Origin of the sequence: Occallatibacter sp., assembly GCF_035317045.1 — a bacterium.
Classification (GTDB): Bacteria; Acidobacteriota; Terriglobia; order Terriglobales; family Acidobacteriaceae; genus Telmatobacter.
Genome location: NZ_DATHHT010000035.1, coordinates 1 through 57671, shown reverse-complemented (window position 1 = coordinate 57671; position 57671 = coordinate 1). Strand labels below are relative to the sequence as shown.

Sequence of the window (57671 nt, the reverse complement as noted above, 5' to 3'; positions counted from 1 at the left end):
CGTGAATCTTGCGGGAATGCTGCCGGGATACTTGCTGTTCGGCGTGTTCGCAGATCGGTTTGGACGGAAGCGGACATTTGTGGTGTACCTTGCGGCGGCAGCAGCGGCGGTTCCGCTGCTGGCAGGGGCACGTGAGCCGGGCTGGATTCTCGTGTTTGCCTGCGTGGCAGCGTTCTTCGGGACGGGGTTTTTTACTGGATCGGGGATTATCGGCAGCGAGATATTTCCGACGGAGAGCAGGGCCACGGCGTTGGGCATTTCATACAACGTGGCGCGCGGGTTGAGCGCACTGGCGCCGGTGACGATCGGCGCGCTGAGCGAGCGGCATGGACTGGCGTGGGCGTTCGGTGCGAGTGCGGTGGCGTTTGCAGCTGCGGCATGTGTTGCACTGCTGCTCAAGGAGACGCGGGGCGTTGAACTGGCCTGAGCGATGCGTTCGAACGTCAATACAGTGCGCCGAGATTTCTTTGCAGTGCGCTCGGATTATTGCTGGACGGCCCAGGCGAGGCCGTCGGGATTTGCACCGGCATCGATCTTTCCGACTACTTCGAGAGTCTTCAGGTCGATGACAGCGACGAAGCCATCGGCAGCGAATGCAACGTAGGCGCGCTGTCCGTCGGGCTGAACCTGGATGCCGCCTCCGCCACCTCGGCCGATTTGAAGGCGTTTGATTTCTTTCTGCGCGGCTACGTCGAAGATCACGAGTTGGCCGCCGGCTGAGATGAGGGCTTTCATTCCGTCGGGCGTGAACTTGAGCCGATTGGCGCCACGAGCATTGGCCTGCAGGGTCGCTGTCACTTTTTTCGCGGCAACATCGATAACGGAGAGGGTGCCGTCTCGGGCGTTGGCCACCCAGGCCTGCGAGCCATTGGGAGTGACATCGAAGCCTTCGGAGCCACCGCCTACGGGGATGACGGTTTCGTTCCAGTCTCCACCGGGAGGCGGGGGCGGAGGCACCCCGGGAGCACGCGTTCCGGAAGGAGGCGCTCCGGCACCGGACAATTGAGGTGAGGCAAGTGCTCCAGGGCTTTGAGATCCAGCACCTTCGGGCGGTGGAACTTGAGACGGACCTTGAGGCGCACTACCAACCTGTCCCGCGGTGCGCTCGAGGATCGTGACTGTGGCCGAATTCACATTCGTTGTCATGATTTCCTGTGCAACAGGAAAGATGTAAATCATGTGGGTGCGGTTCTGGCCTGTGCCCATAATCCAGTTGATGCTGGCGGTTAGAGGATCGTAGCTGCCGATGGCCTTCGCGGCCTCGGCTGTGAACCAGACCTTGCCCTCAGCAAATGCAAGCCCATGCGGTCCGCGGAGAGCGCCAAGATCGATTTGCGTTTCGGCTTTCTGGCCGATAAGGTCGACCACTGCGAGCGTATGGAATGCACCGAAACCATAATTTGAAACGTAGGCCGTGTGGCCATCGGAGGAGGCGACAACTTCGTGAGGATCATCGCCGACGGGAACTCGCGCGACAACCTGCAATGTTGCGGGGTCCACGATCGCGAGGGTGTGGTCATGCTTGGACAGCACCAGTAGTGCTGTCTTAGGGGTTGCGGATTGTGGAGATTGCGGCGAAGGAGCCTGCGCGTTGACGACCGCCAAGAGGAAAGCGGAGCAAGCAGCTACGACGGCCGCCTGGCTGAAGTTCTTGATCTTCATAGAATCTTCCGGCCAGGGCCTGTTCACACTACTCAGGCCCTAGACAAACATGTCCTGATCGGCGACCACATCGACTTGTTGATCGGGCCTGCGTCCAGTAGCCAGCACGGTGAAGAAGGCTTTTGCCCCGGCCAGCATCGCCGTAATTCGCCGAACCGGTATGGTGATGGAATCAACGACCATGTTGCTGGCTTGCTCGACGCCGTCGACCATTCCTGTGAACATGTTGTCGACGCGGCTCGTCTGGCGGTGCACGCGTTCCAGAATCTCGGCAGCAACTGCCTGGAACTCGACGCTCTGCTCTTTCAGGCTGTGGGCAAGATCGGCCACGTCGGTCGCAATCGACTCGATCCTTGGAGCGACTTTCTCCAGGGTTTCCCGGGTCCGGGCCAAAATCGGCATGGCCGTCGTGCGCAGTTCCTGGACGTCGGACTGCAGAGACACGATTGTCTTGCGCATGGTGAGGAAAGCCACCAGCATCACGATGGCCTGGACAACCAAGGCGAGGCCTGTGATTCCAACAAAAATTACCAGCAGAGTTGTTTCATTGTTCATTTCGGCTCCGACGCTATCTTTCTAGAGCGATTCCCGGGTAAACCATATCCTGTTGAGATTTGAGCCAGGACGTCGACTCCTGATGGTCGCATCGACTTAAGACATCGGCTTCGGGCACTGCAACCCGAGAATCGCTGCAATTGGTAAAGCCCATTCAGCAATTCCGCGCACTCACGTGAAGGGCGGTAAGAGAGCCGAAGCGCCGATTTCGATCTTCGCAACCAGCTGTGATTGAGCAAAGAAAAGAGCCTGAATCGAATAACGATTCAGGCCCAATCCATCTTCAAGCTGTGGGTTCAGTCGGTTTGGCATTTGCCTGGTAGGCTTCGCGTCCTGCGTCAACGGCCGCACCAACGCGGGTGGTCTGATCCTGCACCAGGTTCTTGCCACGCTCGACGAAATCTTCCCATTGCGCCCGGCCGCGATCTACCACTTCGCGTCCGCGCCCGACATATTGAGTGACCTGTTCCTTGCCCTTGTCGACAATCTGACCGACCTGCTCGGCGGCCTGACGTCCGCGGGCGCGCAGATACTCGGACCCTTCACGAGCGCCTTGTGCAAGATCTTCCCGAGTCTCACGACCGCTCTTCGGGGCATACAAAATGCCGATTAAAGCGCCTACACCTAATCCGGCCAGAAACCAAGCCACTCCCTGGCCCTTGCTCGTATCTTCGCTCATAACCCATATCTCCTTTTGCCCAGTATCAAGAAGCCTGAGCCTATCAAAACACCATGTTACGCCGCAAATACGCCAACGCGTTGAAATTGCACTCTACGCCAAGTGAATAGAATTGCGGATCTGCCGGGAGCGTTGGCTTTTACAACCCCGGTTCTTCTGGCATTGGACGCCGATGGATCAAAATCAGTTGTAAATCACAGACGGGCGACTACTTTGAGGAATGGTTGCCTGTCCCTTTACTTCGGCAGAAGGCCGCGGGCGATCGCATCGAGTATGCCGTTGAGGAAGTTGATTGACTCCGGAGCGGAGTAGCGTCTTGCAATTTCGAGCGCTTCATTGATGACGATGGGGAACGGAGTCGACTTGAACCCGATCATCTCACCCACGGACATGCGGAGCAGGTTGCGGTCGACGGCAGGCATGCGTTCGAGACGCCAGTGACGCGAATTGGCGACGAGCAATTCGTCGATCTGCTGCTGGTGCGTGATCGCCGCGTTGAAGAGATCTTCGGCGAAGCTTCTGACTTCAGGCTCGACGTCGTCAACCGACTTGAAGAAGGTTGCACGCACATGGTCGGGCGTTTGCTTGCCGACGTCCGCCTGAAAGAGCATCTGCATCGCGAGTTCACGGGATTTGCGGCGAGTCCCAGCGGTCAAGCGTTCCCGCCTTCTACGAGCTTTCGCCGCAGGCTCACCATCTCGATTGCCGCGAGGGCAGCTTCGAAGCCCTTATTTCCGGCTTTGATGCCTGCGCGATTCAACGCCTGTTCCAGCGTTTCGCAGGTCAGTACGCCAAAACTGTGCGGGATGCCGGTTTCCTGTTGTGACTGGCCGATGCCGCGCGCCACTTCGTTATAGATGGCTTCGTAGTGCGCTGTCTCGCCGCGCAGCAGGCAGCCGAGCGTCACGATGGCGTCGACCTTATGCTGATCTGCTACGGTGCGGGCCGCGGCGGCCACTTCCCAGGCACCGGGCACGCGCACCACGTCGATGTCTGCGCGTTTGGCGCCGCTGCGGACCAGGGCATCGAGTGCGCCGTCAAGCAGGCGGTCGGTGATCACTGCATTCCAGCGAGCGACGATGATGGCAAAGCGCATGCCTTCGGCGGAGAGGTCGCCTTCGACAGCGATTGGCTTTCCCTTCTGGGGGTCAGTCCACGCCCAGAATGTGAAGGCAAATCCAGGTTCGGGCTCGACAGTGAAGATGCGCGATTGCCAAGAGGTATCGCTGATCTCGGATAAGTGGATAGCTGCGGACTCACCACCTGCGGCGCGGAGCCATCTTGCAGCGGCCTGGTGGGCGGAATCGAGCGACGTTACTTCCACCATGAGATCAGAGACCGACGGAAACCGGCCGAGAACGAATTCAAGGTTTCCGGCGGAAGCGATGAACGATGCGCCGGAGCTCTCTGCATCCTTCCATCCCGAGCCCCTCTCAAATCCCATCGCCTCAAAGAAGCCTGCCAGGCGCTCGTAGACATCAGCGTTGGCCGCGGGGCGCAGAATGGAGATTCCCTTGATCATGCCTTGATTCTATCGTGCTGCAGGGCTGTTTTTCATCGCGCGAGCGAGCCGGAGGCGATTCGGGGGCACAAGAAGAAGGCCGGCACGGAGCCGGCCTTCGATGACGCGAACGCAAGGCGCGTTGCTAGGTGGTCGAGCGCGGCTTGACCGCAATCGCAGTCGTTGGCACTGAATTCGTAGTCGGGGTCGTGATGAGGCAATCAGGATCGGATCCCGGGGTGCACGCCGGCAAATTGGGATTGATCTGCTGCGTGTCCTGGAAGGTGGACGTGTTGACGAAGTGAATGAGGTTGTCGCCCGCCGTCGACACGAAGAAGAGCTTGTCGTCGAGGCTGAATGCGCCTGCAATGGGAGCGGTAACCGCGTTGCCGCCAAAAAGGGTGACGTAGTTCAGAGTGCCCGGGGTTCCACCCGATCCGGGCAGATAGTAGGGCAGCTTTGCGCCCGCAGTCGAGCCGGCGTAGGTGAGGAACGCGAGGTTCGACGCAGGCGAAGCAACAATCTGATTGACCGCCGTAGGGTTGATGCCGCTGACACTCAGTTGCTGTGTTGAGAACGGATGCTGAATCGTCAGCGGTTCCAGGGTCTGGCCGGACTGCGGACAGGCGATGGGCAGGTTCACGGTGGTGGATGATCCGCCGGTTGCCGTGCCGCTGCTCGCAACAAAGGGGATCGAGATGCTGATATCTGAAAGCTGGGCTGCGCCGCCGACGACTGCCGCACCCAGCAGGTGCTGCCCATCGTTGGTTGCGGCCACAGTGTCGGTTTGGACCGGAACGGAGTCACCCTGCGGGTAGAAGATGAGGCTGCTGTAGTTGGTTGCAGTTCCGGAAGGACACCAGGTATGAGCGACTGTGGGGTTGCCACTGAGATATGCACCGACGCCGGGGACGGTGATCGCGAGATTAGTCGCGCCGCCGGACGGAGTCAGATCGTAGGTTGTCCACCCGGTGTTTGCGTTGTAGACGTACAAGGTATCGGAGTGTCCAGCGCCGAGCGATGCGCTGTCGCTCACATACAACGTCTGCGAATCGGGCGTCCACGCCGCGGAGCTGCCGATACCGGTAAAGGACGCGGCGACCGAACCCGATGTGTTGTAGATGTAGAACACGCGCCGGATCGGATCGTTGATGAGCACCTGCTTATTGTTGGGCGAGACAGCAAGTACAGCGCCAGGGACAGCGGTGTTCGGAGTGCCCGCCAAAGCATCGGTCAGGGTGCTAAACGTCATCAATGCGTGGGACGAACCAAAGTAGAGGGTGCTGCCCAGCTGATCCATCACCATGGAATTTGGCACATAGGGCAAACGCACAGTGGAACCCAGCGAGTTGCCGACCAGGTCATAGGGGACAAAGTACTGGGATTGTCCGGGAGCCGAGAACCACACGTAGGAACTTGCGGTGCCTGGGGTGGTGATATCGACGGCATTACTGGAGATCGAGAGGCCGGTGCCGAACAGTCCGATCTGGTTGATGGGTGAAGGATTGCACGCAGAGGGTTCGCAGATGGCGTACACGGATGCCGCGCCTGGGAAGGATGGCACAATTGATCCCGCGCCGCCGACCGAAATGTCGAGTGGGTTGGTTGACTCGTAGAGGAGGGTGAGGCCCGTGATCGGCTGGTTATTCGTGTCGAGCACGGTGGTCACGAGGTTCTGCGTCACTCCCTGGGTCACGGTTCCACTGGTGGCGCCGTTCAGGGTGACGGCAATGGATTTAGGCGGACAGGTGGTGAAGTAGCCGGCGGAGGATCCGGAGCCGGCGACCGACGCCGTTATGGTAGTGGTGCCGGGTTGGGCCGCGGTGATCACGTTGGTGGCATTGTTCAGGGTGGCAACCGCGGCGGTTCCGACCGAGTACGTCAGTGCGCCGATCGAGTTGGAGCAACTGGGAACCGAGGTGACGCCCGGAGGCAATCCACCCGGACACGAATAGTGCGTGACTGTGGAGGGGGCGCAGAACTCATACTGCGTGCCTCCCGAAGTAAAGCATGCTTCTGAATCGAGCTGAGCGCTCGCACCCTGGGAAAAGCATTGCTGCGCTCCCGCGGTTGTTCCCGACGTTGCAAGAGTTACCGAACTCACCTGGGCATGTATGTAGATTTGTACAGGGTTTGAAGTTACCGAGTTGGCTGAGGCCGAAATGAACGCTGTTTCATAGGGCAATCCGCCGGAGTTGGGGGTGGGGTTGGGAGGATTGCAGATGGTAAAGTCCGGGATGCCGCCGCCGGAGTTGCGATTCCATGTCCCTGCGCACATGTTCCCGGTGGGTGAGATATCGAGAATCTGGTTATTGGTGGTGGCATAGGAATAACTTCCCACGCTTGCGCTTGTGCCCTTGCAGGTGGTCGCCGTGGGGGCATTGATCTGGCGGGTCTGTCCGAAAGCTATCGATACACCCGTCGTTTTCGGTTCCAGATCGATCGCAAAAACTTGCGTATCTTTCAGTCCATAGCCCTGACCGTTGCAAAAATTTCCTGCGGGGTTACGGGTACAGCCGGAGAAGGATATCCCCGCTGGAATTGCCAGAAACACTATGAAGACAAGCGTCAAATACCGCCGCATGAATCCTCCCCGCCCCGCCCGATCGAACCGCGGAACGGTCTCTCCAGAATGCGTTAAGAAATATGGGTTGAAAGCGAGCCTGCCTTAAGCCCAGCGCCGGCCAGAAGCCGGCTCAAAATGCGCGGGCTACCGGCCTTCGGGATTCGTCCACTGCATGCAGCCGGTCGACAGAACACGCTCGATTTGCTCCAAAGAAAAGTGTATCAGGACAGGATGGCTATCCAGCTCTATCCTGTCCTGTCTGATTGCCTTGTACTCCAATAGACTCGCCGGTCTGCGAATTGGGGAGCAACGGCTCTCAATGGGAGCCAGCGCCTTTTTCGGTAGATGCCGAGGCAGGCATATATATGGCAAACCACTCAACGGCCCGATCCATAACATCGCGACGATGTTCGGGGTTCACAAACCCGTGTCCTTCGTTGGGATACACGACCAACTGGGTTGGAATGTGTTCATCGCGGAGTGCATGCCAAAACTCGTACGACTGTGGTGCGGGGCATTCGCCGTCGCGGTCACCGACAACGACGAGGGTGGGGGTATGCGCCTGCTTGATGTAGTTGATGGCCGAGCTTTTGGCGTAGACCGCAGGATCGTCGTACACAGAAGCGCCGAAGTACGGAATCATCCACTGGTCGATGGAGTTCTCGCCATAGTAGCTCTGCCAGTTGGAGAGGCCGGCGCCGGAAACCGCGGCCTTGAAGCGGTTGGTCTGGGTGACGGCGAACATGGTCATGAAGCCGCCGTAACTCCAACCCGTGATTCCAACTCTTTGCGGATCTACCGGGTATTTCGCCAGCACGGTATCGACGCCGGCGAGGATGTCGCGCAGGTCGCCGTAGCCAAAGTCCTTCCGGTTGGCCTGTGTGAAAGCCTCACCCTGGCCGTAGCTGCCGCGGGGATTCGGCTCCAGAACAAAGTAGCCGAGCGCGGAGAATGCGGTGGAACTGAGCCCACCGCCGCCGCCCCAGCGGGCTGTGACGGCAGCGGCCGGCCCTCCGTGGACTTCAACGATGAGGGGATACTTCTTGCCCGGGTCATAATCCTTGGGAAGCAGGAGCCAACCCTGCACGCGGAACCCGTCGCTCTTCCAGTTCACCGACTCGGCTTTACCCCAGGCAGGCTGTACGCCATCGTTGAAGTGGGAGAGTTGCATTACGCCTTCGAGGCCCGAGGTCATGACAGTGCCAGGCTTGGCTGCATAAATTTCGCGCGGATGCTCGAAGTTGCTGGCGCCGAATACAAACATCGACCGATCGGCGGTGGATGAGAGGCTCATCTCCATGCGGCCGTCGCCTACGCTGCCGGGGATCGAGAAGATGGGTGAACCGAATGTAACCTGCCCGCTGCCAATGCGATCACCGCTGAGCTTGTATCGGACCAGTTGATTGTTGCCGCCGGCGAGTTCGCTGACAAACAAGTAGTCGTTGCTGCCCCACTCGATCCACGCGGGCGAAGTCGGCCTGCCCTGGGTGAGATCGCGGGGTTGGCCGCCGTCAGACGACACGATCCAGACATCGCCGCCGGTGGAACCCTGGTCGCTCATCAGCCCGCCAATAAATGCGATGGTCTTGCCATCGGGCGACCAGCGTGGCACAGCGATCTGCAACCCATGGAGCGCACCGGATACCGTCTCCGGCGCCAGAATCGCCTTCGGCTGTCCGTCGACGGTTTGGGTGTACAGCTTTGCCACCCACCAATTGTTTTCGCCTGGCGGATTGGCTGCCACGTAGGCCACTTCTTTGGAATCGGGCGCCCAATTGAATTCGTAAACATGGAGATTGGCGGGCGTCACCAGGGTGGGCTGAGCCGCCTCGGAGTCAACGCGGGCAAGAGCCACGCGCTGAATCTCAACCCCGTCCTCGCCAATCACGCCAGACGGAGGCTTCATGGCAGCAAGGGCGCCCGCGGGCCGGGATGCGCCCTCAACGTAGAGGAAGGCGATTTCGCTGCTGTCCGGCGAGAAGGCAGGGGCTTGCGGAAGTCCTTTCATGGTCGTCAGGCGCTTTGCCGGACTGCCATCGAGCCGGGAGAGATAGAGGTCGACCTGATGGTCCGCGGAGTTGGCGCAGTCAGAGAAGAAGGCAAAGCTCTTCGAATCGGGCGCCCATGCAAACTCGCCTTCGCGACAATGCTGCTCGGAGTTGGTTGCCGCCGTAACGCGCTCAGTCTTCGCGAGGTCGGCTGGCGAAGCGATACGAATCTCCGATCCTCCGCGGCCGCCTTCGATCCATGCGAGCCTTTTACCGTCAGGCGAGATTGCCACCTGTCCAAATCCCCGCCCGCGATTGAGCCCGCGCAAAACTTCTTCGATATGGGAACGGTCGGTCACGCCGGGGGTGGGAGCTGCCTGCGCGTGAACCTGTGGAATGCCTATTGCGGCCAGTGCGAGGCAGACACCGAATGCCAGCATCGAATTTAGAGCTTTGCGAAGGGGAATCTGTGACATGCAGAAATGCTATCAGGCGAAAGCGTACACAACTGATAGCTGGAGCAGCAAAAAGGCGGACCGCTTTCCCGGCCGGAATCCGAGGTTTTGTCAGGAGGATAGCCTCTCGAAACGTGAGACGGCGAAACAAACCCACGGCCGGCATCTGCATCCCAATTGCTTATTAAGGGCTCAAGGGACGCCTTAGAGCTTACATAAGCGTAATTACTATTCGTTCTGTAGACCGGCCCGCAATGTAAGCGTTTGCCGACGCTTGGGCGCTGAAAACAAGACAAGAAACACGAGAGAGCAGGGCCAATGTTTGCTGACAGCCAGATTCGTCTGTCTACGGGGGTTCCCGGTCTAGACGATATTCTTCGCGGCGGTCTTGCCAAGGGTTTTCTTTATCTTATCGAGGGGAATCCGGGCGCCGGAAAGACGACACTGGCGTTGCAATTCCTGATCGAGGGAGCCCAGCGCGGCGAGAAGGGACTCTATCTTTCTCTCGCTGAGAGCGAGGACGAACTGCGACATGTGGCAGCGTCCCATGGGATGAATGTGGAGAACATCGAAATCTGCAAGATTTCGCCACCCGAGATAGCTGGCGAAATCGAACAGCAATACACGGTATTCCAACCGGCCGAAGTAGAACTGGCGGACGTTCTGGAGACGATTCTAGCCAAGGTGCGGGACCTCCAGCCGTCGCGCGTGATTATCGATTCGATGTCGGAATTGCGCATGCTGGCGCGCGATGCGGTGCGCTACCGCCGGCAGGTATTGAGCCTCAAGCAATTTTTCGAGGGACGGGATTGTACGACGCTGCTGCTGGATGAGCGGTTTCGCGAGAATCTGGAGAGCCAGGTACAGACCATCGCTCATGGAGTGATTTCGCTGGAAGTGCTGCAGCGCAATTACGGGATCACGAGGCGGCGGCTGGAGGTATTGAAGATCCGGGCATCTAGCTTTCGCGAGGGATATCACGATTACGTCATCGTGAAGGGCGGGGTGCGGGTGTTTCCGCGGCTGGTGTCGGGCGAGCATCGCGGGATGAAGGTGGAACCGGAGAATCTGCCGAGCGGAGTGACGGAATTGGATTCCTTGTTCAATGGCGGCGTGCAGCGGGGTACGAGCACGCTGGTTGCGGGACCGACGGGGTGTGGAAAGTCAACGTTGTGCACGCAATTTGTGCAGAGCGCGGCCAAGCGCGGAGAAAAGAGCGCGATCTTTGCATTCGATGAGACGCGCCAATCGTTCATTTTGAGGAGCCGCGGACTAGGAATGGATCTGGACCGTTATCTCGACGATGGATCGATCTACCTTGAGCAAGTGGATCCGGCGGAGCTTTCGCCGGGAGAATTCGTGCACCGAATTCGCGAAGGGGTGGAGCAGGAGAAGTGGCGCATCGTGGTGATCGACAGCCTCAATGGACTGATGAACTCCATGAATGAAGAACAGGCGCTGACGGTGCAACTGCATGAGCTGTTGTCGTACCTGAACCAGGTGGGCGTGGCTTCGTTCCTGGTGCTGGCGCAGTATGGAATCCTTGGGAGCGCGATGTCGTCGCCGACAGACGTGAGCTACCTCGCCGACAATGTGCTGCTGCTGCGCTACTTCGAGGCGGGCGGCGAGGTGCGACAGGCTATCTCGGTGATGAAACGGCGATCGGGACCGCATGAGCGGTCGATTCGGGAAGTGCAGATGCGCTCAGGCAAGCTGATGATTGGCGATCCACTGCGTAACTTCGTCGGAGTGCTTACCGGAACGCCGCAGTACACAGGAGGACAACCGTTGCTGTGACTGAGTCGTTGGCCAATGTTCCCCGCTTCCTGGTAGTCGCTCCAGTGGGTCGTGACGGCGAACTGATTTGCGGGTTATTGAATCGAGGGGGATATCGGGCGGAGTGTGTGCCGCACGTGCGCGAAGTAGCTGGGGTCGACAGCGCGCTTCTGCTGGGATTGATTCTGACGGATGAAGCGCTTTTGCGCGGCGGTATCGAAGCTTTCAGAAAGATGATTGATGCGCAGCCGGTGTGGTCAGAACTGCCGGCGATTCTTCTGACCAGCGGCGCAGGCGAATCCAGTTACGCGGCGATGGCGAGCCGCGCACGCACGGAAATTCACAGCTTGATTCTGCTGGAACGGCCTGTACGCATGGAGATGCTGCTGAGTGCCATCGAGGTGGCGCACAACTCGCGGCAGAAACAACTCCAGGTTCGCGACGCCACGGTAAGGCAGTCTCAAAGCGATGAGGCTCTGCGGAAGTCCGAGCACCTGGCGGTGACGGGCCGGCTGGTCGCCACCATGGCGCACGAAGTGAACAATCCACTGGAAGCGCTAGGCAACCTTCTTTACCTGGTGGAGCACAGCCATTCTCTCGAAGAGGCGCAGTCGTTCGGACACCTTGCGGCGAACGAGTTTCAGCGCATCAATGAGATCGTGGATCATACCCTGAAGTTTCATCGCGCACCGGCCAAGCCGGCTTTCACCGATGTTTCGGAACTGGCAATCTCGGCGCTGACACTGTTCCGGGGCAAGCTGCGCGAGCGGCAGATTCGCGAACGAATCAAGGTAGAGAGGGCGTTTGGATACTGTTGCGAAGGCGAGATACGGCAGGCCCTGGTAAACCTGATCGGCAACGCGGTCGATGCGATGCGCGAGGGCGGAAACCTGCGGATCCATGTTTTGCCGGTATCGATCAACGGAGTGGAGCACGCGCGACTGACCGTGGCCGATACCGGAGGGGGCATTCGCAAGGAGATTCGCCAGAATCTATTCAAGCAGTTCTTCACGACAAAGGGCAGCAGCGGAACGGGACTCGGGCTGTGGCTGACGCGCGACGTCGTCGAGAAGAATGGGGGGAGGTTGCGTTTTCGTTCGCGCACGGAGGCACCGAGCGGAACGGTCTTCACGATGTATCTGCCGACGGAGCGGGGACGCGGCGCGGATGACCGCACGGTGGGGAGTTCAGCCGGGCGAAACGATCTCGGCGGGCCGCCAGAGTAGCCGACCGATGGATGAATGTAAACAGCCGCACCGAGGTGCGGCTATTTTTCGCTGTCCAGGACCTGCATCTGGTGCGCGTCGTAGCGGGTACCGGCCGCGGCGTCGGCTGGAATGGCAGCTTCAATCGCGGCAACCTCCGCCGGTGTAAGTGTGACTTCGAGAGCGGCAAGGCTCTCAGCGAGTTGGGCGCGGGTGCGCGCGCCGATGACCGGAATGATGGTCGGACTTTTCGCGAGGACCCAGGCAATGGCGAGCTGGGATTGGGTGATGCCCTTGCCCGCGGCAATTTCGGCGAGCCGCGCAACGAGTTTCTGATTCTTCGCCTCGTTTTCGGCGGCAAACCGCGGGAAACGGTTGCGGATGTCGCCGGGACCATTCTTGGAGGAACCCGAGAGCAATCCGCGCGATAGGACGCCGTAGGCGGTGACCGCGATGCCGAGTTCCTCGAGGACTGGAAAGATCTTCGATTCGGGCGACCGGCTGATCAGCGAGTATTCGATTTGCAGGTCGACGATGGGATGGACGGCGGCAGCGCGGCGCATGATTTCAGGGCCGACTTCCGAGAGGCCGATATGGCGGACGTAGCCTGCCTGAATCATGTCGGCGATGGCGCCGATGGTGTCTTCAATTGGGACGTTGGGGTCAAGGCGAGCGGGGCGGTAGATGTCGATGTGGTCGACACCGAGGCGCTTGAGCGAATAGGCGAGTGCAGTTTTGACGGCAGCGGGGCGTGCATCGTAGCCGAGCCACGCGCCGTCGGGGCCGCGCTGGGCGCCGAACTTGACCGAGATGAGGACCTTCTCGCGGAAGAAGCGCAGAGCCCGGCTAAGGAGCATCTCGTTGTGGCCCATGCCGTAGAAATCACCTGTGTCGAGGAGGGTGACGCCGGCGTCAATGGCGGTATGGATGGTGGCGAGTGACTCCGGTTCATCTGCGGGTCCGTACATGCCGCTCATGCCCATGCAACCGAGGGCAATGGGGAATACGGCAGGGCCGGTGCGGCCCAGTTTACGCGGCTGAATGGCAGATGCAGTGGTCATGGCGCTCTCTCTCCGTGAGGCATGGTAAGCCTGTCGATGAGATGCGGCAAGTGATATGCGGCTGCAATTTCAATGAAGCGGAAGCCGCTACGGATTTGCGGCGCAGCCTCCGGCCAATCGGCCTGCGGGAGGGGCATCCACCGTGCCCCTGAGCATCTTCGCGATCTGGCTCATTTGCATGGGGCCGGCGTAGTTGTAAAAGACGCCGGAGCACACGACATTTCCGCTGAGGCGGAAGAGCGAATAGGTGCCGACAGCGCCACCACTGAAGTTGGTCTTGTTGCCGAGAATGGCGTTCCCGGTTTTTGCCACGGTTCCTCCGGACTCGAGCGCCTTGAGCCACAGCAGATACCAGGTGCCATTTTCACCTGACTGGCTTTCGCCAGAGGCGGAGCCAAGTTCCTGCGCCAGTCCATCCGCTCGTAGCACTGCACTGAGATGAGAAATGACAGGCTCAGGAGGAGGAGTTGTGCCGGACGAGGATGCGGGAGGCGCGGGCACATGGGTGTCGGCGAGCGACTTCAAGAATGCGTCGATTGCCTGGCCGATGGCCTGCTTGTCGCCTTCAGCCTGCTTGTCGCTTTCACCTTGTGGCCCTTTCTCAGTTGCGGGACCGTGTTCCGCATCGGGCGATGCGGTGTGATCTGGCTGCCTTTCAGCGGGACTTGCGGTGAGACAATCACGGGCTTTGAGCAGCGCTGCGACGTTCGACATGAACGGCGAGTGCGCATTGTCCACTGCGGCAAGCGAGCGCGGCATATACGTGTCGGGAATTACGACCGATAAGCCGAGTGCCCTCAGGTGTCCGGCGATGTCCGCGACAAGCGCCTGATCTCCGATGTTCCCTTCGACCGGATTGCTTTCAGAGGAACTGGAAAAGAGGGCCTGCGCAAATGAGAGAGCCTGGCCGCCGGGAATCATGGAGAGGATTGTCGAACCCAGAGACGACGAAGAAGCTGTCGCACCTCGATCCCGCGAATTCTGCGGGCAGTAATGGTTGGCACGCAGCGTAAGCATCCTCATATTGGCAAGGTCCGCGCGCCAAAGCTGAAATTCTGACAGTGCGCTAGACGGAGAAGCAACAACGACGATGCCCGCGCCGGGGCCGGAGACTGCCCGGGGCGAGCATTTTTCGTCAGCGGCGCCGACGTTCCGAGCAATGCCGCAGGCGACCGCCTGGCCTTGAGTGTCCATGGCTGTGTAGGTCAGCATCTCGGATTCGATGGCGAATCCGGATTTGGTTCCGGAGGTCGCAGGTGGAGCGGGCGTGGCGGCTGGCTTCGCAGTGGAAGACTGTGCGCTCGATAAACAGCCGCAAGCCAGAACGATAGCAGCCAGGGTAGACACAACGCGTGGTGCGTGACCACGCCGAAATAAAACACTCATTGGAGATCTCCGAGAGGGTAAATGGAAGCAACCGGTCAGCCAATCAAGCCTTCAACGAGGGAACACCCCGTTGATACCCGTCCTCATTTGTTCGCTGATGGAAGGGAATGGTAGCACTGTTCTTGCGATAGCGCATTGAAAACAAATAATTGACCGTGGAAGCGACGGAGTGTGCCGAGAGCATGAAGACGGGACTCTATTTCGATTTCGAGGCTGGATTAGGGGGTGAGGCAAGGCGTCGAAGATTGGGAGTGCCGGTGTTCCAGATCACGAGGTTTCCACAGAAGATGGGAAAAGTGGGCGGACGAGAAGGGTGCGGGGATCGCAAGAAGTTCTGTCTACATATGGGTTTATGTACGTTTATTCGCGGAATAAGCAGGGTGGTATCCACTTTATAGTTCAACGGAACCTGATTTTCTGCCATACTTGACTGTGCCCACCAGGTACGTCCAATCACAACAACTAAACAGTGAGGTCGCAGCTATGACGGCGAAATACGTCTTTGTGACAGGCGGAGTTGTGTCCAGTTTAGGCAAGGGTCTTGCGGCAGCGTCGATCGGCTGCCTGCTCGAGAGCCGCGGCTTGCGCGTGAACATGATGAAGTTTGACCCGTACCTGAATGTCGATCCGGGGACGATGTCGCCGTTTCAGCACGGCGAGGTATTCGTGACCGATGACGGAGCCGAAACTGACCTCGATTTGGGGCACTACGAGCGCTTCACGCACGCTCCGCTGTCGCGCGATAACAACCTGACAACCGGGCGGATTTACGAACAGATCATCCTGAAGGAACGCCGGGGCGACTACCTCGGCAAGACCGTACAGGTGATTCCGCATGTGACCAACGAGATCAAGAATGCGATGCGGAAGGTCTCGGCGAACGGACACGATGTGACGATCGTGGAGATCGGCGGGACGGTGGGCGATATCGAATCGCTTCCCTTCCTCGAAGCGATCCGCCAGATGCGGCAGGAGCTGGGGCGCGAGAATACGGTGTTTGTTCACCTGACGCTGGTGCCGTGGATTGCAGCTGCGCAGGAATTGAAGACCAAGCCGACGCAACACTCGGTGAAGGAATTGCTCTCGATCGGGATCCAGGCGGATGTGCTGCTATGCCGGAGCGACCGGCACCTGAGCCGCGAGATGCGCCAGAAGATCGCCGCATTCTGCAACGTTGAAGAGCGGGCGGTGATCGGGGCGACGACCGTGCCGTCGATCTACGAGGTTCCGCTGAATTTTGCGCAGGAGGGGCTGGATGGATTGATCCTGAAATACCTGCACAAGGAGGCTCCTGAAGCTGATTTGAGTGCGTGGAAAGCGCTGGTGGAGCGGTGCTACCGCCCAAAGGACGACGTCTCGATTGGGATTGTGGGCAAGTACGTGGAGTACGAGGACAGCTATAAATCGCTGAAAGAGGCGCTTACGCATGGCGCCCTGGCGCACAATCTGAAGCTGAATGTGACGTGGATTGAGGCTGAGGGGCTTGAGTCGAAATCGCCGGAGGACACGAGCTACGAGACGCAGCTCGAGGGGTTCGACGGGATACTGGTGCCGGGCGGGTTTGGAAAGCGCGGTATCGAGGGGATGCTGAACGCGATCAAGTTTGCGCGCGAGAAGAAGGTGCCGTATTTCGGCATTTGCCTTGGCATGCAGACGGCCTGCATTGAATTTGCACGGAACGTGTGCGGACTGAAAGATGCGAACTCGAGCGAGTTCGACCCGGCGGCGCAACATCGCGTGATCTACAAGCTGCGGGAGTTGCTGGGCGTGGAAGAGATGGGCGGCACGATGCGGCTGGGCGCATGGACCTGCGAGATTCAACCGGACACCCTGGCGCATCGCATCTATGGTGCAACGGAGATCAGCGAGCGTCACCGGCATCGCTATGAGTTCAACCGCGAGTATGAAGCGTTGTTGACGGGCGGCGGGTTGCAGATCAGCGGGTCTACGCCGGATTCGACGTATGTGGAGATTGTGGAGCTGCCGGAGCATCCGTACTTCATCGGCTGCCAGTTCCATCCGGAATTCAAATCGAAACCGCTGGAGCCGCATCCGCTGTTCCGGGAGTTTATTGCGGCTAGCTACAAGAACCGGGTTGGCCGCGGAGTAGAGAAGACAACTTCGGCTGCAGAGGTTCGGTAGTTTCGCGGGGCGGCGGGACGATGTTCGAAGACCTCGCCAATCAAACCGAAGAGACACAAAGCGCATCAGACGCCGAACAGAGATCCCATTGGTGGATTGGGCCGTGGGCACACGTCATCTCCGGCGTGACCTTCTGTCTGATTTATTTTCCTTTCGATCGGTACACCTGGAGCTGGCAAGTGGCTGCAACAATCACTTACCTCGTCTTGATGCTTTGCTGCACCTGCGGGATCGCGTTCAAGGACTCGGATGATTTCTTTGGAAACCTTCCCGTCATGAAGTTCATGAGCAAACTGCTGGTCCGGCAAGCGGTTATCCTGGCACTTGTAAGCGGTACAGCATATTTGTGGCGGTATTCGAGGACTCTGCTGCCGGGATGGTTGACTCAGGAAGGGCGACGAATGTCGTTGTGGGATTATTTTGGGATCATTCTCTTCTACGTCATTGCCGTGAGAGAGGCGAGATGGATGGCAGCCAAAATCAATCGTCGCTTTCCCGAGCTCGTGAATCCTGAATGAGGTCGATGGCTCACGGGTACCCAACCCTCTGTTCTGCTGGCCTCCCAGGTCCCCAAGTGCGAGGGACGTGGGGCACCCACCGGGGTACCCGCCTGGGGCAGCCGGCTTCCCTGTCCCACAAGCGAGGTAGAATCGGCTTCGTGAGTCACTCATTCGAGATTGGCCCTGTCCGTGTGGGCGAGGGACAGCTTTTTTTGATTGCTGGACCGTGCGTCATCGAATCCGAAGCGCATGTGCGGCGGATGGCGGAAGCTATCCAGCGGATCACCAGCGACCTGGGTGTTCCCTACATCTTCAAGGCGAGTTTCGACAAGGCGAATCGGACAAGCGTGAAGAGCTTTCGCGGGCCGGGGCTGGTGGAAGGCACGAAGATTCTAGGCCGGCTCGCGAAGGATACCGGATTGCCGGTGCTGACCGATGTGCACGAACCTGCGCACTGTGACGTTGCTGCCGAGGCCGTGGACGTGTTGCAGATTCCAGCGTTCCTCTGCCGGCAGACCGATCTGCTGGTGGCTGCGGGGAAAACCGGTCGCGCGGTCAACATCAAGAAGGGCCAGTTTGTGGCGCCGTGGGATATGGCACATCCGGTTGAGAAGGTGCGATCGACGGGAAACGAGCGCGTGTTTCTGACCGAGCGCGGGGCGAGCTTTGGATACAACACGCTGGTTGTCGATTACCGATCGCTGCCGGTGATGCGGGCGATGGCGCCGGTGGTGTTTGACGGCACGCACTCCGTGCAGCAGCCTTCAGCTGCGAATGGGGTGAGCGGCGGACAGCCCGAGTTTATTCCGCTCCTGGCGCGGGCGGCAGTGGCTGCGGGCGTTGATGGTGTGTTTTTGGAAGTGCACGATGACCCGGCGCATGCGAAGTCGGATGGGGCAAATGCGTTGCGGCTCGATCTGCTGAAGCCGCTGCTGGAGACGCTGCTGGCGATAAGTGCAGCTTGTAGCTCGTAGCTCGCTTGTCAAATCATCCGGAGCGGGATGTTCGATTGCGCGAACTTATTCTCCGGAGTGGGATGATGCGTCAAAAGCGTAGCTGAGAGATGCACTGGACTCGTTTGATCTTCGTGGTGGTTGGCGCGGGCATCGTGACTTCGATGACCGACTGGTTCTTCGCGGGGGACTGGATTCATCGCCGCTGGACGTATCCGGAGATTTGGCGGAAGGGGTCGGAGAGCAATGCAATTGCTGTATCGAGCGCGCTGCCGTTTGTGACGTGCGGCGCGTTTGTCTGCCTGGCGGCGTGGTTGGGTGTGACCTCGCTTGGCGGCGCACTCAGGCTTGCGTTGTTGGTCTGGATCGTCGGGCCGTTGCCGCTGATTCTGACCAACGCGGCCTTCATCAAGCTGCATCGGGTGTTTGTGGTTTCGTACTCGGCCGGGTGGCTGGTGAAGTTGTGCGTCGCAGCGATTGCGGCGGCCTTGGCTCTGCGCTAATCGAACTTCGTGGACCTTGCTATGAACGTTGGCCATCCCAGGTCTCAAGAGCGAGGCGGGGAGCACCCAGCGCTGATACCCGTAATCATCGATCCAGTTCTGCGACATGCAACCCGATGGCTGCGGATTGTTTACATCGTCGGAGCAAGTGAACCGAGACGTTCTGCGTTGGTCGTTACATGCGGGAGGCCTGCTTCTGCCGCGAACGGCACATTGCGTTTGCCGAAAGCGACGAGGCCGGCGACTCCGAGCGATAGAAGTGTGACGAAAAGAACCAGGACCCCGGTGACCTCGACTGCGCCCGCCAGGGAATAGCGCACGATGGCAATGCCCGCGACAAGGAATGGAGTGCTCATCAGCAGGGACGAGATGCTTGCTGCGAGTGCGCGCGACCGCGCCGATGGGAGGCCCTTGCGAAGAGCCCACCAAGCCAGTCCCGTCATAACCGCCATGACTACGGGCATCACCAGAATGAGTTCTCGCATAGCAATGAGCAGCAGCGAGACCGGTTCTGCGTGAAAGCGCGAAGAGGCGTGCGGGAGTGGCGCCCTGAGAATCGACGGAGCGAGAGCAATAAACACGGCAGAAGAAACGATGGACGCATAGCCAAATAAGCTTCGCAGTAGTTTCTGAAGTCGGGGCATCGGGGACTCGTTCCTCCGGGGCCAGGACAATAACCTCGGATGAACGCAACTGTACCTCATGAGTTTGTACGGGCTCATCCCGGACTTCGAATTTCGGACTGTCTCAGGTACTCATATCGTCGAACATCGGAGATCGCGGTCGATTACCGGAGGGTTACGTGGGCGGGTAGTCGCACCTCGGCGTTTCGGGTCCTAAGTGCCTTGATTTCAGCCGTAAAGTTGCCTTCTCCCGCGCCTCAAGAGAGACGCGGGAGACCGCTGGGGAAGGCGGGTTCAGGTGTTAGAAGTTGAACGTCACGTTCGCTGTGAGGGCACGCGGAGTGACGTAATGTGTGCCGCTGAACGTCGACAGGAAGTTATAGAGCGCGTACTTGTTGGTGAAGTTGATGGCTGTCACGTTGAGGTTTGTCTTGAATCGGTCGGCGTGGAAGATGTTGTCTTTGCCCAGCGTCGCGTCGAAGAGGTTGCGCGGCGCAATGCGCGGTGGGTTCTTGTCGTCGTTCTCGGTGCCCGGCGCGGGGATGCTTACCAACGACGAGCCGTACTGCGTCGGCAAGCAGGAATTGAAGCCGAAGGTGGGGGTCGCTTTGACTCCGTTACAGGTAATACCGGCCTGGGCCTGCTGGTCGAAGGTGAGGCCGCTCAGGTCGACAGGCGTCGTATTGTCGGTAGCGAACGGCACCGAACCGGCCACCAGACCAGAATCATAGCGCCAGTTGAAGCCACCCCAGACGCCTTGCATGAAGCTGCCTTTGGGAATCTTGTAGTTGAGGTGGGTCGTTTCGTTGAACTTCTCATCGTGGTCGATGCGGAACGGCAAGCCGCCTGTCTGGGGTGCAGCTCCGGCTCCAGCGGACTGCGGCGGGAAGAAGCGGGCGGCCACGGACGACATCTCAACATATGCGCTGAAGTTATGGTACTCAGGCACCTGCACATTGATGGCATAGCCTGGGATCTTCGAGTTATGCCAGTCAATCGGGAAGAAGATCGGGGTATTGCCGAGCACGCCAAAGTCGAAAGCGTTGTGAGTGTACTTCCAGATGTACTCGCCGCTAATGACGACCCGCTTGGTGAGAGCCTGCTGGAAACCGGCATGAAACTCGTTGCGGTAGCCGGGCTGCAACGTTCCGGATACACCCGGGCTGCAGGCCAGCAAAGGAGACAACACGGCATTCGAGCATCCTTCACTGGAAAGTATGAGGTTCTCGTTGAAGGGAGTCTCCAGGGTGCGTGCGTAAGAGACGCGCAGCACGGTCGCTGAAGGCTTGACGTTATAGGCAATGCCGACGCGCGGTTGCGTCTGGTTGGCATCCGTGAGGCCGTTGTACACGTCTTCGCGCAGGCCGAGGTTGAAGAGCCAGTTGCCGGCCTTGATCTGGTCCTCGGCGTACAGTGCCAGCTCCTTGATGTCAGTGTGGCCGGTGAACTTGTAATAGCTCCCGCCGCGGGTAAGGTCGAAGGGTGCGAGCAGCTGGAGATAGTTCGGATTTGTCCCGATGGTGCATTCCGAAGGATTGGCGTAGCCCGGCAAGGGGTTGCCACTTGCGTCCACACAAGGCGCGCTGAATGCGTAATTCGATTCGACGATGCCCAGACTATCGTTCTCGTTCAGGAAGGTCTGCCCGTATTGCGCACCGATTTTGATGTTGTGGATCCCCTTAGCATAGGAGAAATCCGAGTGTACAGCGGTATTGGTAAGGGTGCGGTTCTGGGCGATCGAAGCGGTTTGCAAATTTGGAGGTCCAAGATCGGCCAAGGGATTGTTGCTGGGATAGTAGTTGTAGTTGTCCCGGCGGACAAAGGCACCGAGGTTGAAGACCGAGTTATTGCCGATGACGCGCGTATAAGTCGGCGAGATATTGAAGGTGCCGATCTGGGAGCGTTGGTCGGTGTTGCCGACGTTGCCGTAGACAGGGTTGGCGGAAGTGCCGCCGCTGACTACGTTCTGCACGTTCAGGTTGTCGAATGAGTTGGGTGTCTGGAACCAGGACCGGCTGTAGTTGAAGTCAAGGTGGATCGAGTCGGCCGGCGTCAGAGAATAGTCGACGCGGTCGAAGATGTTTTCCTCATTGCCTTTTGCGTGGAAGACGGTGAACTCCGGGGGATCGAGAAAGCGTCCGGTGCTCAGGCCGTCGCCTTCGATAAAGTTGCCCCAGTTCTTGCCGCCATAGGACAAATCAAAGCCGGCGGTCGCCGATCCGAAGCTGCCATAGGAGCTGTTGATGCTTCCGGTGGGCCTGGTGATTCCCTGGCCCGAGCGGGTGGTGGCCACGATGACCAGGCTTGTCTTGCCGCCGTATTCAGCTGGCGGAGCGCCAGAGATGACCTGGATGGATTGGATCGAGTTGGCTGGAAGCTGGTTGGAGAAAACCTTGCTCTGCTGGTCGGTGATCGACTGGCCATCAACCGAGAACGAGTTGGATGCGTGGTCGCCCAGGCCGTGAAACAGTCCGTTGGAATCGGCCGCCACTCCAGGGGTAGTAAGTGTCACCAGAGAGCTCAGTGTTGAAGATTGACTCTCCAGCGGCACTTTGATGAAGAGGTCGCGATCCACATCCGTGTGAAACGTGGGATCGGTTTCAACCAGGTCGCCCGAAGCTTCCACGGTTACGGTTGAATTCGCGGCGGCAATTTGCAACACGGGCTTCAGTGTCGTACCGACCGACGAGCGAAGAACCAGACTCTGACTCAGCGGGGAAAATCCTGAAGCCGAAATGCTGAGCTGATAGTTGTTGAAAGGAACATTGTCAATTTCGAATTGCCCGGTCGCATCGGTCTTGACCGTACGGTCGAAACCGCTGACTGCGTTTGTGACGTGCACAGTGGCGCCAGGGATAACTGCTCCGGAAGGATCGGTTACGGAACCGCGAACCGTGCCGGCATTGCCACCTTGCGCGGCGTGAGAAGCAACGGCCACGAAGAAGCAGGCCGCGAGGGGAAGGATGCGAATAAAAGTGCCAAACCTAAATGGCATGGGATGAAGCCTCCAATTGTTGACTGAATGGGCGTAGCCCGTGCTGGAAGCGCACGGCGTCGTCAGTGCAACGGCGGCATCGTTGACTTCAGGTCAAAGCCAGAGAATGCAGGATATTCAGCCCGATGCGGGCTGTCTTGATTTGAGAATCTGGCCGAAACGCTAGGTCAGGACGAAGCCGGAGAGAGGCTCGGAGGAGGGCGGATGAAGAGCTGGCGGTACCAGAAGATCCGGAGGGGACGAACCGCGGCGGCCGGTGCGACGGCCTCGAACAGAACGAGCACAATGGCCAGCACTGCCGCAGCAACCGGAGCTGCCGCAGTATGCAAAACGATGCAAAGAGAACAGTGGTCGGCGTCGGTGTCGACGGAGTGGACGTGGGCCACCTGGACGAAGGCGAGCAGGACAAGCAACGCCAGGCAGAGCACAACGACAGCGGCGTGGGCTCTTGGCCTTGCGCCTCGGTCACTGCGTGTCCATGTGTGAAGTGCGGTCAAACTTTAAGCGTCCTTACAGAGAAGCCTGCAGCAAGAATACACGGGTTTGGATGCGCGGCAACCCAAGATGTAAGCATCTAAAACACGCCCTGCGGTAACCGGTCGCAAACGAGACATTGCTGTGAGAGTCTAAACTGTTGGGCAATGAAGCATTTCAGTCATCCTCGACGGGTGTTCGCTGTGGCGCTGGCAACGGCGTTGGCGGCGGCGCTGGGGGGGACCGCCTGGAGTCAGCAGGATCAGCAGGGCCAGCCGAATCATGGGACGGCCATCAAGCCGGATGCTCCCGGGCTGGCGCGGAACCATCGTCTGATCCTGAAAGACGGCAACTACCAGATGGTACGCAAGTATGAGGTTGCGGGCGATCGCGTGCGGTATCTCTCTCTCGAGCGGGATGAATGGGAGGAACTGCCCTACGATCTTGTGGATTGGGACGCGACACGCAAGTGGGAACGGAACCACGTTGGTCCGTATGAGAGCCCGGAAGCGGCTTCGCCAGCGATGAAAGAGGCTGAGGAGATCGACAAGGAAGAGGCGGCCGAGCGCAATGAGGCGAAAGCCCGTATGCCGGAAGTCGCGAAGGGGCTTGAATTACCCGATGAGGACGGCGTATTTGTGCTGGACACCTTCCAGGGCACGCCGGAACTGGTGGAGCTGGTGCCTTCGGACCTCAGCCTGAATCAGCGAAACCGGAAGGGATTGGCGACGCTGAATCCGCTGGCAGGCCAGAAGGCCACGGTTGAGCTGAATGGAGCACACGCAAAGGTGCACCTGCACGTGAATGATCCAGCGATCTATCTCTCGCTCGAGGGCCAGGATAATGTGGAACAGGTGCTATCGCACGCTGTGACAGTGCAAACGCACGGCGCCAAGGAAGTGGCGAATCGAAAACATGGCGCGCACTCACCAGGCTCAGGATTTGCGATTGTGAAAGTGGACGAACGCCGGGAGGTACGGATCATCGGGGCGATCCAGGTGAGTCCGACCGGCAAGGTGACGCAGAACGAGGATGTGATTCCGACCAAAGCGGAAGTGATGCCGGGCAAGCACTGGCTGAAGCTGACACCGGAGACAACGCTGACCATCGGGGAATACGCGCTCGTGGAGATCCTGTCGCCGTCGGACATCGGCCAGTCAGTGTGGGATTTTCGCGTGGATCCGCGGACGGGCGATAACCCGGCGTCGCTTGGACCTATTCTGAAATAGCGAGAGAGCGGTGGTTTGCCGGCCTGCGTTTAAGGCGCTTCGCGGCGAGCGAGCTTGATGCGGCGCTGCTCCCACTCTTCGCTGGAGAAGATGCGCGGGCCGACTTCGATGAGGCGCGGCATCATGTTGAAGACGGCGACGCGGCTCCAGGGTCGGCCTTCACGGGTTCTAAAGCCCTTCTCGTTGAGATCGCTGACGATGGCCGAGTAGGAAAAGTCCTGCGCCAGAAGATCCATCATGAGGAGAAGAACCTGGTTTTCGTGGGGGTCGACTTCGAGCCGCTTGCAATCCTCAGAGATGCGCAGGCCAAAGGGGATGGCTTCGCTGAACGCTCCGTCAGGCGGAGTTTCGGAGTCAGGCAGCTCGCGGCGCCACTCTATTGAGACCATTTGCCACCCGCCAGCAGCGCGCTGGCGGATCACGTCCGAGCTGAAGGGCTCGGAAACCACATCACGAATACGCTCGAAATAGGCCATGGGAGCCTCCAAAAGACACAGCAATGTGCTGTGAGGTAGTGCAATTTCGAGACCGAAGGCGGTAGTCGCACACGAGAGGTCAAAGCATTACGCCAGAATGGGTTACGAAAGGTCATTTCGATCGATCAATCGGGACTCGTGGCCGTTTTTGCAACTCCATGTCCGGTAATGGACAAGGCTCGAAGACCCAAGGGATGAAGGGTTGCCATCCAGAACCGAATCGAACGTGGCCATCATGAATTGTTCCTAAGAAGAACAAAGACTGCTACAATTCGGCAATCCCCCGAGGACCAATCTGTAACATAACTAGACACTTGAAAATCAAGACGAAAGACAAACAGGGATGATCGACTACTACGAATTCCTGCAAATCAGCCCGCATGCGGACGTGGATACCATTCATCGCGTCTATCGCTATCTGGCAGCACGGCTTCATCCGGACAATCCTGAGTCGGGTGATCCCGAGATGTTCCGGCTGCTGAGAACTGCCTTCGATACGCTCTCGAACCCGGTGCGCCGCGCGGAATACGATGCGGTTTGCCGCCGGGAAGCGATGGAGGTTCAGCCTCTTTCGGATTCCGTCGACTTCATGGACAGCGTGGAAGGCGAGCTGAACCGGCGGGTCGCCGTGCTGGCGGTCCTCTACTTCAAGCGGCGCGCGAATCCTCGCTTTCCCGAAGTGTCGCTGGCGGAGATTGAACGGCGCATGGGATTTCCACGTGACTACCTGGACTTCACGACCTGGTATCTACAGAAGAAGGGTTACATCACGAGGGCGGACAACTCCGACTTCACATTGACGGCGGAGGGCGTGGACTACATCGAGACGCAGCGTGGAAGTCTTCCCGTGCTGAACAAGCTGCTAACCGATGGCAAGGTGCAATTCGACAAGGTAGCCAAGATGCAGAAGCAGCACCCGAATGGTGCACGCGGTTCGGGGCCGATTATCCTGCCATCTTCAATGTCAGCCTGGCTGGACCGGCGACAAAGTGGCGAGGACCGGAGAAACAAAGTGGTTCTGCGGATGCCCGGATCCGATCGGCGGGCAGGAACGCGGGATCGACGCGTGAATGTCGGCGACCGGCGGCAGATCAAGGGAGATAGACGGACCTATGCGCTGGTAAACGTGCAGGAAGATCCGCCTTCTACTCGCGTACAGTGATGCCGAGGGTTTTCATCTTCCGGTAGAGGTGGCTGCGCTCGAGGCCGAGGAGTTCGGCGGCGCGGCTGACGTTGTTGCGGGCTTCTTCAATCTTCTTGAGAATGTAGTCGCGCTCGTAGGCGTCGCGCGCCTGCTGGAGCGTGGAGAAGTCTTCCGTCGAGCGTGAGGCGGACTTGTGGGTAAGCGGCGGCAGTTGCTTGCGCTCGATCCGCAGTGTGCGCGGATTCAGGATCAAGACGCGTTCGATCACATTTTTCAATTCGCGCACGTTGCCTGGCCAGTGATATTGCTGGAGGACTTCGAGCGCTTCGTCACTGATCTCCATGCGCGGGCGACCGTATTGGCGCCCGAATTCGGCGAGGAATTCACGGGCTAGGAGCGGGATGTCCTGCTTGCGCTCACGGAGCGGCGGTACAAAAAACGGAACAACATTGAGGCGGTAGAAGAGGTCTTCGCGGAAGTTGCCCTTCGCAATCTCCTCTTCGAGATCCTTGTTGGTGGAGGCAATGAGGCGAACGTCGACGCGCAGAGGCTGCGTGCCGCCGACCGGCGTGAACAGCTGGTCATCAAGGGCGCTAAGCATCTTGGCCTGCGTTTTGAGGCTCATATCGCCGACCTCGTCGAGAAATAGCGAACCGCCGTCGGCGCGTTCCAGAGTGCCGCGCTGTTCGGGTGGGCCGCCGGGCTGCACGCCGTGTCGATAGCCGAAGAGTTCCGACTCGATGTGCGCTTCCGGGATGGCAGCGCAGTTGAGTTCGATGAAGACGCCATCGCGGCGGAGGCTTTCGGCATGAATTGCTCGCGCGATGAGTTCCTTGCCTGTGCCGGATTCGCCGTAGATGAGGACGCGGCCATTGGTTGGCGCCATCAGACGAATTTGTTGACGCAGCGCTTTGACGGGAACGCTTTCGCCGGTGAGCGCAGCATTCAGGCTGAACTGGCGCTTGAATTCAAGGTTCTCGTTGCGAAGGCGACGGGCATCGATAGCATTCTTCAGAACAATCAACGTTCGATCGAGCGAGAGCGGTTTTTCGAGGAAGTCATAAGCTCCGAGTTTGGTGGCCTTGACGGCTGATTCGATGGTGCCATGGCCGGAGATGATGACGACCTCGGGACGCTTCTCCGGGACCAGCGCATGGATATCGGCGAGAACGTCGAGACCATCGCGGTCCGGGAGCCAGATATCGAGCAGGACGACATCGTAGGGTGCGTCCTGAATGAGCAGGAGGCCTTCAGCGGCGGTTGCGGCGGTTGCAACGCTATAGCCTTCTTCTGTGAGGATCTCTTCGAGCGAGGTGCGGATCTCTGCCTCATCGTCGACCACGAGGACATGATTCATGAGCGAGCCTCGGTGAGGGGTGTAGCCCCGGCACCGTTCGCCTCCTGCTGAGGCGGTTCGATGTGATCGAGCAGGGGCAGACGAATGAGGAAACGCGCTCCCTTGGGGGTGTTGCTTTCGGCGCGGATTGAACCGCCGAGTTCCTGGATGATCTTGGCTGCGATGGAAAGGCCCAGGCCGGTGCCGCGGTGCTTGGTGGAATAGAAGGGCAGAAAAAGCCGTTCGCGGATTTCTTCGGTCAGACCGTGGCCGGTGTCAGAAACTTCGAGTTCGACGGCACCGCCATCCTCGGCTATAGAACTGCGCAGGCACAGTACACGCAGCAGACTGCCCTGCATGGCCTCGGCGGCATTGTCGATGAGGTTGGCGAGCGCACGGCGGATGGCCTCGTGATCGGCGAGCACGGGGGGCAAACCGGGCTCGAGATCGCGCTTGACCGTGATGCCTTCGAGGCGGCCGGCGAACTGGGCGAGGGCTTCGTCGGCAATCTGATTCATGTCGCAGGGGCGCGGTTGGGGAGCCGGAAACTGAGCGAGCGCGGAGAACTGATCGACGAGCGTGCGCAGCGTTCCCACACAGGCAAGGATGACTTCGCTGCATTTGCGAATGACCGAAGGCGAGTCGGGTTGGCTGCGGTCCAAATGGCGGCCGATACGTTCGGCGGAGAGCGCGATAGGCGTCAGCGGGTTCTTGATTTCGTGGGCTACGCGCTGCGCCACTTCCTTCCACGCCAGTTGACGCTGGGCGCGGAGGAGTTCGGATGTGTCTTCGACGACGAGGACAGTGCCCGCCTTGCCTCGAGCAAGTTCAAGCCGCGCACTGGTCACGGCGAGGTGCATGTTACGGCCGTGAAGATGGAATTCGATTTCGGTGGAGGCCGCACCCATGCGCTGGCCGCGGCGGATGACGCCGGCGAGCTCCTCAATGGAATCTTCCGGCAACAACGCATCGATCTTGGTCCCGCGAACGGTTGCGTTTTCATCCTTACCCATCAGGACGGCGAAGGCACGATTGGCCTGCAGCACGTTTCCGGCAGCGTCGAGCGTGACGACACCGGATGGAATGGTTTCGAGGATGGTTTCGAGCTCGCGGCGGCGTGCTTCGATGGCCTGGTTTGCGGCGGTGAGTTGGGCCGATGAGGTTTCAGCGAGTTTTCGGCTGGTGTCGAGATCGGCTGCCATGTGATTAAACGAGCGCACGAGCTCTGCCATTTCACCGGTGGTAACGAGACCGACGCGGTGCTCATACTTGCCGGCGGCGATCTCGTCCATGGCATCGGCGAGCGCTTCGACAGGGCGGGTGATCTGTTTGGAGAGAAACAGGGCAAGCCAGACGCTGGAGAAGAATACCACTACGGTGATCAGCAACAGCATCAGAAAAAACGTGGCACGGATGCTATGCCTGGATCGAAAAAGGTCCCAGTATTCTTCTGCGCCTTCACGGATGCGCGCGGTTGTCTGGCTTAGCCCCTGCGGCATCGGGAGAGCCGCAATCACGATTTTTCCGGAAGGCGTGGCAGCCTTTCCCAGCGCATAATCCTGTCCCGCGATGCGGACGACAGGCTCGTCGTTGCGCTGGGCAGAGAAGAGGATGCCCGCCGAGAGCGGGCGCTGCAGCGGAACGGCGGATTGAAACTTTGTGGACGCCGCTTTTTCAGGGATCCAGGGAATGAGGCTTGCCGTGCTGTTCTCGGGAAGGGCCTGAAAGCTCGAGATGACCCGATGATCCTTAGCGTAGATGAGGACAAATCCACCCTGAAGGGTAATGGTGTGCGCGTCGAAGACTTTCTCGAGCGTAGGCGTGTCGGCATCGGGTGCACCCGTTGCGGCGATCGACTGTGCCTCGCTGCGTGCATTGCTCGTGACGTATTGCGCCAACTCCAGCACGACGCGAGTTGAGTCCTCGCGCAGTTCCGAGGTATTCGGCGAGAACCAGCGGTCGATGGAGCGGTTCATGAGCTGAAAACTGAACAGAAACATGAAAACCGCGGGCGTGAGCGCGATGAGTGCAGCGCCGAGCACCATGCGCGTCCGCAGTCGCGCACCGAGAGCACTGCTGCTTTGATCTGCGTAGAGTTTGAGAATGGCGCGCAGCAGAAGCAGAAGAAAAACGAGGAGCGAAAGGAAGACAACGACCGTGAGGCCGGTGAAGGCCAGGGTTTCGCCGGAGGTTTCGGGATTGAGAAAGCGAACGTTGGAGGTGTTGAAGGCCTGCAAGCCACCCAGAAGGGCGAAAAACAGCAACACGCCCGCGCCGAGAAACAGGACAGTCGAGCGCCGCGAGCCACCTTCGAAGGGCATGCGGCGATTATAGTGCGGGGCAGCAAACGAGAGGCAGGCCGGTCAACGAGAGTCAGGCGATGTGCCAGACGATGAACTTTAGCCAACCTTCCCACACATCCGTAAAGGCATGCGCAACGATATTGATGCGCAAATTCCTACGCCATACCGCCAGCGCACCATACAAGATTCCAAGTACGCTGATAACGACTACATTCCGCCACCCCTGATAACTGTGGAACAACCCAAAGACCAGACCCTGCCCCAGCACCGCGACCGCGATGTTCCCGCTCAACGCATGGAGTTGGCGTTGCAGAAAGCCGCGAAATACCATCTCCTCACAGATGCCCGCGGTGATCGAAGTTGCAATCCAGATCAAAATCTCAATCAGGCTCTGAGGCAGCAGGCTGTCAACCGTCTTTGCGCTGCCCGGCCCAACAGACCCGGCTATGAGCCTGGAAACTCCGTATGCTGTACCCTCCCAAACAATCAGGAACGGCGCCATGATTCCCAGGTCCACCAGCACGTCTTTCCATGAATTCCATCGCCCGCCTGAGAGGGTCCATAGACTGCCACCATAGTGATGCACTGCGGCCCAGCAGTAATAGAACAGCGCCCAGTCCATTACAAGCGCGGCCAGGTAAATGGGAATTGCTTGTCTGTGGCTCGCAAGTTGACCAGCGGCGGCCACACCATTGCCGGCGGTAGCCGTATGTTGGGCAATGAAACCCATTACCACAACACCGACCCCTATCACCAAGAAGCCGGTGAGCCTGCTCCACGAGGCTATTTGAGCGGGAGCGTTTCGATCATCCGAACTTTCCGGCGCGACAATCTCATTTGCCTGCATGGCCCTTGTCCTTTCGACTGCTCGACAGTCGATCCTGTGCTTTATCGAGTTTGCATAACGCGGTCAGCGTCTCTTCTGTCCATCGCATGTGTGCCTGAAGTTCGATCTGCCCGAAGCGCAAAGCCATCTGCCAATAGGGCGCGTCGGGGTAGTCCGCGTTTTTGGCGATTTCGCGCTCGATGAACGTGAATCGCTCCAGCATTACCCGCTCGTTCGCAGCCATCTTCTCTACGTAGCCCTTGATCGTTTGCGGAGAAGCATTCGAGCCAAAGAAGAGTTTCAGAAGCAATTCATTGCGTGGAACTTCCGACTGCGGCTCAATCTGGAGCCAGCGCTGAAGGCGTTCCCTGCCCTTCTTCGTGATGGAGTAGATGTTCCGGTCGGGCTTGCCTCTCTGCTTTTGTATCTTGCGCGTAACGAACCCGCCGGATGCGAGCCTTTTCAGATTGGGATAGATCTGCCCATAGCTTTCATTCCAGAAGTGATGAATACTTTCATCGATCATCTGGCCAAGGTCGTAACCCGACATCGGTTCGATAGTCAGCAGGCCGAGCAGAACTTCCATACTGGAGCTTACGCGTTGCGCCATATTGCTAATAGCTATATGACTATTAGATACCTATGTCAAGAGAGAAACCTCTTGAGCTAGCGCCCAGCTCCTCGGATTACGGCGTTTCGTTGTGATCTTTCGACTTACAACAAAGAGGAAGCTCTCTGTCTCAATGCTGAAGAATTGACCTACCGACCGGTGAGACTATCCAAGAACGATGTCTGTTCCTGTCCAGGGGCGCTTCTGGCTGTCGGCTACACCCCGATGGGTTAGGGTGCCGAGATAGGTATTGAGGCCTTCGGCGAAACCGGGATCGCGCTTGAGTGCTTCGCGGGCGCCGAGATTGGCGATGCGCATCAGATACGGGAATGTCGAGTTGGTAAGCGCCAGCGTGGAAGTGTGCGGCACAGCGCCGGGCATGTTGGTAACGCAATAGTGAACGACGCCGTCGACAACGTAACTGGGGTTGGAGTGCGAGGTCGGCTTGGCAGTTTCAACGCATCCGCCCTGGTCAATGGCAACATCGACGATCACGGCGCCCTTCTTCATCGCTGAGACCATGGCGCGGGTGACGATCTTGGGTGCGGTGGCACCGGGAATGAGCACGCCGCCGATGACCAGATCGGCCTCGCGCGTGGCCAGTGAAACGTTGTAACTGTTCGAGGCGAGCGTATAAAGTCGTCCGCTGTAGAGGTCGTCTAGTTCGCGCAGGCGGGAGAGATTGACGTCGACCAGCGTAACCTTGGCGCCGAAGCCAATAGCGATCTTCGCGGCGTTCGTGCCAACGATGCCACCGCCGATGATGGTGACGTTCGCCGGAGGCACGCCCGGGACACCGCCAAGAAGAATGCCACGGCCCCCGCGTTCCTTTTCGAGATACGCGGCGCCAACTTGCACGCTCATGCGCCCGGCGACTTCGCTCATCGGCGTGAGCAGGGGCAAGGTGCCCTGGCGGTCGCGGACGGTTTCGTAGGCGATGCCGATGACCTTGGAATCGAGAAGCTTGTTGGTGAGAACCGGAATAGGAGCCAGGTGAAGGTAGGTGAAGAGCACCAGGCCTTCGCGGAAATAGACATACTCCTGCTCGATGGGCTCCTTGACCTTGACGACCGTCTCCGATTTTCCCCAGACGTTGCCGGCGTCGCCAACAATCTCCGCACCGGCATCCTGGTAGCTCGCGTCGGTGAAGCCCGAGAGTTCGCCGGCGTGGCTTTCGACCAGCACCTTGTGGCCGGTTTCGGTAAGGGACTTGACCCCTGCGGGCGTGACGCCGACGCGTGCTTCGTTGTCCTTAATCTCTTTGGGTACGCCGATGATCATGGAGGGCTCCTTCGTCCGGCTTCAATGGCTCGACTCGCGGGGGAGGGTGGTCGCAGGCTGGAGAGCTGCGCGCCGGACAGTTTTTGTTACCCGGGGGAGGGCTTGATCCGGCGCAGCGGCTCTTTCTAGCTTCCAGTTGGACACATCCTAAGGCGCTTTGGGGTTTCAATGTGTGCAAAGTTCGTGTTAAATCCATGTCATGGACACGAAACATGACGAAAAATCCGCCGTGATGCAAGAAACGGGTGCTATGGCGACTGGTTCTGAACTGGATGAGCTGGATATCTCGATTCTGCGCTATCTGGAACGGTACGGACGGGCCACCAACTACGAGGTGGGCGAGGCGGTGGGGTTGTCGGCTTCGGCGGCTTCGCGCAGGATTCAAGCGCTGGAAAGTGCGGGAACGATTCGAGGCTACCGGGCCATGGTGGATGACCGGCTGCTGGGGAGGCGGATGACGGTTTACATCCGCGTGACTCTGGAGCGTCAATCGGCGCCGGTTTTGAGCGCATTTGAAGCAGCTCTGCGGCATTGCAAGGAGATCGTGAGCTGCCACCTGATGGCAGGCCAGTATGACTACATGCTGGTTGCGCGCGTGGCGGGCATTGACGACTACGGGCGGCTGCACCAGAACGAACTTTCGCGGCTGCCAGGGGTTACGCGCCTGGAAACGAGCTTCGCGCTGCGGGATGTACTGGACGGAAACCGGGTGTAGGACAAGACCGAAGAACCTACCTAGTCACGTAAGGCTGTGATGTGATTTGGCCTGGCTGGGGGTACATTGGTTACGCCGGTACTTTGCTTTTGACGTTACCTGCATGGGACAATTCCGGACGGCGTTCTTGAAGGCGTAGTCATGTTTGAGTCTGACCAACACGAATTCGATGATGAGTACGCAGAGATAAGCCATCCGGCTCCTCCGCCGCCTCCCAAGCCACCTGCGGTTCCTGCAGCTTCTGCAACGGCAGCGCAATCCAGGTCGGTCGCGGTCCACGAGCCGATCGTGGAGGAGCCAGAAGAAGAGGAACACGAAGAGACTGAAGAGGCTGATCAGGAGGAGTTTGTCGACCCGGCAGAAAGGCGTGCGGAGGATGAACCACCGCCGCCGCTGAAGAGGAAGCCGAACGTACTGCTGCTGGGTGGGTTTGGGGCGCTGATCGTTTTCGGAATCTTTGTCCTGATGACCATGAACAAGCCGAAGGAGAACACCCCGCCGCCGGGTGATCTGGGCCCTGGGATTGTGGCCGTCGACGGCTTGCGCGGACATCTTGAAACGCGGTGGGACGGCGATGCCAAGAACGGCAGGCTTTCGTACAAACTGCAGATAGTGCCGATGGAGGATCGCTGGGGCGCAGGGTTTTCGCGCGTGGTAAGCAATCCGCCGATGCCGATGGCGGTGAATATTCGACTGCTGGATTCAACGGGATTCGCGCTTTGCGGAAAGGAAATTGATTTCCACTTCGATCCCCAGAGTGCGGCGCTGCCGGTAACAGTGTCGGCGGTCGGCGCGAATGGAAAGAAAATTTCAATGGCTGAGCGGAACGCGGCAATCCAAGCGGCGCGGCAAAGCCAGGTCACCCAGATGCAAGCTGCGGAAGTGGCGAGAGAGAAAGGGAAAGACCTCTTTCAGAACCAGACCACGGCCGACGGACAGGTGGCAGCCCTCAATGCGCAGGGTTCGTTACCCTGCTCGCCCGACCAGTACAGGCGCGTCGACTACTGGGACTTCAACACGAATTTCCCGACGCTCGACGAGCAGGCCGAGCTGCTTGATCCCAAGGCACACGCGAAGGAATTCGATCCGCCGGGGCATCCCCAGAAACGAACCCTCCCCAAGTGGGGAGATGGATTCGTCATCCAGGGCGATGACCGCGTGAAGGGATATGACCAGGCACGCGGGCTGCTGTGGGCCGAGGACAGAACCTTCGCGATCGACAAGCGGCTTGGGCAGGCTACGGCGACAGCGTGGGCAAGCAACTACACGCTGATTCACTATCGCTGCGACCAGCACGCCATCTGTGCACTGACGGCGGCGGGTGAGGCAGCTGTGCTGCATGCGCGGCTGAGCGAGTAGTCGCATCCGGACATCGATCTGACTGAACACTTACGCCCCGTTCATTGTTCCCTTAGCGCCTTGACTGGATCGAGGCTGGACGCCCGTCGCGCGGGTAACCAGGACGCAAGCGCGGAAATGGCCAGGAACCCTGCGGTCATGGAGACATAGGTCGTGACGTCTGTCGGTTTTATGCCGCCCACGAGCAGCGCGGAGATAACGCGGCCAAGGAAGATTGATCCAATCACTCCAATGACGATGCCGGCTGCGCTCAGTCGTAGTCCCTGCGCGACGATGAGGCGAAGGATATCGCCGCGCTCGGCTCCCATGGCCATGCGGATGCCGATCTCAGAGGTGCGCTGTCGCACCGAGGTGGAGATCACGCCGTAAAGGCCAACCCCGGCGAGCAATGCGGCAATGACTGCAAAGACCGAGATCAGCAGGAGAGAGAATCGCGTGCCGGCCTGTGAGTCGTAGACCACGGAATCGGCGGTCTCCATCTTGCTGACGAGGAGATGCGGATCGAGCGCTTTGAGAGTGGCCCGGACTTGGCTTTCGTACGACGCGGGATCGCTTCCTGTGCGCAGGGCCCAGGATTGGATTGCGCCGGATCCGAGAAATGCGTCGGGAAAGTAAATCTGTTCGCGCCCGACTTCCGCGAGCGAGGTGACGCGTTGATGGGCAACAACACCGATGATCTGTACCTTTTCCGCTTCGGGTGTGCGCAGGCGAATAAGGATGTGCTTGCCGATTGCGGACTGGCCGGGAAATGCCTTTGCGGCGAGAGCGTCATCGACGATTACGCCGTCGCGGCCAGGGAGATTGTCCTCGTCAGTGAAGGTGCGTCCCGCGTGCAGCGGCGTGCGCATGGCTTCGAAATAACCAGGTAGAACGATTTGAAAATCGGTCGCCTGAAAGCGCGCTGGGTCGTGCGCGGCATCCTCCGTTCCCCACCGAATGGGACTGAACTCGCCGGTTAGCGGAAATGGGAATGAGCCGGTGACGCTCTGAACTCCGGAAATGGATTTGAGTTGCTCGGTGATGACGTGCATGAAGGCGGCGCGTTGCTCGGGAGTTTTGCGGTTGAGTTGGATGCCCTGTAGCTGAAAGCTTAAAAGATGATGTGGATCGAAACCCGGATCGATCTCCTGCAGCTTGAGGAAACTGCGGAACATCAGTCCGGACCCGATCAGCAGGACGAACGAGAGTGCGACTTCGGCCATGACCACCGTATTGCGCAGGAACGCTCCGCTGCCCATACCAGAGGTACGGCTGACGCCGCGCAGCACATTCATGAGCCCGGGGCGCGAAGCTTGCAAGGCGGGAACTATGCCGAAGATGGCCGCGGAGGCGAGACCAGCAAGCGCGCTGTACGCAAGCACTGCGCCATCGATGCGGACGTCTTCGAGGCGGGGAAGGTTAGCTGGAGCGAGCGCTCGCAACGCGAGGATTCCAGCCCAGGCAAGGCCGAGACCGACCACGGTGCCCATTACGGAGAGCAGGACCGCTTCAATGAGGATGGGAGAGATGAGCCGGGAGCGGTTCGCTCCCATGGCTGCACGCACAGAGAATTCCTGCTGCCGCAGCGAGGCGCGAACCAGAAGAAGATTGCCGACGTTGGCGCAGGCGATCAAGAGCAGAAAGATCACGGAGACCATGAGGGTGAGGATGGCCGGGCGCACCGCTGCCACCAGATGCTGTCGCATCGGCGCAAGGTGGATGTAATAGCCGGCGGTCTGGTCGATCGTAAACGTCTGCCGCGCCTGTGCGGCTATGCCGTCGGCAGCGCCTTGCGCACTTTGGAGCACCGCTCCCTCTTTGAGCCTGCCAATGGGCCGAATGGAAAAGTCGTTGCGATTCGCCGAGTCGTAATTGAGGCGATTGGCGATGTAGATGTCGGGAGCGGATTCGACGTCAGCGGCGGGCGGAAAGTAGAGGCGAAAGCCGGGAGCCAGGACACCGGCGATCACGGGACCCGGCAATCCAGGAATCGTGATGTTATGGCCGAGTACGGCGGTATTAGCCCCGTAGCGCCTGCGGAAATATTCGTAACTGAGGATGGCTGTACCGGGCAGGGCGGGCGGGGCATTGGCTGCGTTGTTGGTCGGGGGCTGCGCCTGCGGGATCCCATCCTGCGCGTTGAAATTCCGGCCCAACAGGATCTTGCCGCCCATCACGTCGAAGAAGTTGGTGGTGGCAATTGCGATGCTGATCTGTTCAGGCGTTCCGTCTTCCTGGGGGACAGCGGTACGGCCGGTGAAGACGCCGGCCATATCAGAGAAATACGCCTTTGTTCCTTCGCGCAGGTCGATGTAGTCCGCATTCGAGAACGGCAGATCGTGGACATCCCGCTTGCGCAGATCCATGCCGGCAATCACCAGTTTGCCCGGATCGCGGTAAGGAAGCGGCCTGAGCAGGACTGCGTTGGTGACGCTGAAGATTGTGGTGCTCGCACCGACCCCAAGGGCAATCGTAAGGACGGCTGTCAACGTATAGCCGGGGCGCTTGGCCAGAATGCGCGCAGCGATGACGACATCTTTCAATGTCATGGACGACCTCTCCCTGAGAGTTGAACCGGGGAATTGACCGACTGTCAATCAGAAGTTATCAACGCAGTCGTGGACGTTGCGGCTTTGGTGACATGGCGAGCTGCTTCAGGCGGAGGAATTGCGGGCGAATAACGGCCAACTCGGGAGTTACTCAAAAATCGGGTTCGTTCGCGTTGGGCCATCACGCGCCCGGAACAACTGAGTAACCAGAAATTAACCGAATCTTCGACCACAGGAAAGTTAGAATTGGCCGGTATTGAACCGAGGAGAATAGATGTCTACTGCACCCGGCACTGCTTTTCATTACCAGATCGAAGAATCCAAGGATGAGCGGGATTTTCCAACCACGACCATCAAGTGCCAGGGCAAACTGATCAGCGAAAACACGGATGAGATCCGCAAGCTTATACAACCGTTGATTCAGCAAGGGGGCCGGCGCATCGTGCTCGATTTCACAGACCTCGAATATCTGGACAGCTCCGGCCTGGGAGCGATTGTGGGTCTCAAAGTCTCTCAGATAAACCGAGGGCTCTGCCTGCTGGAGTTGGTGAACCTTACGCCTCGGGTGAAGAAACTGCTGACCATGACAAATCTCCTGCAGTTGTTTTCGTCTTAGAGCGGCGGGTTTTACTAGACGCACTCTCGAACGACACTGGTCCTTTCCCACCCAACCGAGCTCGGATGGGGCACCCCGGACACCCCTCGTTCGCACCGATGTCTGAATTTTCACGGCAGATCCCTCCGCTGCGATCGGGACGACGTGCGCATTTGCGATTGTTGGTGAATCACAGGCTGTGCGGAAGTTGCTAGTTGAGCAACTCTTCGGCTGCGCATCCCCAACTCTGAATCGCCTTGTTTGGCTAGCCCAGGGTTCCCCTGCGCTCCACCCTGGGCTATTTTCCTGCGTTCCCTCAGGGAACTTTGTGGCAGAGTTCCCCCCTTGATCGCGGAATCTTCTGGCCCCCACCGCTTCGCTGCCCCACTTCGTGGGCCCCAGGCTTGCGGCGCTCAGGATGACACGGGGCTGGGTTGGGTCGCGACTCAGTTGCAGGAGCAGGCTCCGGTCGAGTCGGGGCGGGTCGAGCAGGAGCCGATCTGGACTGGTGGACCAATGGCCTCGATGCAGGCGACGTGCCCTACCGCGGCGTGGGAAGAGGCGACCGGAAGCTGCGCGGCGGAGACACCACTGTCGGTGACGTTGCCTGAGGAATCGTATTGGGGAAGGTTTCCGGTGGTTCCGGTGCCGTCGCTGATCTGGACCCTGGGGCCAGCGCCGTGATAGCCGTCGAGGCTCGACGACAGAACCGTATGCCGCCCGACCTGGAAGGACGCGGCTCGCGCCGTGCTGGTGACGGTGAGGGCATTGTCGATGGTGGTGGCGCCGTTCTTCTGGACGAGGAAGGTGTAGGCGTTGTTGGCGGCGTTGGTGACGGAGACCGCGGCCCCGGCTTCTCCATTGGCATCGGGAGTGATCCGGATGGCGGCCGCGTTCGGTGCGGGCAGGAAGACGTTGCTGCCGTCGTCGCAAAACTGCTGCCGGAGGGCGGTCGAAAAAGTGTAGTTGTAGCAACCGACGGGGCGTGCTCCCTCGCTGGGCATGAACTGGCGTTTGAACACCTCGAGCACCGATGCGTGGCCGTCCCACCAGGATTCGATGTCGGCCTGGGGAATACTGGGGAAGTTGGATCGTGGTCCTGCACGGCCAATGGCATTGGAGACGACGGACCATTGCAAGTCGGAGCCTCCGCCGACGGGGCCGGCCTCGAGCGCGGCATAGATAGCACGCTCGACCCACAGGCCGTCGTACCAGTAAGAGCCGCTGTTTTCGTCGGTGGCGAGGAAAGCGGATGTTCCCTGCGTGACCCCCGGGCGGTTGCCGGCGATAGTGGCGGCAATGCCGAAGATCTGGCTCGTAGCGGCGGAGGCTTTGCCGGGAGGGCCGGGGTCGAGCCCCGTTTCGTTGAAGATATTGGCTTCGACTCCATAGGTGAGGGAGTTGGCGCTGCCGTGGCGCTGGATGGCGATGGGATTGATGCCCCACACGCCATTGTGGAGATCGCCAGGATTGTTCTGCGCAACCAAGAACGCGCCCACGCAGGGTGCGGCTGAGGCGGCGGCGGTGTAGTTGCAGTTGTGGTAGGTGTAGAGCGGCGCCGTGTCGTTCACACCGGCATCAGAGGAGATGATGCGCGTGACGGGCGTGACATAGGGATCGCCCTGCGCCGTCGAGGTCTGTACGCGGGTGGCGGTGTCGGAGATGGATTGATTGAAGACGGGACTGGTGAAAATCAGCGGGGTCGCGGGCGCCGAGACGTAGTTCTGATTCACGCGGGAGTTTGGCTGGAGGGCGTTGTTCCGGGCGAAGATTTCAGAGAGTTTCGACACCGGCGCGGTGAACAGGCTCCTCAGATTGAGGTATGTCGCGTTGTGCGGATCGGGAGGCGACTGCGCGCAGGCAAGCGTGGCGCTGAGAGCAAGGAAGATTGCGAAGGGGGATTGCAGGGATCTACGCATAAGGTGGGGAGGGACCTCCGGGAATTGCGGGCGTGCCTATGGATAAGACGCGTCTGGCGGGGGAAGGACTCGTGGAGCGGGTGGCGGGCAGGGGCCAGAAAACCGGCTGATTCTGGAAAACTTCAGGACCTTCTTTGTGCTGCTGTCGTAGACTCTTGTGCGGACACGGTTACGACTGCGGAGGACCCTGCGGATGTCTGGTGAAACCATCTCTCCGGAACAGGCGGCCAGCCTCGTCAAATCGGGCATGTGGCTGGACTACGGCGCGGCGCTTTGCCAGCCGGATGTTTTCGACAAAGCGCTGGCTGCGCGCAAAGACGAATTGGCAAACGTGAAGATCCGGTCGTGTCTTTCGATGCGTCCTCGGGCGGTGATCGAGGATGATCCGGAAGGCAGGAGTTTTCATATGTTCAGCTGGCATTTTTCGGGTTACGACCGCAGGAAGCATGACGCCGGACGCTGCAATTACGTGCCGCTGAACCTGGGTGAGGTGCCGGATTATTACCGGCGCTTTCTAGATCCGGTGGACATCACCATCCTGAAGACCTGTCCGATGGACGAGGGTGGATACTTCAACTTTGGACCGACCAACCTGTGGCACCGGGCAGCGGTAGAGCGCGCGAAGGTGGTAATCGTCGAGATCAATCGCGAACTGCCGTACGCATTCGGCAAAGAGAATGGTGTGCACTTGCGGGAGGTCGATTTCGTGATTGAAGGCGACCATCAGCCGTGCGCGGAGTTGCCCAACCCGGATCCTGGTGAGATCGACAGCACGGTAGCGCGGCGGATCGCTGAAGAAATCGAAGATGGCGCCTGCCTGCAGATCGGGATCGGCGGCATGCCCAACGCGGTATGTTGCCTGCTGCTCGAGACCGGCGTGAAGGACCTGGGTGTCCACACGGAGATGATGACGGATGGACTCGGGCTGCTCTACCGGTCGGGCCGTGTGACTGGATCGCGGAAGACACTCGATCCAGGCAAGGTGACGTATACGTTTGCGCTGGGTTCGAACTCGCTTTACGCGACAACGAATCGCAACCCGGACATGTATTGCCACCAGGTGGACTACACGAACTCGCCGCACGTCATCATGCAGAACGAGAAAGCCGTCTCGATCAATAACACTACACAGATCGATCTGCAGGGGCAGGCGGCTTCGGAAACCGACGGTCAGCGTCACATCAGCGGCACCGGAGGGCAACTGCAATTCGTGCGGGGCGCGTACGCATCGAAGGGCGGCAAGTCGTTCATCTGTCTCTCGTCGACTTACGAGAAGCGCGGGGAACGCAAGAGCCGGATCGTGTTCAGCCTTACGGCCGGGAACATTGTGACAACGCCGCGCTCGGACGTGATGTATGTGGTGACCGAATACGAGATGGTCAATCTGAAGGGAAGATCCGTTGCGGAACGCGCCCAGGGACTGATCGCGCTGGCGCATCCGGATTTTCGCGAGGAGTTGGAACGGCAGGCCTACGAAAACCGGCTGATTCCGCGGCATGTTTCGTTTGCGTGATGGAGATACCGGGTCTCAAAAGCGAGCCCTTCGACTTTACTCAGAACAGGCTCTGGGGCACTCGGCGGTTTCTCTGATATCGTTCACCTCACCGTCATCGACGATCAGTGACCATCTACGCGCGAGAGCTTTTTAATCACTCGATTGGCAATCTCTATGTATGACACAAATGACGGGTGATCCGACCTGCCCCGCCAAGTCGTGGGCCGTACAGAACCGCTGAGGATGGACTTTCGTGAACCTGTTCGTCTGAGTGTGAACATGATCACATCCGAGTCGCGGAATGTCTCCGCTTCTGCACCTTCAACATCAGCCGGCATTCCCTCGGAAGGACGAATAGCATAATGCCATTCAAGATCGATTCTGAATGTACATCCCGAACGTTCGACCGATACCTCAGCCGTCTTCTTCTCCGCAACCACTAAAATGGGTTGAATCGAGCCACCATTCTGCAGCTTTCTCCTCGAAAGTTCTGCCGATAGCTCCCGTGCAACTCTGCCTGTCGTCTGCGCGAATCCATTGTCCTTGGGAATTTCTACAACGCAAATCAGGAGTGGCGGTGCCTCTTGTCCGAATGCCACGGGGTTCATATAGCCCGTGATCGAGAGAAGAGCAAAATGCAACGTAAGAACTAAGAAATATGTGGCGCGTCTTGGCACTCTGAACCTGATCTCCAAGTTTCTGTCGACGGTTCCGAAGACGGTAGTTTGTACTGGGCACCCAGTCTAAAAACTGGTCAGATCTGGGGTACCAAGCCTGGGCAAAATTACTCGGCGTTGTCGATCTGGGCGCGCTGGAGTTTGTCGCTGTAGTCGATGTAGACGGCTTTCCATGTGGTGAAGAAGTCGATGGCGCCGTTGCCTTCGCGGTGGCCGTTACCTGTGTGCTTGACGCCGCCGAAAGGCAGGTGGACTTCTGCACCAATCGTCGGCGCGTTGATGTAGGTGATGCCGGCTTCGAGGTCGCGGATCGCGGCGAAAGCGCGGTTGAGGTCCTTGGTATAGAGGGCGCTGGAGAGGCCGTAGTCGATGGAGTTGGCGATCTCAATGCCCTGCTCGAAGGTGTCGAATTCGACGAGCGCAACGACGGGGCCGAAGACTTCTTCGCAGGCGAGGCGCATGGTGGGCGTGACGCCGCCGAAGATGGTGGGCTCGAAGAAGGTGCCCTTGGCGTAGTCGCCGCTGGTGAGAGCGTTGCCGCCGCAGAGAAGCTTGCCGCCGTCTTTCTTCGCAATTTCAACGTACTTTGCGGAGGTCTCGATCTGGCTCTTGTTGACCTGCGGGCCGACCTGCACGGATTCGTCGAGGCCGTTGCCGATTTTGAGAGCCCTGGCGCGAGCGACGAACTCGTTGGTGAACCTTCTGGCGATTCCTCTCTGCAGCAGGATGCGGCTGGTGGCGGTGCAGCGCTGGCCTGTCGTTCCGAAAGAGCCCCAGAGCGCGCCATCGAGGGCAAGTTCGAGGTTGGCGTCGTCGAGGACGATCTGGGCGTTCTTGCCGCCCATTTCTAGAGAGACGGGTTTGAAGGTGGCGGCGGCGCGTTGGGCGACGTGCGAGCCCACTTCGCTGGATCCGGTGAAGCTGATGGCGCGGACGTCGGGGTGTTCGACGAGGGCGTTGCCGGCGCCGCTGCCGCTTCCGCTGACGATGTTGACGACTCCGGGCGGCAGGCCGGCGTCGACCAGGGTCTGCACGAGGTTGTAGACGGAGATGGGCGTGTCGGTCGCGGGCTTGATGACGCAGGTGTTGCCGCCGACGAGCGCGGGAAAGAGCTTCCAGCTGGGGATGGCCATGGGGAAGTTCCACGGCGTGATAAGGCCGACGACGCCTACAGGCATGCGGATGCTCATGGCGAACTTGTTCTGCAGCTCGGAGGGGGTGGTCTGGCCGAAGAGGCGGCGGCCTTCGCCGGCAACGTAGAATGCCTCGTCGATGGCCTCCTGTACGTCGCCGCGAGCTTCCGCCAGCACCTTGCCCATTTCGCGGGTCATGTCGCGGGCAAACTGCTCCTTGCGTTCCTGAAGAAGGATGCCAGTGCGAACGAGGATTTCCGCGCGCTTGGGGGCGGGGACGAGGCGCCAGGTGGCGAAGGCTTTCTTCGCGGCGGCGACGGCGCGATTCACGTCTTCAGCGTCGGACAATGGGAATGAGCCAACGATGTCATCGTGGTCGGCAGGGTTCACGTTAAGGATGGTTTTGCCGCTCGCGGCCGGAATCCATTCGCCGCCAATCAGATTGTGGAATGTGGGGTAAGTCATGTGAGTTCTCAGTTCCGAGTTCTTAGTTCGTAGTTGGAGTTGTCAGTTGTCAGTCATCAGTGGCCGGGGTGTGCTGCCTGAATTGGGGAACTGGCGCAGCGCTACCCGGATGGGCACAAAAACACTTGATTTTAGCGCACCGGGGTTGGGGGTCGCTTCGCGGCGGAAGCCCATCGGTGCCCGCCAGTATGTCGGCTGGACCACTCTTGAGCCGATCATCAATTCGCAGACAGGCGGTTGGCATGAAAGGGTTATTTACAAAGCTCCCCACTCTCTTGATTACCAACGGTGTTTTTCACTGCATTCCCCCGTTGGCCGTACAATCTCAATTGAGGTAGATTCCACTCATACATGTCTCAGAACGGTTATCCTTCGCGTACTTCGCGGTCACATGGCTTGCGCTCGCTCTTCAGCATGTTTTCGAGCGATCTGGCTATCGATCTTGGGACCGCCAACACACTGGTCTTCGCGGCCGGTAAGGGGATTGTTGTCAACGAGCCCTCGATTGTGGCCATTAACAAAAACACCGGTGAGGTGGAAGCAGTAGGCAAGGAAGCCAAGGATATGCTGGGCCGCACGCCGGGCAACATCGTGGCCATCAAGCCGATGAAAGACGGCGTCATTGCCGACTTCAAAGTCACCGAGAAAATGTTGAATTACTTCATCCAGAAGGCGCACAACCGCAAGATGCTGGTACATCCGCGCATCGTGATCGGCGTGCCCTCTGAGATTACGCAGGTGGAAAAGCGGGCGGTCGAGGACTCGGCTTATCGCGCCAAGGCCAGCGAGGTGTATCTCGTGGAACAGGCCATGGTGGCGGCGATCGGCGCGGGGCTTCCCATTACGGAGCCGGGCGGCAATATGGTTGTCGACATCGGTGGCGGGACTACCGATATTGCTGTCATTTCGCTTTCCGGTATTGTCTATTCGCGTTCGGTGCGGATGGCCGGGAACCAGATGGACGAGTCCATCACCAACTATCTGAAGCGGAAGTACAACCTGCTGATCGGCGAGCGGACGGCGGAACAGATCAAGATCGAGATCGGGTCGGCGTATCCGCTGGACAAGCCGCTGACGATGGAGATCAAGGGGCGCAACCTGATTGAAGGCGTGCCCAAGACCATCACCATCGACGACAGCGAGATTCGCGAGTCGCTGGGCGAGTGCATCGCGGTGATCATGAATGCGATTCGCGTGGCATTGGAGCGGACGCCGCCAGAGCTATCGGCAGACATTTCGGATCGCGGCATTGTGCTGACGGGCGGAGGCGCGCTGATCAAGAACCTTGACAAGCGCATCCGCGAGGAAACCGGGCTGCCGGTCTCGGTGGCGGACGATCCGTTGGCCTCAGTGGTGCTGGGGACCGGAAAAATGCTGTCGGATTTCAGGCTGCTGCGCAAAATCAAGATCGATTAAAGGCAGTGATCAGTGGACAGTGCACAGTGAACCGTCCTCCGACATTGGTAGTCTTTCTCCGCAAGGGCCGGCAAAACACTGACCACTGTTCACTGTCCACTGTTGACTGACCCTCATGGAATCATTTGTTGTTCGGTATCGGAATCTGCTGGTGCTGCTGGCGTTGCTGGTGGCCCAGATTCTGGGCATTGCCATGCAGGTGCGCCGCTCCGCCAATGGGCAGGTGGGCAGTGACTCCGGCGATGGACGCAGTGTGAGGCTGCTTCGTTACTGGGCCAATTCGCTGGTATCGCCGCCGGAACGGGCTTTGCACTCTTCGGGCTCCGGCGTCTCCGGGCTATGGGAAAACTACGTGGATCTGCGGCATGTGCGGCAGCAGAACGCTGATCTGCAAAAGACAGTCGATCGATTGCGGCTGGAGCAGGCCGCGCTGCTGGAAGATGCCAAACAAGGGCAGCGGCTGCAGGCCCTGCTGCATTTTCAAGAGAAATACATCTACAAGACGGTCGCAGCGCAGACCATCGGGACCAGCGGAACCGACCAGTCGCGCGTGTTTTACATCGACAAGGGCAAGAATGATGGTATCGACCGTGACATGGCGGTGATCACGCCTGACGGAATCGTCGGCAAGATCCGCGACGTGTTTCCACACACCGCGCAGGTGCTGGCCATCAACGATCAATCGAGCGGCGCGGGAGTGATTCTGGAGACGACGCGCATTCGCGGGATTCTGCGGGGTAATGCGGCAGGGCAGCCGCAGGTGGAAGACGTGATTCGCGATCAGCGGATCATGCCCGGCGAGACGGTGCTGACGGCGGGCGGGGACGAGATCTTTCCGCGGGGGATGCCGGTAGGGGTGGTCCAGAGCGTTGCGAATGATCCGGAGCGGGACGGATTTGTGGATGTGATCGTGAAACCAGCGGCGCATCTCGACCAGCTGGACGAGGTGCTGGTGGTGACGTCGACGCAGCCTCGATTCCCGCCCGATCAGCAGCGGGACATGGCCGCAAGTGAAGCTTCGAAAGGCTCCGAGACTGAACAGCAGAAGGCGTCGGATGGAATGGCGGAAAAGCTGCCGGGGCTGATCGTCCCGAATGTGCCAACGGATCAGCAGCCGCTGAACGACACTTCGAATCCCACGCCAGTCTCCAAACCGCCGGTGGCAATTCACCCCGACCGGTTCACGCCGGGAAACGCGACGACGCCGACAACGGAAGACGCACCGGCCACCGATGGGAGTGGGCCCAGGAAGAAGCCGGCACCCAAAACTCCGGCCAGCAATCCGAACGCAACACCGCCTGCGTCGCCGCAAGGAGAGAATCGCTAGACATGTCTGTCCTTTCAGCGGAGAGCCGCCGCGAATTCGAGATTCATCGCTACCCGGTACTGATCTATGCGCTGGTGCCCATCGCCGCGCTAGTCCTGCAGGCGTGGCTGCCGCGGGTGATGGGACGGTTCGCGTGGTTTGATCTGCCGCTGGTGGTGACGGTGTTTTTCGCGCTCAGCCGGCGTAATCCGATCCAGGGCTCGATTCTGGGCGGCATCCTGGGCATCGCTGAAGATGCCCTGACGGGTCATCCCATCGGCATCAATGGCATCGCCAAGACGCTGGTTGGGTATCTTGCGGCTTCGGTGGGCATCCTGGTTAACGTTGAGAATCACGCCATCCGCCTGGTGATGACGTTTGTGCTTTCACTGGTGGGCAGCATGACCTATTTTTTCGTGGTTCGCTTTCTGCTGGGCATGACGATCGATACGAACTGGCTGATGGAGTTGTACAAGGCACTGGGCAATTCGTTGATTGCGCTGGTGCTGTTTCCCCTGCTCGACCGGACCAAGATCCGCGATTGAGTACGTTGGTTCACGGAACGAAAAAGCGGTTGGCGCACGCCGCAATGCCGCAAGAGCAGAATGTTGAATAGAGGTATTCTGAGTGTGACGTTATTGGGTAAATCGCGGGAGATGCGGATTCTTCGCTCACCACCCCTGAACCTACCCCAGAGAGCGATCTCGCTCTTTGGTCCCCTGAAACGTTCGGGGCCCGGTTCACTCAGAATGACGTCGTCAATTGTGAGAAAAAGATTCAGGCTCGATACTAGTAATGGCTTCAGATGAATTTTGACAAGGTCACACGCGGCGAGAAAGTCCCCACGCTCAAGCTGGCGGTGGTGCAGTATGGCGTTCTTGCGCTGATCCTGGCCCTCACGGCCGGTTTGTGGCGGCTGCAGATTCTGGGTGCACAAAACTTCAAGATGCTGGCGGAACAGAACCGCATCCGCAAGGTGCCGATCCTGGCTCCACGGGGCAAGCTCTTCGACCGCGAGAACCGACTGATCGTCGACAACTATCCTTCGGTCTCATGCTTCCTGGTCCGCGAGCAGAACCGCAATGTTGAAGCCGATCTTCCTTTGATTGCGCGGGGGCTGCATCTGAATCTCGATCAGCTCCAGACGACGTTGCGCAGGTTTCGCCTGGTCCCCGGATATCAGCCGATTCCGATCAAGGAAGATGTCTCCGCCGATGAGCAGGCATTTATCGAAGCACATCGCAACGAACTGCCGGAGTTGGAGACAATCGAAGGGGAGCGGCGCCTGTATCCGCGCGATGGATTTGCGGCACACCTGATTGGGTATGTCGGCGAGGTAAGCGAAGAGGACCTGAACCAGACACGCTATGCCGCCTATGAGCCTGGCGACGAAGTGGGCAAAGCCGGCGTGGAAGAGGAATACGACCAACTACTGCGCGGGCAAAACGGCTCGCGCGACGTGATTGTCGACAGCCACGGGCGCGAGGTGGGCTTTCTTGGAATCCAACATGCGATTCCCGGACAGGACTTGCGGCTGACGATCGACAACGATCTGCAGAAAGCGGCGGAACTGGCGCTGGGCGACCGCACTGGTGCGATTGTGGCGATGGATCCGCGCAATGGCAACATCCTGGCGCTCGTGTCGCGGCCCAGCTTCGATCCCAATGCCTTTGCCGTGAAGATCGAACGAGCGGAGTGGAACAAGCTGATCACCGATCCAGACCATCCGCTGATGAACAAAGCGATCCAAGCGCAGTTGGCTCCGGGATCAACGTTCAAAATTCTGATGTCGGTGGCCGGATTGCAGGAGGGCGTCGCGCAGAATCTGAAAGTGAATTGCGCGGGCGGATGGGGGCCCTACGGATTCTTTCATCATTGCGATGAGAAGCATGGCGCCGTGGATATTCACAACGCGATTCCCTACTCGTGCGACACGTATTACTACCAGCTGGGCGACAGGCTGGGCATCGATCGCATTTCGAAGTACGCGACCGAGTTTGGTTACGGACAGAAGACTGGAATCGACCTGCCGGGCGAACAGGCGGGACTGATGCCGAGTGAGCGCTGGCTGATGAAGAACTATCACCGCAGGTGGTATCCGGACGAGACGCTCGACGTGTCGATCGGACAGGGCGCGGTGGAAGCGACTCCGCTGCAGTTGGCGCGCATCATCGGTGGGATCGCGTCGGGGGGGCACCTGGTTCGACCGCACGTGGTTGACACCAACCAGCTTCCCGCGGAGTTCAAGAAGGATCTGGATGAAACCCTTCCCGGTTCTGGCGATGTGAACATTCCCATCGATCCTGAAAACTGGGTGACCATCACGGACGGCATGGCCGAGGTGACGCAGCCGGGGTATTTCCACACGGCGGGATCGGCACATCTTGAAGGCATTGATCTTGCTGGAAAGACCGGTACCGCGCAGTTGATGAGTCACGAAGCGCTTGGCCGCACCAACAAGGGCTTCAAGACGCGCCCCAACGTCTGGTTTGTCGGTGTAACTCCGCGGCGGAATCCGGAGCTGGTGGTTGCGGTGCTCTGGGAAAACGGCGAGTTCAGTTACTATCCGGCGCGACTTGGTGCGCGGGTGGTGGCGGCCTACGTGGAAAAACAGCGTCGATTGGCGCATAACCTGGTTCCGCCGAAGACGCTTGCTCCTCCGCCGGTCGAAGTTGGAGCGGTATGGACAACGCCCAATCCGACACCCGATGGAAAAGGCGAGACGACAGCAAAGCTGCATGCGGGCAAGTTCTTCGTGGGGCCGAATGGAGTGGTGCAGCCAGGTTCGCAGAAGGGCCAGCCGGCAAAGACGGGGCAGGCAGCGCGCCCGGCAGTGAAGAATCAGCCCGCAAAGAAACAGACCGCAAAGACAGCAACGCCCGCACAGATTGGGCGTGAATCGGCAAAGCTGAGTCCGCCTGCTTTGCCAGAGAAAGCCGCGCCGGTGAAATCGCAATGAGCCCGATGCGGCGCATTATGAGCTTTCGCGATTTCGATTGGACGCTGCTCGGGATCGTAGCTCTGCTCTGCACCATCTCGGTACTGGAAATTTTCTCTGCAACGTTGCACACCAAATACGTCGGGTTCCACACCAAGCAGATTTACTGGATTTTGGGCGGCGTGGTGGCGATGTTCCTGTTTTCGCTGGTCGATTATCACAAGCTCATCGATTGGGTTCCGTGGTTTTATGGATTCTTTCTCGTCGGGCTCATGGCGGTGCTGGTGCCGGGAATCGGCCACAAAGCGCTGGGAGCACGACGCTGGATCAAGCTGGGGCCCATCCTGTTTCAGCCTTCGGAGTGGATGAAGCTGGTGATGATTCTGGCGGTAGCTCGGTATTTTGCGAACCTGGGCGGCCGCAACCTGACGTGGAAGGAAATCTTCAAGGCCTTTGCGCTGGTCGGGGTTCCGATGCTGCTGATCCTCAAGCAGCCAGACCTTGGCACCTCCCTCACCTACATACCGGTACTGATGATCGGGATGTTTCTCGGCGGCATCGACCTTAAGCAGGCGTTGATCCTGGTGGTCGCGGCGACGGTTCTGGTGGTAGGCGGCTGGAGCAGCGGAAAACTCCTGAAGCCGTATCAGAAGGCACGGCTCACGGGATTTATTAATCCCGATAACGATCCCCGGGGGGCCGGCTACCAGGTGCTGCAGGCCAAAATTGCGGTGGGCGCAGGTGGAATCTGGGGCAAGGGGGCCGAAAAAGGGACGCAGACACAGGGGGCCTTCATACCCATTCCTCATGCGGATTTCATCTTCGCGGCCTTCAGCGAGGAGCACGGGTTTGTGGGCGCGGTTTTCGTGCTGCTGCTATACTTCCTCATATTGATGCGTTTGATTCAAAACGCTCAAACAGCCGCAGACCTGCCTGGCTCCCTGATTATCATGGGCATCGTGGCTGTGTTGGCCTTCCAGATAGCGGTCAACGTAGGCATGGTCATTGGCTTTATGCCAGTCACCGGAATCCCTTTACCGTTAATGAGTTACGGCGGATCCTCGGTGTTGTTTACCTTCCTGGCGCTGGGTGTGGTGATGAACGTGCGCATGCGCCGGTTCGTAAACTGAATGTGAGCCGGTCGAGAGAGACCGGGAGCAAGATTGCACGGCAGCACCCTCTTGGGGATCGCCGGAATTTCCGGACCGCAAGAGCAAAGTTTGTAAGTACATACAGCATCGTCAGAGATGCTGGCCCGATGGCCGCTATTGGATGAGCCGCGTTAACGAGATTCGGCGGATTTGATAGCAGGGCTCGGCGCACAGCATTGAAGAGGATGCAAAATCCGGTCAAGGTCCTGGTGGACCGAGCGCCGGACAGGATTGGGTTTAAATGAGCACGCAGAGACGGGCAAACCGGACAGCTCCACCGATCGAGACTGATCGCACGGATGTTCGGCGTCGCTGGTTTCGAGGCTGCATGGAGCGCGCAGGAATTTCGGTTTCTGCTGCGCGGACCGGCAGCGCACTCGCCAGCGTAGCAACGGCCCCACTCATGTCGATCATCTGGTTGGCATGGGCTTGGTTGCATAGCGACGAAAGGTCGCATACGTCAACCTTCAGGGTGGCCACAAACTCTCTGCCTTCGGATCACCGTTTCGAAAAGTTTGCCGGACTTGGAAGCCTGTCGAATTCGCTGCCCCCGGGTGGGGCGGGCGACTGCGGGTTATCGACCCAGCGAAGAACGCACCGGTTATCTCCTCCGCGCATTTCCATCCTCCCCGTCCGCTCGCATCTCCGCCACACCTTGCCGCAAGCCCCAGCAGGCAGAGTCCGCTGGGCGGAAAGGCAAGATGGCAAAAGAGATTTGTATTTCAAGCACGCCGCATGAGACGCGGCTTGCAATTCTAGAAGACGATCAGCTCGCGGAAATCTACTACGAACGCGAAAACGAGTACACGCTGGCGGGTTCGATTTATAACGGACGCGTTACGCGCGTTCTCCCCGGCATGCAATCGGCGTTTGTCGACCTCGGGCTCGAGCGCGACGCCTTCCTCTACGTCACCGACTTCATGGAGTTGGAAGACCAGGAAGAGACAGACGAGCTTGAAAAGGCCGCGGTAAGTGGCGGCAACCAGGCTCCCCGCGAAGTCCGCCACACCAATGGACAAGAGCGCGTCGGACAGGATCGAAGCCAGCGCCCTGGACGGCCGGAGCAGAGGCCGGATCGCGAAAGCCGCCCCACGATTGAGATCACCTCAGAGTCTGGCGATGCGGAGTTTGCAACGCCGGCTGAACCAACGGAACATGCAAGCGCTGCGGAGGAATCCGACGAACAGGGCGCCAAGCGCTGGCGCGGTCGCAGGCGGCGTCGCGGTGGCCGCGGCGGCAGCAATGTTTCAGCGACTCCCACCGAGAGCCAGGAGTTCATTGAAACCCATGTAAACGAGGCCGGTGAACTCCAGACAGAAACCCCTACTCAGATCCACGCTTCGGCATCTTCTCAACGGAATGCACGGACTGAACGTGAACGGCCTGAGCGTTCGGAAAGACCTGAGCGTTCGGAAAGGCCTGAGCGGGCTCCTGAGCCGTTTGTACTGCCGGGCGAATCACTTAAGAAGTATGGCGGTGCTACGGCTGAGTCGGCTGAAAAGCCGGTGTTTGAGACAGCGGCGCCGGTTCGACCTGCATCCTCCTACAAACCGGCCTCTCTGATCGAGTCGCCCATCGTATGGGATGGCAGCGGCTTGCTCCCGGGTGAGTCGCTCTCGCGGCACCGGAATCGTCGGCCAGAAATTCCCGGTACTCGAGAGGCGGCTTTTGTTCCGGAAGTCGATAACGGATCGCCAGACGAGATTGAAGAGCAGGAGTTTATCGAAGAGACAACGGAAGAGACGGCATCGGAAGACCCGGAGCGAGCGGTTGAGCCGTTAGCCGCGCAGTCGCCGGAACACGCAGAACCTGTCGAGTTTGAGGACGACATGGAGGAGGAAAGCTTTGAACCTCTCTCCAACGCCTCTGAACCTCACGCGGTTCCGGGTGAACCGGTCGCAGAGTCCTCCCGCACGGAATCGAGGAGTACGGAAAACGAAAGCACCGAGTTCGGGGGGGATCGCAGCGCTTCGCATAACGTCGATCCGCTGCCTCCAGCGGAATTCCGTCTCTTTGGTCTGGGGGGCAAGAAAAAGAAGTCTGATGATGTACCACCCGCGCCGGCACCCGAAGTGACGAAGCCGGCATCCGTTCCAGTCGCGTCGTCTTTTTCGCCTGGCGCCGGTCTCATTGAAGAAGAGGTGATCGAGGGCGAGGAGTACGACACGCCTCATCATCACCACAAGACAGACGAGCACGATCTGGACGACTACGAGGAAGAGGAGAAGCTGCATACGCAGATTCATTCCGGCGAACTGGGCGAGATGCTGCAGGAAGCTCACCTCGACCACCGCATCCAGATGAAGTTTGAAGACAAGAACGGCGAAGAAGGCGAAGAGGGCGAGGAAGAGGACGAGGAAGAAGAAGCAACCGCTGCCGGGACCCAGCCGGCAGGCGACGGCCAGACAGCGCAGCGCCGCGATCGTGGCGGACGGGGACGCCGTGGACGCGGAGATCGCGGCGGCGACCGCGGTGGACACAGGCCGGGAGGACGCGGACCATCGCGGCGCTCGGCGCAGACCTCGGACCTGCCGATCATTTCCGATTTGTTGAAGCCAGGGCAGGAGATCCTGGTGCAGATTGCGAAGGAGCCCATTGCCAAAAAGGGCGCCCGCATTACCAGCCACATTGCGCTGCCGGGGCGCTTCCTCGTGTTCATGCCGACGGTCACTCATGTGGGTGTGAGCCGCAAAATCGCGTCGGACGAAGAGCGTCAGCGGCTGAAGCGGATCTTGACGCACGAACGCGGCGAAGCTTCGGGAGGTTTCATTGTTCGCACCGCGGCTGAGGGCGCATCGGAAGAGGAATTGCGCGCCGATCTTCGCTTCCTGATCCACTTGTGGAATGAAATCAAGGAGCGTTCTGACAGTTCAAAGTCGCCGGCATTGATCTATCACGATCTGTCGCTTATCGAACGTATTTTGCGTGACCAGGTCAGCTCGAACTTCTCGTCGATCTGGGTCGATTCAGAAGCCGATTACGAACGGATTGTGCGGTTCCTCAATCGCTTCTCACCAACCTTGGTGCGGCGCGTGAAGCTATACACGAAGGAAACGCCTCTCTTTGAACATTTCGGCATTCAGGACGAAATCTCGAAGGCGTTGCGCTCGAAGGTGTGGCTGAAGTCTGGCGGGTCGATTGTGATCAACCAGACAGAGGCCCTGGTGGCGATTGACATCAACACCGGCAAGTACGTCGGCAAATCGGCGCGGCTTGAAGACACCATCGTGAAAACAAACCTCGATGCGGTGCCGGAGATCGTTCGTCAGATTCGCCTGCGCGACCTGGGCGGAATCATCGTCATCGACTTCATCGATATGGACGAGCGCAAGAATCGATTCAAGGTCCTGGCCGCACTTGAAGAAGCACTCAAGAGCGACCGCGCCCCGACCAAGGTTCTGCAGTTCAACGACTTCGGTCTGGTGGCGATCACCCGCAAGCGGGTAAAGCAGTCGCTGGAGCGCACGCTTTCAGTTCCATGCCCGACATGCCAGGCGACCGGCATGGTGAAGAGCTCGGCTACGGTGTGCAACGAGATCTACATCGAAATGCGCAAGATGAAGCGGCACTTTGAGGCGTCGGACGTGATGCTGCGGGTGAACCCGGAGACGGTCAAGGTACTAAAGGCCAATAACGGAAGCTGGATCAATGAGTTTGAGGAATTGGTCGGGAAGAATATCCTCATCAAGAGCGATCCGACTTTGCACCCGGAGCAGTTCGACATTCAGGGGTAGCTCTTTAAATTTTGATCGCTTCAAATCCAAAGGCCGGAGGTAACTCCGGCCTTTCAGTATCTATGCGTTGGAAGCAACTTTGATTTCCGAATGGAGTCTAAGTGCTTACTGGGACTGTTTGATCTCCCCCATAAAGGACAACCTAATTCTTGCGAGGTACAGAAATGACTTCCGTTCGCATTCTGTCACTTTTGAAGCACACGACCCTGCTGTGTGCTGCGTTCGCCTTTTCACTCGGTTCTGCGAGCGCCCAAATCTCAACTGCTCCCGATTCTTCAAGCTCGACGTCCGTTCCATCGTCAGAATCCAGCTCGAGTACACTCCAGCTTGTCGATGATGCCGGTGGGCCGGGTAACGGAATACCAGGCTTAGCAGCGTTGCCGGCCGCTGCAGCGCCAAACGGATCCGGTGGAGGGCAGTATGACAACCGGGGTGGCCACGGCGGCGGTGGTGCCGGCGGAATCCGCAGCCACCTGACGTATGAAGTCGGCGGCGGAGTGAATGCCCCGTCCAGTGACTCCTCGCCGTACATCACGTGGGGAGGCAACGTCACGGTTGGAGGCGGGTATCGCTTCAACAAGAACCTCGCCGTCATGCTGGAATATCAGTTCATCGACGACAAGGTTCCGGGCGCAATCATTGCAGAAGCCGGCGCAACCGGAGGCAACGATCACATCTGGTCCCTCACGCTGGACCCGGTCTATGACTTCAACCCCAAGAGCTCGATCAACTTTTATGCGACCGGTGGCTATGGTTTCTATCGCAAGGTCACAAGCTTCTCTGATCCGGAGCCACAGCAGTTTTGCACGTATTTTTATTGCGGTGTCGTCACTCAGAATGTCACCGTGGGACACTTCTCGAGCAACCAGGGTGGATGGAGCATTGGCGGCGGCCTGTCGCACCGGTTCGCTGGATGGAATGGCGATGGCCAGATGAGGATCTTTGCCGAAGCGCGCTATCTTGATGTTCTGTCTCCGGCAATCACAACCCAACCGAATGGGCTGGGCACAACTGCCGTCGGTGCTGATACAAAGATAGTCCCGGTGACAGTCGGGTTGCGCTTCTAGCTGCGGCTCTTTGAACGACTGGAGAGAAACAAGGCCGCCCTGTCGAGAGATCAGCGACAGGGCGGCTTTTTGTGTTCATCGTGGCGTGCCCCAGACATCAGAGGATGCCAAGGACGCGTAATCGAATCATGCCGCCTGCCAACACGCCCAAAGGCGTGAGCCCTACCAACGTCAGCATGTACCAGACGGGTTGCTGGCCGCGCTGCTGCAGGACACTTAACCCGGCAAGAAGCAAGACAGTGATGGCCAGGGCAAGAACATGAATGAGTGGATTGTGCTGTGCGATCCACGCGGTGACGTAGCCACCTGCGGCTGCAGCGAGAAACGAAAATCCGAGATTGACGAAGATGTAGCCGGGCTTTGGCTTTCCGGTTTCCCCGACCCAGCCGGGAGTGAGTTTTTGAAGGAGGACCGTGATGATCGCGATGAGCGCGGCCATGGTTGCGAGTCCGCTGAGCAGCGCGAGAAACGCGTGAAGCACTACCATGGTTTCCTCGGTTCTTCAGTAGGTGTGCCGACCTCGCCGCGCTCGATGCGGGCGAGAAACAGGCGCGCAAGCCGTGGCTCGCCGGGATGGCTCTCTCCGTGCATCGAGCAAAGGTCGAGGAACTCATCGCAAAGTGGGTTGCGCTTCTCCTGCTGCGCGAAGATGTTCTGCAGCGCGCCGGCGAGTTCGCGCAGGCGGGCCGCCTCGGGCCAAGCGCGATCGATCGCTTCATCTTCAATCAGGGCGACGTCAGAGAAAAGGCCGCGGCGGCCATGCGCGCATTCTTCGAGACAGGCTTGAAGCTGGTCAGAGAAGACGTGGCTTAGTGCGTCGAGTTGGTCGGATTCGATTGTGTTGTGTGGATCCATAAATCGAGTGCTCGCAATACCTCGTTGGTAGTGCAGGGGCTAAAGCCCAATTGAATTTGATTCAGCTTTGTGCCACGACTAAAGTCGTGCCCTGACACTTCGTGCCTTCCTGAATCATTTTGCCCGGACTGCCAAGTCGTGGCCTTTGAAATTCTTCCGGTTCATTTGTGCATTGCTGCTTCTACTTCTTCGGCGGTGTGCGGCAGGTCTGCGTCGAGGTCGAGAAGTTTGCCATCGGGGAGCACAAGGAAATCGCATTCAATGCGCACGCCAAGTTTTTCTTCAGGGATGTAGACGCCAGGCTCGATCGTAAAAACCATTCCCGGCTTAAGCACGGCCGGATATTGCGCGGGATCGTGCACGTCGATGCCCACCATGTGCCCGAGACCGTGCAGCCAATACTTGCCGAGGGGCTGCGAGTGAAGATCTTTGCTGTGGGTATTGATGTAGTTGTATGCGGCCACATCAAGCGAGTCGGGATCGCGATGGTAGAAGTCGTTGATCTTCGACTTGCCCGCGACGAAGGCGTCGATGGCAGCCTTCTGCGCACCGAGCACGACGTTGTAGATTTCCCGCTGGCGTGCGGTGAAGTGGCCATTGGCGGGAACGGTACGCGTGATGTCGGAGGCGTACATGGAGTACTCGCACGCCGCATCAACCACGACCACATCGCCTTCCGCAATGGTGGCGGAGTTCGCGGAATAGTGGAGGGTTGTCGAATTAATCCCGGTACCGACGATGGGCGCGTAGGACGGGCGTTCACAACCGTGTTCATACCAGACGGCTGTCATCTTGCCGGCGATCGTCCGTTCAGTCACGCCGGGCTTGACAGACCGCATCATCTCTCGCTGCGCTGCTATCGACGCCGTGGAGACTTTCTTCAGCAAATCAATTTCACCGGCATCCTTCACTTCGCGCAGCGGCATGGTGAGCGTGGTTACATCGTGGGACGCGGGCATGGAGGAGCCGAGGGTTGCGGCAGTGTAGCCGAGCAGAGACTCGGCAGCTTTGACGCCGGGTTGCATCCAGACGTTGAAGGCAACTCTGCGATCGTCGGCGACGAGTTTGTTCAGGTCAGAAGCAAGATTCGCCATGGGCTCAACGTTGTCGACCCCGGTGGCCCTGGTCACGTCCGGCGTTGCCGCATCCATCTTGGCGCCGGTATAGGCTTCGGTGCGGAGATTGCGCGTGGGAAGAAAGAGGATTTCCTTGTAGTCGCGCGCATGCGCTGCCTGGCCGGGACGCTCGGGCTCGCTGGTTGGGCCGATGATCAGGAGCGCAGCACCAGGCTCGTTCCAGCCCGTCAGGTAGTAGAAGTCGGAGTCCTGACGATAGGGATCGAAGTCGAGCACCGGCTCTTCCGCGGCAAAGAGGATGGCGACGCCGCCATGCAATGCGTTGCCAAGGGCGATACGACGCGCGTGGTAATCGCTGGCGGGCTGTTTTTCGAGGGCCTGGGATGCGGGGAACGTGAAGGCAAGGAGAAACAGAACCGGGGCAACGAGCCGGACAGTCTTCATTCCGCTATTGTTACTCGCCGTTGTGCTCGGTGCAAAATGGAAACGTCTTTGAGTTTGCGCGGAACTCTTCGTTCTCGTGGAAAGGCAAAAGCAGATTCTTCGCTCGCCACTCCCAAACTGAAATGCGTTTTGGGCCCTGTTTGTTCAGAATGACACCGCAAATGATGGGAAGAATTTCAGAGTCAGAACGCTAGAAGGCGGCGACGGTGGCGCCGTTGGGGATTTCCTCTTCCTGTTCTCTCGCGATCCTGGCCTCTTCTTCATCGAGCATCTGGAGGAACGTACGTGCCGGAACGGGGCGTCCGAAGAGCCATCCCTGCGCGTGGATGCGCTGATTGCTTGCGGCAAAATACGCGGCCTGGGCCTTTGTTTCGATGCCTTCGACCACAACGCGTAGTTTGAGCGTCTCGGCCATGGTGAGAATCTGCGGAAGAATGGAGACGGTGACGGCGTCAGTACCGATCGCTTTGGTAAAGGCCTTGTCGATCTTGATGGCGTCAACCGAGAGATCGTGTAGATAGGCGAGGCTCGAATAGCCGGTGCCGAAGTCGTCGATCGCGACGTAGTGG

The 57671-nt window shown here is 59.1% G+C and carries 46 protein-coding genes (1 of these 46 running past the window's edge); 20 read left to right on the top strand and 26 right to left on the bottom strand.

Features of this window, described 5'->3' with window-relative positions:
- A protein-coding gene (locus tag VK574_RS17105; RefSeq protein ID WP_472801077.1) for an MFS transporter crosses the window boundary here: on the top strand, nt 1-427 show its final stretch. It extends 908 nt beyond the left edge of the window; 427 of the gene's 1335 nt are visible here — the last part of the coding sequence; the start codon falls outside the window, past its left edge; the stop codon is at nt 425-427.
- A 56-nt stretch (nt 428-483) separates the two neighbouring features.
- Here the strand turns inward: VK574_RS17105 and VK574_RS17100 are convergent, their stop codons facing one another.
- The 7 genes from VK574_RS17100 to VK574_RS17070 all read right to left on the bottom strand — a co-directional run bounded on the left by VK574_RS17100 (nt 484) and on the right by VK574_RS17070 (nt 9427).
- Complete coding sequence (locus VK574_RS17100; protein ID WP_472801076.1) at nt 484-1662, bottom strand: YncE family protein; 1179 nt, start codon at nt 1660-1662, stop codon at nt 484-486.
- Between the two features lie 39 nt (nt 1663-1701).
- Nucleotides 1702-2217 (bottom strand): hypothetical protein, encoded by a 516-nt coding sequence (locus VK574_RS17095; RefSeq protein ID WP_472801075.1) that lies wholly within the window; start codon nt 2215-2217, stop codon nt 1702-1704.
- Nucleotides 2218-2500: 283 nt separating this feature from the next.
- Nucleotides 2501-2896, bottom strand: a complete 396-nt coding sequence (locus tag VK574_RS17090; RefSeq protein ID WP_472801074.1) for a YtxH domain-containing protein — start codon at nt 2894-2896, stop codon at nt 2501-2503.
- A 236-nt stretch (nt 2897-3132) separates the two neighbouring features.
- A complete protein-coding gene (nusB, locus tag VK574_RS17085; protein ID WP_472801244.1) occupies nt 3133-3513 on the bottom strand; it encodes a transcription antitermination factor NusB in 381 nt (126 codons plus the stop codon).
- A gap of 35 nt (nt 3514-3548) precedes the next feature.
- Nucleotides 3549-4418, bottom strand: a complete 870-nt coding sequence (gene ribH, locus VK574_RS17080; protein WP_472801073.1) for a 6,7-dimethyl-8-ribityllumazine synthase — start codon at nt 4416-4418, stop codon at nt 3549-3551.
- Nucleotides 4419-4542: 124 nt separating this feature from the next.
- Entirely contained in the window at nt 4543-6981 is a 2439-nt protein-coding gene (locus tag VK574_RS17075) for a YncE family protein (protein WP_472801072.1), read from the bottom strand.
- Between the two features lie 298 nt (nt 6982-7279).
- Complete coding sequence (locus VK574_RS17070) at nt 7280-9427, bottom strand: S9 family peptidase (protein WP_472801071.1); 2148 nt, start codon at nt 9425-9427, stop codon at nt 7280-7282.
- A 297-nt stretch (nt 9428-9724) separates the two neighbouring features.
- Here VK574_RS17070 and VK574_RS17065 point away from each other — a divergent pair, with 297 nt between their 5' ends.
- Nucleotides 9725-11203, top strand: a complete 1479-nt coding sequence (locus VK574_RS17065) for a DUF7125 family protein (RefSeq protein ID WP_472801070.1) — start codon at nt 9725-9727, stop codon at nt 11201-11203.
- On the top strand, nt 11200-12408 hold the full coding sequence (locus VK574_RS17060) for a sensor histidine kinase (protein ID WP_472801069.1): 1209 nt from the start codon (nt 11200-11202) through the stop codon (nt 12406-12408). Before VK574_RS17065 ends, VK574_RS17060 begins: the two co-directional genes overlap by 4 nt.
- Before the next feature lie 41 nt (nt 12409-12449).
- On the opposite strand, the gene VK574_RS17055 is transcribed toward VK574_RS17060, so the two are convergent.
- Together VK574_RS17055 and VK574_RS17050 are read right to left on the bottom strand one after the other, a co-directional pair.
- Nucleotides 12450-13448: an aldo/keto reductase gene (locus tag VK574_RS17055; RefSeq protein WP_472801068.1), complete on the bottom strand. Its 999-nt coding sequence runs from the start codon at nt 13446-13448 to the stop codon at nt 12450-12452.
- An 87-nt stretch (nt 13449-13535) separates the two neighbouring features.
- Nucleotides 13536-14834, bottom strand: a complete 1299-nt coding sequence (locus VK574_RS17050) for a hypothetical protein (protein ID WP_472801067.1) — start codon at nt 14832-14834, stop codon at nt 13536-13538.
- A 483-nt stretch (nt 14835-15317) separates the two neighbouring features.
- On the opposite strand from VK574_RS17050, the gene VK574_RS17045 reads away from it, so the two are divergent.
- The 4 genes from VK574_RS17045 (at nt 15318) to VK574_RS17030 (ending at nt 18932) form a co-directional block, all read left to right on the top strand.
- The gene (locus VK574_RS17045) at nt 15318-16976 is read left to right on the top strand and encodes a CTP synthase (protein WP_472801066.1); all 1659 of its coding nucleotides are present in this window, start codon (nt 15318-15320) and stop codon (nt 16974-16976) included.
- 20 nt (nt 16977-16996) lie between these two features.
- Entirely contained in the window at nt 16997-17494 is a 498-nt protein-coding gene (locus tag VK574_RS17040; RefSeq protein WP_472801065.1) for a hypothetical protein, read from the top strand.
- A gap of 140 nt (nt 17495-17634) precedes the next feature.
- Complete coding sequence (gene kdsA, locus VK574_RS17035) at nt 17635-18450, top strand: 3-deoxy-8-phosphooctulonate synthase (protein ID WP_472801064.1); 816 nt, start codon at nt 17635-17637, stop codon at nt 18448-18450.
- 89 nt (nt 18451-18539) lie between these two features.
- The gene (locus tag VK574_RS17030) at nt 18540-18932 is read left to right on the top strand and encodes a hypothetical protein (RefSeq protein ID WP_472801063.1); all 393 of its coding nucleotides are present in this window, start codon (nt 18540-18542) and stop codon (nt 18930-18932) included.
- Nucleotides 18933-19063: 131 nt separating this feature from the next.
- Here VK574_RS17030 and VK574_RS17025 read toward each other — a convergent pair whose 3' ends face one another.
- The 3 genes from VK574_RS17025 to VK574_RS17015 form a co-directional block, all read right to left on the bottom strand.
- Nucleotides 19064-19576, bottom strand: a complete 513-nt coding sequence (locus VK574_RS17025; RefSeq protein WP_472801062.1) for a hypothetical protein — start codon at nt 19574-19576, stop codon at nt 19064-19066.
- 280 nt (nt 19577-19856) lie between these two features.
- Nucleotides 19857-22550, bottom strand: a complete 2694-nt coding sequence (locus VK574_RS17020; protein ID WP_472801061.1) for a TonB-dependent receptor — start codon at nt 22548-22550, stop codon at nt 19857-19859.
- A gap of 167 nt (nt 22551-22717) precedes the next feature.
- Nucleotides 22718-23047: a hypothetical protein gene (locus tag VK574_RS17015; protein WP_472801060.1), complete on the bottom strand. Its 330-nt coding sequence runs from the start codon at nt 23045-23047 to the stop codon at nt 22718-22720.
- A 144-nt stretch (nt 23048-23191) separates the two neighbouring features.
- Between VK574_RS17015 and VK574_RS17010 the strand changes: the two genes are divergently transcribed.
- Nucleotides 23192-24253, top strand: a complete 1062-nt coding sequence (locus VK574_RS17010; protein WP_472801059.1) for a hypothetical protein — start codon at nt 23192-23194, stop codon at nt 24251-24253.
- A 29-nt stretch (nt 24254-24282) separates the two neighbouring features.
- On the opposite strand, the gene VK574_RS17005 is transcribed toward VK574_RS17010, so the two are convergent.
- The gene (locus VK574_RS17005; RefSeq protein ID WP_472801058.1) at nt 24283-24729 is read right to left on the bottom strand and encodes a recombinase family protein; all 447 of its coding nucleotides are present in this window, start codon (nt 24727-24729) and stop codon (nt 24283-24285) included.
- Nucleotides 24730-25072: 343 nt separating this feature from the next.
- Here VK574_RS17005 and VK574_RS17000 point away from each other — a divergent pair, with 343 nt between their 5' ends.
- Entirely contained in the window at nt 25073-25891 is an 819-nt protein-coding gene (locus VK574_RS17000) for a J domain-containing protein (RefSeq protein WP_472801057.1), read from the top strand.
- Here VK574_RS17000 and VK574_RS16995 read toward each other — a convergent pair.
- The 5 genes from VK574_RS16995 to ald form a co-directional block, all read right to left on the bottom strand.
- Complete coding sequence (locus tag VK574_RS16995) at nt 25875-27230, bottom strand: sigma-54-dependent transcriptional regulator (protein WP_472801056.1); 1356 nt, start codon at nt 27228-27230, stop codon at nt 25875-25877. The genes VK574_RS17000 and VK574_RS16995 overlap by 17 nt on opposite strands.
- Nucleotides 27227-29530, bottom strand: a complete 2304-nt coding sequence (locus tag VK574_RS16990) for a sensor histidine kinase (protein WP_472801055.1) — start codon at nt 29528-29530, stop codon at nt 27227-27229. The genes VK574_RS16995 and VK574_RS16990 overlap by 4 nt, the downstream gene beginning before the upstream one ends.
- A 52-nt stretch (nt 29531-29582) precedes the next feature.
- Complete coding sequence (locus VK574_RS16985) at nt 29583-30242, bottom strand: CPBP family intramembrane glutamic endopeptidase (RefSeq protein ID WP_472801054.1); 660 nt, start codon at nt 30240-30242, stop codon at nt 29583-29585.
- Between the two features lie 103 nt (nt 30243-30345).
- The gene (locus VK574_RS16980) at nt 30346-30924 is read right to left on the bottom strand and encodes a PadR family transcriptional regulator (protein WP_472801053.1); all 579 of its coding nucleotides are present in this window, start codon (nt 30922-30924) and stop codon (nt 30346-30348) included.
- A 189-nt stretch (nt 30925-31113) separates the two neighbouring features.
- Nucleotides 31114-32229, bottom strand: coding sequence for an alanine dehydrogenase (gene ald / locus VK574_RS16975; protein WP_472801052.1), 1116 nt, complete (start codon nt 32227-32229; stop codon nt 31114-31116).
- A gap of 199 nt (nt 32230-32428) precedes the next feature.
- Between ald and VK574_RS16970 the strand changes: the two genes are divergently transcribed.
- Together VK574_RS16970 and VK574_RS16965 are read left to right on the top strand one after the other, a co-directional pair.
- Entirely contained in the window at nt 32429-32944 is a 516-nt protein-coding gene (locus VK574_RS16970) for an Lrp/AsnC family transcriptional regulator (RefSeq protein ID WP_472801051.1), read from the top strand.
- Between the two features lie 141 nt (nt 32945-33085).
- Nucleotides 33086-34303 (top strand): hypothetical protein, encoded by a 1218-nt coding sequence (locus tag VK574_RS16965; RefSeq protein ID WP_472801050.1) that lies wholly within the window; start codon nt 33086-33088, stop codon nt 34301-34303.
- Between the two features lie 41 nt (nt 34304-34344).
- On the opposite strand, the gene VK574_RS16960 is transcribed toward VK574_RS16965, so the two are convergent.
- Complete coding sequence (locus VK574_RS16960; RefSeq protein ID WP_472801049.1) at nt 34345-36831, bottom strand: ABC transporter permease; 2487 nt, start codon at nt 36829-36831, stop codon at nt 34345-34347.
- Nucleotides 36832-37105: 274 nt separating this feature from the next.
- Here VK574_RS16960 and VK574_RS16955 point away from each other — a divergent pair, with 274 nt between their 5' ends.
- Entirely contained in the window at nt 37106-37447 is a 342-nt protein-coding gene (locus tag VK574_RS16955) for an STAS domain-containing protein (protein WP_472801048.1), read from the top strand.
- A gap of 425 nt (nt 37448-37872) precedes the next feature.
- Here the strand turns inward: VK574_RS16955 and VK574_RS16950 are convergent, their stop codons facing one another.
- Nucleotides 37873-39345 carry a hypothetical protein gene (locus VK574_RS16950; RefSeq protein ID WP_472801047.1) on the bottom strand — a complete coding sequence of 491 codons (1473 nt, stop codon included), beginning with the start codon at nt 39343-39345 and terminating at the stop codon, nt 37873-37875.
- Nucleotides 39346-39538: 193 nt separating this feature from the next.
- Here VK574_RS16950 and VK574_RS16945 point away from each other — a divergent pair, with 193 nt between their 5' ends.
- The gene (locus VK574_RS16945; protein WP_472801046.1) at nt 39539-40858 is read left to right on the top strand and encodes an acetyl-CoA hydrolase/transferase family protein; all 1320 of its coding nucleotides are present in this window, start codon (nt 39539-39541) and stop codon (nt 40856-40858) included.
- Between the two features lie 104 nt (nt 40859-40962).
- Here VK574_RS16945 and VK574_RS16940 read toward each other — a convergent pair whose 3' ends face one another.
- Together VK574_RS16940 and VK574_RS16935 are read right to left on the bottom strand one after the other, a co-directional pair.
- On the bottom strand, nt 40963-41517 hold the full coding sequence (locus tag VK574_RS16940; protein WP_472801045.1) for a hypothetical protein: 555 nt from the start codon (nt 41515-41517) through the stop codon (nt 40963-40965).
- A 107-nt stretch (nt 41518-41624) separates the two neighbouring features.
- Complete coding sequence (locus VK574_RS16935; protein WP_472801044.1) at nt 41625-43115, bottom strand: aldehyde dehydrogenase family protein; 1491 nt, start codon at nt 43113-43115, stop codon at nt 41625-41627.
- 351 nt (nt 43116-43466) lie between these two features.
- On the opposite strand from VK574_RS16935, the gene VK574_RS16930 reads away from it, so the two are divergent.
- The 7 genes from VK574_RS16930 (at nt 43467) to VK574_RS16900 (ending at nt 54727) form a co-directional block, all read left to right on the top strand.
- Entirely contained in the window at nt 43467-44531 is a 1065-nt protein-coding gene (locus VK574_RS16930; protein WP_470384444.1) for a rod shape-determining protein, read from the top strand.
- A gap of 115 nt (nt 44532-44646) precedes the next feature.
- On the top strand, nt 44647-45858 hold the full coding sequence (mreC, locus tag VK574_RS16925) for a rod shape-determining protein MreC (RefSeq protein WP_472801043.1): 1212 nt from the start codon (nt 44647-44649) through the stop codon (nt 45856-45858).
- Between the two features lie 2 nt (nt 45859-45860).
- Nucleotides 45861-46382, top strand: a complete 522-nt coding sequence (gene mreD / locus VK574_RS16920; RefSeq protein ID WP_472801042.1) for a rod shape-determining protein MreD — start codon at nt 45861-45863, stop codon at nt 46380-46382.
- A 260-nt stretch (nt 46383-46642) separates the two neighbouring features.
- On the top strand, nt 46643-48796 hold the full coding sequence (gene mrdA / locus VK574_RS16915) for a penicillin-binding protein 2 (protein ID WP_472801041.1): 2154 nt from the start codon (nt 46643-46645) through the stop codon (nt 48794-48796).
- A gap of 5 nt (nt 48797-48801) precedes the next feature.
- Nucleotides 48802-49905 carry a rod shape-determining protein RodA gene (gene rodA, locus VK574_RS16910; protein WP_472801243.1) on the top strand — a complete coding sequence of 368 codons (1104 nt, stop codon included), beginning with the start codon at nt 48802-48804 and terminating at the stop codon, nt 49903-49905.
- 722 nt (nt 49906-50627) lie between these two features.
- Complete coding sequence (locus VK574_RS16905; protein ID WP_472801040.1) at nt 50628-53660, top strand: Rne/Rng family ribonuclease; 3033 nt, start codon at nt 50628-50630, stop codon at nt 53658-53660.
- A gap of 164 nt (nt 53661-53824) precedes the next feature.
- Complete coding sequence (locus tag VK574_RS16900; RefSeq protein ID WP_472801039.1) at nt 53825-54727, top strand: outer membrane beta-barrel protein; 903 nt, start codon at nt 53825-53827, stop codon at nt 54725-54727.
- Nucleotides 54728-54824: 97 nt separating this feature from the next.
- On the opposite strand, the gene VK574_RS16895 is transcribed toward VK574_RS16900, so the two are convergent.
- The 4 genes from VK574_RS16895 to VK574_RS16880 form a co-directional block, all read right to left on the bottom strand.
- Nucleotides 54825-55214 (bottom strand): hypothetical protein, encoded by a 390-nt coding sequence (locus VK574_RS16895; protein WP_472801038.1) that lies wholly within the window; start codon nt 55212-55214, stop codon nt 54825-54827.
- Nucleotides 55208-55582: a hypothetical protein gene (locus VK574_RS16890; protein WP_472801037.1), complete on the bottom strand. Its 375-nt coding sequence runs from the start codon at nt 55580-55582 to the stop codon at nt 55208-55210. The genes VK574_RS16895 and VK574_RS16890 overlap by 7 nt, the downstream gene beginning before the upstream one ends.
- A gap of 161 nt (nt 55583-55743) precedes the next feature.
- Nucleotides 55744-57102 (bottom strand): aminopeptidase P N-terminal domain-containing protein, encoded by a 1359-nt coding sequence (locus VK574_RS16885; protein ID WP_472801036.1) that lies wholly within the window; start codon nt 57100-57102, stop codon nt 55744-55746.
- Nucleotides 57103-57292: 190 nt separating this feature from the next.
- Nucleotides 57293-57671 (bottom strand): EAL domain-containing protein (locus VK574_RS16880; protein ID WP_472801035.1); only part of this gene is annotated, 379 nt, incomplete at its 5' end.

Coding starts and splice junctions, on each gene's coding strand:
- VK574_RS17095 (WP_472801075.1), bottom strand. CDS start 2,217: ATGAACAATGAAACAACTCTGCTGGTAATTTTTGTTGGAATCACAGGC.
- ald (WP_472801052.1), bottom strand. CDS start 32,229: ATGATCATCGGCGTACCCAAAGAGATTAAGGACAACGAAGCACGCGTC.
- VK574_RS17090 (WP_472801074.1), bottom strand. CDS start 2,896: ATGAGCGAAGATACGAGCAAGGGCCAGGGAGTGGCTTGGTTTCTGGCC.
- VK574_RS16905 (WP_472801040.1), top strand. CDS start 50,628: ATGGCAAAAGAGATTTGTATTTCAAGCACGCCGCATGAGACGCGGCTT.
- VK574_RS16995 (WP_472801056.1), bottom strand. CDS start 27,230: ATGAATCATGTCCTCGTGGTCGACGATGAGGCAGAGATCCGCACCTCG.
- VK574_RS17005 (WP_472801058.1), bottom strand. CDS start 24,729: ATGGCCTATTTCGAGCGTATTCGTGATGTGGTTTCCGAGCCCTTCAGC.
- VK574_RS17025 (WP_472801062.1), bottom strand. CDS start 19,576: ATGCCCCGACTTCAGAAACTACTGCGAAGCTTATTTGGCTATGCGTCC.
- VK574_RS16895 (WP_472801038.1), bottom strand. CDS start 55,214: ATGGTAGTGCTTCACGCGTTTCTCGCGCTGCTCAGCGGACTCGCAACC.
- VK574_RS16960 (WP_472801049.1), bottom strand. CDS start 36,831: ATGACATTGAAAGATGTCGTCATCGCTGCGCGCATTCTGGCCAAGCGC.
- VK574_RS17000 (WP_472801057.1), top strand. CDS start 25,073: ATGATCGACTACTACGAATTCCTGCAAATCAGCCCGCATGCGGACGTG.
- mrdA (WP_472801041.1), top strand. CDS start 46,643: ATGAATTTTGACAAGGTCACACGCGGCGAGAAAGTCCCCACGCTCAAG.
- VK574_RS17100 (WP_472801076.1), bottom strand. CDS start 1,662: ATGAAGATCAAGAACTTCAGCCAGGCGGCCGTCGTAGCTGCTTGCTCC.
- rodA (WP_472801243.1), top strand. CDS start 48,802: ATGCGGCGCATTATGAGCTTTCGCGATTTCGATTGGACGCTGCTCGGG.
- VK574_RS17070 (WP_472801071.1), bottom strand. CDS start 9,427: ATGTCACAGATTCCCCTTCGCAAAGCTCTAAATTCGATGCTGGCATTC.
- ribH (WP_472801073.1), bottom strand. CDS start 4,418: ATGATCAAGGGAATCTCCATTCTGCGCCCCGCGGCCAACGCTGATGTC.
- mreC (WP_472801043.1), top strand. CDS start 44,647: ATGGAATCATTTGTTGTTCGGTATCGGAATCTGCTGGTGCTGCTGGCG.
- VK574_RS17065 (WP_472801070.1), top strand. CDS start 9,725: ATGTTTGCTGACAGCCAGATTCGTCTGTCTACGGGGGTTCCCGGTCTA.
- VK574_RS16950 (WP_472801047.1), bottom strand. CDS start 39,345: ATGCGTAGATCCCTGCAATCCCCCTTCGCAATCTTCCTTGCTCTCAGC.
- VK574_RS16990 (WP_472801055.1), bottom strand. CDS start 29,530: ATGCCCTTCGAAGGTGGCTCGCGGCGCTCGACTGTCCTGTTTCTCGGC.
- VK574_RS16985 (WP_472801054.1), bottom strand. CDS start 30,242: ATGGGTTTCATTGCCCAACATACGGCTACCGCCGGCAATGGTGTGGCC.
- VK574_RS17075 (WP_472801072.1), bottom strand. CDS start 6,981: ATGCGGCGGTATTTGACGCTTGTCTTCATAGTGTTTCTGGCAATTCCA.
- VK574_RS17010 (WP_472801059.1), top strand. CDS start 23,192: ATGAAGCATTTCAGTCATCCTCGACGGGTGTTCGCTGTGGCGCTGGCA.
- VK574_RS16945 (WP_472801046.1), top strand. CDS start 39,539: ATGTCTGGTGAAACCATCTCTCCGGAACAGGCGGCCAGCCTCGTCAAA.
- VK574_RS16955 (WP_472801048.1), top strand. CDS start 37,106: ATGTCTACTGCACCCGGCACTGCTTTTCATTACCAGATCGAAGAATCC.
- VK574_RS16970 (WP_472801051.1), top strand. CDS start 32,429: ATGGACACGAAACATGACGAAAAATCCGCCGTGATGCAAGAAACGGGT.
- VK574_RS17020 (WP_472801061.1), bottom strand. CDS start 22,550: ATGCCATTTAGGTTTGGCACTTTTATTCGCATCCTTCCCCTCGCGGCC.
- VK574_RS16965 (WP_472801050.1), top strand. CDS start 33,086: ATGTTTGAGTCTGACCAACACGAATTCGATGATGAGTACGCAGAGATA.
- VK574_RS16980 (WP_472801053.1), bottom strand. CDS start 30,924: ATGGAAGTTCTGCTCGGCCTGCTGACTATCGAACCGATGTCGGGTTAC.
- VK574_RS17050 (WP_472801067.1), bottom strand. CDS start 14,834: ATGAGTGTTTTATTTCGGCGTGGTCACGCACCACGCGTTGTGTCTACC.
- VK574_RS16900 (WP_472801039.1), top strand. CDS start 53,825: ATGACTTCCGTTCGCATTCTGTCACTTTTGAAGCACACGACCCTGCTG.
- VK574_RS17045 (WP_472801066.1), top strand. CDS start 15,318: ATGACGGCGAAATACGTCTTTGTGACAGGCGGAGTTGTGTCCAGTTTA.
- VK574_RS16930 (WP_470384444.1), top strand. CDS start 43,467: ATGTCTCAGAACGGTTATCCTTCGCGTACTTCGCGGTCACATGGCTTG.
- mreD (WP_472801042.1), top strand. CDS start 45,861: ATGTCTGTCCTTTCAGCGGAGAGCCGCCGCGAATTCGAGATTCATCGC.
- VK574_RS16885 (WP_472801036.1), bottom strand. CDS start 57,102: ATGAAGACTGTCCGGCTCGTTGCCCCGGTTCTGTTTCTCCTTGCCTTC.
- VK574_RS16890 (WP_472801037.1), bottom strand. CDS start 55,582: ATGGATCCACACAACACAATCGAATCCGACCAACTCGACGCACTAAGC.
- VK574_RS17030 (WP_472801063.1), top strand. CDS start 18,540: ATGCACTGGACTCGTTTGATCTTCGTGGTGGTTGGCGCGGGCATCGTG.
- VK574_RS16935 (WP_472801044.1), bottom strand. CDS start 43,115: ATGACTTACCCCACATTCCACAATCTGATTGGCGGCGAATGGATTCCG.
- VK574_RS17055 (WP_472801068.1), bottom strand. CDS start 13,448: ATGACCACTGCATCTGCCATTCAGCCGCGTAAACTGGGCCGCACCGGC.
- nusB (WP_472801244.1), bottom strand. CDS start 3,513: ATGCAGATGCTCTTTCAGGCGGACGTCGGCAAGCAAACGCCCGACCAT.
- VK574_RS17040 (WP_472801065.1), top strand. CDS start 16,997: ATGTTCGAAGACCTCGCCAATCAAACCGAAGAGACACAAAGCGCATCA.